The 56181-nt window shown below is 74.4% G+C and carries 53 protein-coding genes and 1 pseudogene (1 of these 54 running past the window's edge); 31 read left to right on the forward strand and 23 right to left on the reverse strand.

Translation table 11 applies throughout. The features are described from left to right. Positions 1–133 precede the first annotated feature (133 nt). Positions 134–799, reverse strand: a complete 666-nt coding sequence (locus AC067U_RS28745) for a phosphatase PAP2 family protein (protein WP_478832698.1) — start codon at positions 797–799, stop codon at positions 134–136. Positions 800–912: 113 nt separating this feature from the next. Between AC067U_RS28745 and AC067U_RS28750 the strand changes: the two genes are divergently transcribed. Beyond that, on the forward strand, positions 913–1779 hold the full coding sequence (locus AC067U_RS28750) for an alpha/beta fold hydrolase (protein WP_478832699.1): 867 nt from the start codon (positions 913–915) through the stop codon (positions 1777–1779). A 15-nt stretch (positions 1780–1794) separates the two neighbouring features. Here the strand turns inward: AC067U_RS28750 and AC067U_RS28755 are convergent, their stop codons facing one another. Beyond that, on the reverse strand, positions 1795–2733 hold the full coding sequence (locus tag AC067U_RS28755) for a M56 family metallopeptidase (RefSeq protein WP_478832700.1): 939 nt from the start codon (positions 2731–2733) through the stop codon (positions 1795–1797). 146 nt (positions 2734–2879) lie between these two features. Next, positions 2880–3401 (reverse strand): DUF5134 domain-containing protein, encoded by a 522-nt coding sequence (locus AC067U_RS28760; protein WP_478832701.1) that lies wholly within the window; start codon positions 3399–3401, stop codon positions 2880–2882. Positions 3402–3512: 111 nt separating this feature from the next. Between AC067U_RS28760 and AC067U_RS28765 the strand changes: the two genes are divergently transcribed. Further along, positions 3513–4046: a GNAT family N-acetyltransferase gene (locus AC067U_RS28765; protein WP_478832702.1), complete on the forward strand. Its 534-nt coding sequence runs from the start codon at positions 3513–3515 to the stop codon at positions 4044–4046. 89 nt (positions 4047–4135) lie between these two features. On the opposite strand, the gene AC067U_RS28770 is transcribed toward AC067U_RS28765, so the two are convergent. Together AC067U_RS28770 and AC067U_RS28775 are read right to left on the reverse strand one after the other, a co-directional pair. Further along, entirely contained in the window at positions 4136–4819 is a 684-nt protein-coding gene (locus AC067U_RS28770; protein ID WP_478832703.1) for a glycerophosphodiester phosphodiesterase, read from the reverse strand. 190 nt (positions 4820–5009) lie between these two features. Continuing rightward, positions 5010–5669 (reverse strand): PadR family transcriptional regulator, encoded by a 660-nt coding sequence (locus tag AC067U_RS28775; RefSeq protein WP_478832704.1) that lies wholly within the window; start codon positions 5667–5669, stop codon positions 5010–5012. A gap of 49 nt (positions 5670–5718) precedes the next feature. Between AC067U_RS28775 and AC067U_RS28780 the strand changes: the two genes are divergently transcribed. The 6 genes from AC067U_RS28780 to AC067U_RS28805 all read left to right on the forward strand — a co-directional run bounded on the left by AC067U_RS28780 (position 5719) and on the right by AC067U_RS28805 (position 11914). Further along, positions 5719–6861, forward strand: coding sequence for an LLM class flavin-dependent oxidoreductase (locus tag AC067U_RS28780; protein ID WP_478832705.1), 1143 nt, complete (start codon positions 5719–5721; stop codon positions 6859–6861). After that, the gene (locus AC067U_RS28785; protein ID WP_478832706.1) at positions 6858–7913 is read left to right on the forward strand and encodes an alpha/beta hydrolase; all 1056 of its coding nucleotides are present in this window, start codon (positions 6858–6860) and stop codon (positions 7911–7913) included. Before AC067U_RS28780 ends, AC067U_RS28785 begins: the two co-directional genes overlap by 4 nt. 81 nt (positions 7914–7994) lie before the next feature. Then, the gene (locus AC067U_RS28790; protein WP_478832707.1) at positions 7995–9407 is read left to right on the forward strand and encodes a DUF6421 family protein; all 1413 of its coding nucleotides are present in this window, start codon (positions 7995–7997) and stop codon (positions 9405–9407) included. A 26-nt stretch (positions 9408–9433) separates the two neighbouring features. Next, positions 9434–10186 carry an SDR family NAD(P)-dependent oxidoreductase gene (locus AC067U_RS28795; protein ID WP_478832708.1) on the forward strand — a complete coding sequence of 251 codons (753 nt, stop codon included), beginning with the start codon at positions 9434–9436 and terminating at the stop codon, positions 10184–10186. Continuing rightward, the gene (locus AC067U_RS28800) at positions 10183–11244 is read left to right on the forward strand and encodes a threonine aldolase family protein (protein ID WP_478832835.1); all 1062 of its coding nucleotides are present in this window, start codon (positions 10183–10185) and stop codon (positions 11242–11244) included. The genes AC067U_RS28795 and AC067U_RS28800 overlap by 4 nt, the downstream gene beginning before the upstream one ends. 70 nt (positions 11245–11314) lie before the next feature. Beyond that, positions 11315–11914, forward strand: coding sequence for a transglutaminase-like domain-containing protein (locus AC067U_RS28805; protein WP_478832709.1), 600 nt, complete (start codon positions 11315–11317; stop codon positions 11912–11914). 5 nt (positions 11915–11919) lie between these two features. Here AC067U_RS28805 and AC067U_RS28810 read toward each other — a convergent pair whose 3' ends face one another. After that, entirely contained in the window at positions 11920–13152 is a 1233-nt protein-coding gene (locus tag AC067U_RS28810; protein ID WP_478832710.1) for an MFS transporter, read from the reverse strand. Positions 13153–13176: 24 nt separating this feature from the next. On the opposite strand from AC067U_RS28810, the gene AC067U_RS28815 reads away from it, so the two are divergent. Next, complete coding sequence (locus tag AC067U_RS28815) at positions 13177–13716, forward strand: CGNR zinc finger domain-containing protein (protein WP_478832711.1); 540 nt, start codon at positions 13177–13179, stop codon at positions 13714–13716. 135 nt (positions 13717–13851) lie between these two features. After that, on the forward strand, positions 13852–14589 hold the full coding sequence (locus AC067U_RS28820; protein WP_478832712.1) for a hypothetical protein: 738 nt from the start codon (positions 13852–13854) through the stop codon (positions 14587–14589). A gap of 70 nt (positions 14590–14659) precedes the next feature. Here the strand turns inward: AC067U_RS28820 and AC067U_RS28825 are convergent, their stop codons facing one another. Beyond that, positions 14660–15382 carry a lysophospholipid acyltransferase family protein gene (locus tag AC067U_RS28825; protein ID WP_478832713.1) on the reverse strand — a complete coding sequence of 241 codons (723 nt, stop codon included), beginning with the start codon at positions 15380–15382 and terminating at the stop codon, positions 14660–14662. 306 nt (positions 15383–15688) lie between these two features. On the opposite strand from AC067U_RS28825, the gene AC067U_RS28830 reads away from it, so the two are divergent. The 5 genes from AC067U_RS28830 to AC067U_RS28850 all read left to right on the forward strand — a co-directional run bounded on the left by AC067U_RS28830 (position 15689) and on the right by AC067U_RS28850 (position 20238). Next, a complete protein-coding gene (locus AC067U_RS28830) occupies positions 15689–16063 on the forward strand; it encodes a TlpA family protein disulfide reductase (RefSeq protein ID WP_478832714.1) in 375 nt (124 codons plus the stop codon). A gap of 151 nt (positions 16064–16214) precedes the next feature. Beyond that, positions 16215–16736: a flavin reductase family protein gene (locus tag AC067U_RS28835; RefSeq protein WP_478832715.1), complete on the forward strand. Its 522-nt coding sequence runs from the start codon at positions 16215–16217 to the stop codon at positions 16734–16736. 190 nt (positions 16737–16926) lie between these two features. Next, positions 16927–17715 (forward strand): electron transfer flavoprotein subunit beta/FixA family protein, encoded by a 789-nt coding sequence (locus AC067U_RS28840; RefSeq protein WP_478832716.1) that lies wholly within the window; start codon positions 16927–16929, stop codon positions 17713–17715. 56 nt (positions 17716–17771) lie between these two features. Next, the gene (locus AC067U_RS28845; protein ID WP_478832717.1) at positions 17772–18734 is read left to right on the forward strand and encodes an electron transfer flavoprotein subunit alpha/FixB family protein; all 963 of its coding nucleotides are present in this window, start codon (positions 17772–17774) and stop codon (positions 18732–18734) included. Positions 18735–18939: 205 nt separating this feature from the next. Beyond that, complete coding sequence (locus tag AC067U_RS28850; RefSeq protein WP_478832718.1) at positions 18940–20238, forward strand: DUF6986 family protein; 1299 nt, start codon at positions 18940–18942, stop codon at positions 20236–20238. A 30-nt stretch (positions 20239–20268) separates the two neighbouring features. On the opposite strand, the gene AC067U_RS28855 is transcribed toward AC067U_RS28850, so the two are convergent. Next, positions 20269–22539 (reverse strand): WD40 repeat domain-containing protein, encoded by a 2271-nt coding sequence (locus tag AC067U_RS28855; protein WP_478832719.1) that lies wholly within the window; start codon positions 22537–22539, stop codon positions 20269–20271. Positions 22540–22696: 157 nt separating this feature from the next. On the opposite strand from AC067U_RS28855, the gene AC067U_RS28860 reads away from it, so the two are divergent. Continuing rightward, positions 22697–22891, forward strand: coding sequence for a hypothetical protein (locus AC067U_RS28860; protein WP_478832720.1), 195 nt, complete (start codon positions 22697–22699; stop codon positions 22889–22891). 3 nt (positions 22892–22894) lie between these two features. Here AC067U_RS28860 and AC067U_RS28865 read toward each other — a convergent pair whose 3' ends face one another. Next, complete coding sequence (locus AC067U_RS28865; protein WP_478832836.1) at positions 22895–23881, reverse strand: LacI family DNA-binding transcriptional regulator; 987 nt, start codon at positions 23879–23881, stop codon at positions 22895–22897. Between the two features lie 273 nt (positions 23882–24154). Here AC067U_RS28865 and AC067U_RS28870 point away from each other — a divergent pair, with 273 nt between their 5' ends. After that, positions 24155–25147 carry an NUDIX domain-containing protein gene (locus AC067U_RS28870; RefSeq protein ID WP_478832721.1) on the forward strand — a complete coding sequence of 331 codons (993 nt, stop codon included), beginning with the start codon at positions 24155–24157 and terminating at the stop codon, positions 25145–25147. Between the two features lie 344 nt (positions 25148–25491). Here AC067U_RS28870 and AC067U_RS28875 read toward each other — a convergent pair whose 3' ends face one another. Continuing rightward, positions 25492–26187, reverse strand: a complete 696-nt coding sequence (locus AC067U_RS28875) for an MBL fold metallo-hydrolase (protein WP_478832722.1) — start codon at positions 26185–26187, stop codon at positions 25492–25494. 116 nt (positions 26188–26303) lie between these two features. Next, positions 26304–27668 (reverse strand): M20/M25/M40 family metallo-hydrolase, encoded by a 1365-nt coding sequence (locus AC067U_RS28880; RefSeq protein ID WP_478832723.1) that lies wholly within the window; start codon positions 27666–27668, stop codon positions 26304–26306. Positions 27669–27976: 308 nt separating this feature from the next. Here AC067U_RS28880 and AC067U_RS28885 point away from each other — a divergent pair, with 308 nt between their 5' ends. Then, positions 27977–29287, forward strand: a complete 1311-nt coding sequence (locus AC067U_RS28885; protein WP_478832837.1) for a geranylgeranyl reductase family protein — start codon at positions 27977–27979, stop codon at positions 29285–29287. Positions 29288–29750: 463 nt separating this feature from the next. On the opposite strand, the gene AC067U_RS28890 is transcribed toward AC067U_RS28885, so the two are convergent. Then, positions 29751–30209 carry a nitroreductase/quinone reductase family protein gene (locus tag AC067U_RS28890; RefSeq protein ID WP_478832724.1) on the reverse strand — a complete coding sequence of 153 codons (459 nt, stop codon included), beginning with the start codon at positions 30207–30209 and terminating at the stop codon, positions 29751–29753. 165 nt (positions 30210–30374) lie between these two features. On the opposite strand from AC067U_RS28890, the gene AC067U_RS28895 reads away from it, so the two are divergent. The 3 genes from AC067U_RS28895 (at position 30375) to AC067U_RS28905 (ending at position 33617) form a co-directional block, all read left to right on the forward strand. After that, positions 30375–31085 carry a TetR/AcrR family transcriptional regulator gene (locus AC067U_RS28895; RefSeq protein ID WP_478832725.1) on the forward strand — a complete coding sequence of 237 codons (711 nt, stop codon included), beginning with the start codon at positions 30375–30377 and terminating at the stop codon, positions 31083–31085. Between the two features lie 250 nt (positions 31086–31335). Next, positions 31336–32898, forward strand: coding sequence for a sensor histidine kinase (locus AC067U_RS28900; protein ID WP_478832726.1), 1563 nt, complete (start codon positions 31336–31338; stop codon positions 32896–32898). Next, complete coding sequence (locus AC067U_RS28905; RefSeq protein ID WP_478832727.1) at positions 32895–33617, forward strand: response regulator; 723 nt, start codon at positions 32895–32897, stop codon at positions 33615–33617. The genes AC067U_RS28900 and AC067U_RS28905 overlap by 4 nt, the downstream gene beginning before the upstream one ends. Positions 33618–33981: 364 nt before the next feature. Here the strand turns inward: AC067U_RS28905 and AC067U_RS28910 are convergent. The 3 genes and pseudogenes from AC067U_RS28910 to AC067U_RS28920 form a co-directional block, all read right to left on the reverse strand. Then, positions 33982–34620 (reverse strand): annotated as a pseudogene (locus AC067U_RS28910) (phosphatase PAP2 family protein); the annotation flags it as partial. 308 nt (positions 34621–34928) lie between these two features. After that, positions 34929–35180: a DUF6332 family protein gene (locus AC067U_RS28915; RefSeq protein WP_478832728.1), complete on the reverse strand. Its 252-nt coding sequence runs from the start codon at positions 35178–35180 to the stop codon at positions 34929–34931. Next, on the reverse strand, positions 35180–35926 hold the full coding sequence (locus AC067U_RS28920; protein ID WP_478832729.1) for a maleylpyruvate isomerase family mycothiol-dependent enzyme: 747 nt from the start codon (positions 35924–35926) through the stop codon (positions 35180–35182). Before AC067U_RS28920 ends, AC067U_RS28915 begins: the two co-directional genes overlap by 1 nt. A gap of 50 nt (positions 35927–35976) precedes the next feature. Here AC067U_RS28920 and AC067U_RS28925 point away from each other — a divergent pair, with 50 nt between their 5' ends. Then, positions 35977–36762: an alpha-ketoglutarate-dependent dioxygenase AlkB family protein gene (locus AC067U_RS28925; RefSeq protein WP_478832730.1), complete on the forward strand. Its 786-nt coding sequence runs from the start codon at positions 35977–35979 to the stop codon at positions 36760–36762. A gap of 31 nt (positions 36763–36793) precedes the next feature. Further along, complete coding sequence (locus tag AC067U_RS28930; RefSeq protein ID WP_478832731.1) at positions 36794–38038, forward strand: ROK family protein; 1245 nt, start codon at positions 36794–36796, stop codon at positions 38036–38038. Between the two features lie 93 nt (positions 38039–38131). Here AC067U_RS28930 and AC067U_RS28935 read toward each other — a convergent pair whose 3' ends face one another. After that, positions 38132–38665 carry an ATP-binding protein gene (locus AC067U_RS28935; protein WP_478832732.1) on the reverse strand — a complete coding sequence of 178 codons (534 nt, stop codon included), beginning with the start codon at positions 38663–38665 and terminating at the stop codon, positions 38132–38134. A 282-nt stretch (positions 38666–38947) separates the two neighbouring features. Here AC067U_RS28935 and AC067U_RS28940 point away from each other — a divergent pair, with 282 nt between their 5' ends. Together AC067U_RS28940 and AC067U_RS28945 are read left to right on the forward strand one after the other, a co-directional pair. Further along, entirely contained in the window at positions 38948–40078 is a 1131-nt protein-coding gene (locus tag AC067U_RS28940) for a PLP-dependent cysteine synthase family protein (RefSeq protein WP_478832733.1), read from the forward strand. A gap of 118 nt (positions 40079–40196) precedes the next feature. Beyond that, positions 40197–40553 (forward strand): hypothetical protein, encoded by a 357-nt coding sequence (locus AC067U_RS28945; protein ID WP_478832734.1) that lies wholly within the window; start codon positions 40197–40199, stop codon positions 40551–40553. Here AC067U_RS28945 and AC067U_RS28950 read toward each other — a convergent pair. Further along, positions 40526–41020 (reverse strand): SRPBCC family protein, encoded by a 495-nt coding sequence (locus tag AC067U_RS28950; protein ID WP_478832735.1) that lies wholly within the window; start codon positions 41018–41020, stop codon positions 40526–40528. The genes AC067U_RS28945 and AC067U_RS28950 overlap by 28 nt on opposite strands. A 163-nt stretch (positions 41021–41183) precedes the next feature. On the opposite strand from AC067U_RS28950, the gene AC067U_RS28955 reads away from it, so the two are divergent. Further along, positions 41184–43847 carry a hypothetical protein gene (locus AC067U_RS28955; protein ID WP_478832736.1) on the forward strand — a complete coding sequence of 888 codons (2664 nt, stop codon included), beginning with the start codon at positions 41184–41186 and terminating at the stop codon, positions 43845–43847. Here the strand turns inward: AC067U_RS28955 and AC067U_RS28960 are convergent. The 5 genes from AC067U_RS28960 to AC067U_RS28980 all read right to left on the reverse strand — a co-directional run bounded on the left by AC067U_RS28960 (position 43741) and on the right by AC067U_RS28980 (position 50428). Then, on the reverse strand, positions 43741–46428 hold the full coding sequence (locus AC067U_RS28960) for a right-handed parallel beta-helix repeat-containing protein (RefSeq protein WP_478832737.1): 2688 nt from the start codon (positions 46426–46428) through the stop codon (positions 43741–43743). The two genes, AC067U_RS28955 and AC067U_RS28960, sit on opposite strands and share 107 nt — an antisense overlap. A gap of 172 nt (positions 46429–46600) precedes the next feature. After that, positions 46601–47272: an Rv1733c family protein gene (locus AC067U_RS28965; RefSeq protein WP_478832838.1), complete on the reverse strand. Its 672-nt coding sequence runs from the start codon at positions 47270–47272 to the stop codon at positions 46601–46603. Between the two features lie 241 nt (positions 47273–47513). Next, positions 47514–48338 (reverse strand): MOSC domain-containing protein, encoded by an 825-nt coding sequence (locus tag AC067U_RS28970; protein ID WP_478832738.1) that lies wholly within the window; start codon positions 48336–48338, stop codon positions 47514–47516. A 94-nt stretch (positions 48339–48432) separates the two neighbouring features. Next, positions 48433–48999 (reverse strand): DUF6643 family protein, encoded by a 567-nt coding sequence (locus tag AC067U_RS28975; protein WP_478832739.1) that lies wholly within the window; start codon positions 48997–48999, stop codon positions 48433–48435. Between the two features lie 250 nt (positions 49000–49249). Next, positions 49250–50428 (reverse strand): glycosyltransferase, encoded by a 1179-nt coding sequence (locus AC067U_RS28980; RefSeq protein ID WP_478832740.1) that lies wholly within the window; start codon positions 50426–50428, stop codon positions 49250–49252. A 101-nt stretch (positions 50429–50529) separates the two neighbouring features. On the opposite strand from AC067U_RS28980, the gene AC067U_RS28985 reads away from it, so the two are divergent. Next, on the forward strand, positions 50530–51327 hold the full coding sequence (locus AC067U_RS28985; protein ID WP_478832741.1) for a glutamate racemase: 798 nt from the start codon (positions 50530–50532) through the stop codon (positions 51325–51327). A gap of 634 nt (positions 51328–51961) precedes the next feature. Here the strand turns inward: AC067U_RS28985 and AC067U_RS28990 are convergent. Further along, positions 51962–52546 carry a TetR/AcrR family transcriptional regulator gene (locus AC067U_RS28990; RefSeq protein ID WP_478832742.1) on the reverse strand — a complete coding sequence of 195 codons (585 nt, stop codon included), beginning with the start codon at positions 52544–52546 and terminating at the stop codon, positions 51962–51964. A 94-nt stretch (positions 52547–52640) separates the two neighbouring features. Between AC067U_RS28990 and AC067U_RS28995 the strand changes: the two genes are divergently transcribed. From AC067U_RS28995 to AC067U_RS29010, 4 genes are all read left to right on the forward strand, one after another. Next, the gene (locus AC067U_RS28995) at positions 52641–53681 is read left to right on the forward strand and encodes an FAD-dependent oxidoreductase (protein ID WP_478832743.1); all 1041 of its coding nucleotides are present in this window, start codon (positions 52641–52643) and stop codon (positions 53679–53681) included. A 167-nt stretch (positions 53682–53848) separates the two neighbouring features. After that, entirely contained in the window at positions 53849–54496 is a 648-nt protein-coding gene (locus tag AC067U_RS29000; protein WP_478832744.1) for an ankyrin repeat domain-containing protein, read from the forward strand. Positions 54497–54573: 77 nt separating this feature from the next. Continuing rightward, a complete protein-coding gene (locus tag AC067U_RS29005) occupies positions 54574–55770 on the forward strand; it encodes a YncE family protein (protein ID WP_478832745.1) in 1197 nt (398 codons plus the stop codon). 150 nt (positions 55771–55920) lie between these two features. Beyond that, positions 55921–56181 carry the 5' portion of a hypothetical protein gene (locus AC067U_RS29010; RefSeq protein ID WP_478832746.1) on the forward strand. It continues 264 nt past the right edge of the window, so the window shows 261 of its 525 coding nt (coding positions 1–261); the start codon lies at positions 55921–55923; the stop codon falls past the right edge of the window.

Genomic DNA, 56181 nt, shown 5'->3' on the forward strand with positions numbered 1-56181 from the left:
AGACACGGAGGCCCCCCCATAGACGGAGAGTTCTTGGGGTCGTGTGGTCGGGCGGTCTGGGGGTCTGGCGGTGTTTGGGGTTCCGCGGACCGGCGCGGCCGGCCGGCACCGGTGCCGGCCGGCCGCGCCGTTGTCAGCCGCTGTCAGGATCCCCGCTGCCGGGCCGCCGGAGAAGAGGGCCCCCCGGAGCGTGGCGCTCCGCCCCGGACAGCGCCGCCAGCGCCAGGGCGGCCCCGATCAGCCAGCCGCCGAGCACGTCGGACGGCCAGTGGACACCGAGGTGGACCCGGGTGAACCCGACCCCGAGCACCGAAACGAGCGCCGCCCCCCACGCCCACCGCGAGCCGGGCACCAGCCACAGCAGCAGACCGCACACCACCGTCGCGGTCAGCGCGTGCCCCGACGGATAGGACGCGTAGTCGGCGCTGTCCAACGGGTCCGGCCACAGCGGCCTTTCACGCCCGACCGCCGCCTTTACCACCTGTTGCACCACCACGGCCGCCACCAGCGTCAGCAGGAAGCGGACGGACAGGGCCCGTTCGCCCCGCCACCACAGCCACCCGCAGACCGCCACCAGCAGGGCGCGCATCGTCCACGGGTCCCACACCCAGTCGCTCAGCACCCGGTTGACGGCGGTGACCGCCGGATGGGCGACGGCATACCCGTGCAGCGCCTCCGCGGTCCACAGGTCGAACCGGACCAGCGGCGGCACCCGCAGGACCACCAGCAGAGTCAGTGCCGCCGCGAGCAGTACGCAGCCGGCGCAGGCCCGTCTCAACCGATCGGTGGTGCTCCGCATAGCTCGGCATCCTCGCACCGGGGCGCCGCCCTGTCCGGGCGCCGCACACCGCCGGCGCACGGCCGTGTCGGATCATGTCGAGGGGGAAGCCGTCGAACCGTGGAGGTGGTGTCATGCCGACGCCGGAGCGGATGCTGCACGTGAACGGAGTGGACCTGGCGGCCCGGACGTTCGGGGACCCGGCCGCGCCGGCCCTCCTGCTGATCTCAGGGGCCGAGGCGACGATGGACTGGTGGGACGAGGAGTTCGTGGCCCGGCTCGCGGACGGCGGCCGGTACGTGGTGCGCTACGACACCCGCGACACCGGACGTTCCACGACCTGGCCGGTCGGGGCCCCCGGGTACGGGCAGGCGGACCTGGTCGCCGACGCGCTCGGCGTCCTGGACGCACTCGGCATCCGTGCGGCGCACCTCGTGGGCATCTCCATGGGCGGCGGCATCGCCCAGCGGCTCGGGATCGAGCACCCCGACCGGGTGGCGACGCTCACCCTCATCGCCACGAGTCCGGGCGGCCCCGGCGGGCCGGAACACCCCGACTTGCCGCCGATGAGCCACGAGCTGGCGAAGGCCCTCGCAGAGCCGGGCGAGGGGCCGGACTGGACCGACCGGGAGTCGGTGGTCGACCACTTCGTGAAGGTCGAGCACGCCTTCGCGGGCACGATCCCGGTCGACGAGGAATCCCTGCGGCGGACCGCCGGGCGGGCCTTCGGCCGCAGCCCCGTGCCGGCCGCCGCCGGCAACCACTGGCTGATCGAGGGCGGCACCCCGGTGCGGGACCGGCTCGGTACGATCGTCGCCCCCACGCTCGTGCTGCACGGCACCGGGGACCCGCTCTTCCCGTACGGCCACGGCGAGGCGCTCGCCCGGGAGATCCCCGGCGCGCGGCTGGTCCCGCTCACCGGCATGGGGCACCAGATGCCGCCGCGCGAGGTCTGGGACACCGTGGTGACCGAGATCCTCGCGCACACCGGTCCGGCCTGATCCGGAAGACGCGGCCTACCGGGTCAGGGCGCTGAGCCCCGGCCCGAAGGCCACCAGCAGGGGCAGCGCCGGCACCAGGGCCGCCGCCGCGGTCAGGCCCAGCCGGCGGCCCGGCGACAGCCGCGGGGTCGCTGCCAGCAGCCGGTTGACCCGCTGCGGGACGTGCGCCTCCGGCGGCGCCCACGGCCCGAACACGCCCCGGTCCTCGTTCAGCCCCACCAGCGCCAGCGCGGTGGTCAGCCGGCCGAACCGGCGCGAGGCCACGTCGTCGGCGGCCAGCTCCACCAGGTGGTGCATCTCCTCGCGGAACGCGGCGAACACCCGCACCTGCGGGAACGCCCCCGACAGCGCGCGCGAGCAGTTCAGCAGCCACTCGTGCCGGGCGACCGCGTGTCCCTGCTCGTGCGCGAGCACGGCGTCCAGCTGACGTCCCTTCAGCCGGTTCAACGCGGCGGTGGTCACCACCAGTTGCGGGGCCGCCCCCGGCACCCACCACGCTCCCGGCCGTTCGCCCTCCAGCAGGACCAGCCGTACCGGACCCGGGTCCTCTCCGGGCAACAGCGGTGCCCGCACCAGCAGTTCGGACCGGCGGGCGCGCCGCCGGGCCCGTGCCCGCAGCACCTCGCGGGTCAGCATCGCCCCGGTCCACACCGCACCGCCGGCCAGCACCACCGCGGTCCCGGCTGCCCACGGGTCGCCGGTGACCGGCCCGTACGCCTCGGCCACCCCGTGCGGGGCCGACGCGAACAGCCGCCCGCGCACCTCCTGCCAGGCCGTGGCCGCGCTCAGCAGCATCGACAGGCCCAGACAGAGCAGCACCCCGGCCACCGCGCACTGCCACGCCCACAACGCCACCACCGGCTCGCGTTCGGGCCATGCCGCGCGGCCCAGCAACCGGGGGGCCACGACGGCCGTCAGCGCGCCGAGCAGCAGCAGAACGGCGGAGACCATCATGTGACCACCCTATGAGCGGGCGACTACCTGCCGGTACGCTCCGGTGGCTTTGGTGACGCACGACACGTTTCGCTGGGCGGGAGCCGGTGCTCGCACCGTGGTGGCGCCGTGTTGCACATCGCGGTCCTACCGCGGTCCTATCGCGGTCACATGGTCAGCAGCATGGCGAACATGCCCATGCCCATGGCGAGTCGGCAGGCCCGGGTCAGTCCGTCGGGCGCACCGGTTCCGGCCGCGACCCCGCCGCCACCCGCAGCCCCCGCCGCGCCGGCCGCGACCACCGCCGGTCCCGACGCCAGCCGGGCACCGGCCAGCAGCACGTATCCCGTGCAGTAGAGGAGCAGCGCCCCGGTCAGCGGCTCCACCCCCGGCGAGAACACCATGTGCACCATCCCCAGCGACCCGACCAGATGGTGCGCGTGATGGCGCCCCCCGGTCCGTAACCGCCACAGCGCGTGCACCGAGGCGACGCAGAACACCGCCCCGAGCGCGAGGTGGAGCCCGCGGGCGCCGGCCGCCTGCGGCACCGCCATCACCGCCATGCCCAGCCCCATCACCCCGTCCGCGCGGTCCGCCGCTCTGCGTCCGCGCAGCAGGCAGTACCCGCCGCTCGTCGCGCACAGCAGCACCAGCAGCCAGGACAGTACGGGCGGTGCGGAATGGTGCACGGCGGAACCTCCCGGTTCGACGGTGACACCGGAAGAGATGCCCGCGCCGCGCCGCCCGCACGCCGGACCGGGTTAGGCTTCGGCGAGCAGAACACATGAACGGAGCCGCCGATGTCCACGCCCGCAGCCCTCAGCTTCCGCAGCGCCACCGCAGCCGACGTCGACTCCCTGGTCGAGCTCGTCGAGTCGGCGTACCGGGGCGAGAAGAGCCGCGGCGGTTGGACCACCGAGGCGGACTACCTGGACGGTCAGCGCACCGACCCCGACGGCGTCCGCGCGATCGTGGAGAGCCCGGACTCGCTGCTGCTGGCGGTGGAGCGCGACGGCGGGCTGGTGGCCTGCTGTCAGCTCGAACACCGCGGTGACCATGCCTACTTCGGCATGTTCGCGGTCCGGCCCGGTCTCCAGGGCGGCGGCCTCGGCAAGGAGATCCTGGCCGAGGCCGAGCGGCACGCCGCGCAGGACTGGGGCGTGAAGGAGATGCGGATGACCGTGATCAACATCCGCGAGGAGCTCATCGCCTACTACGAGCGGCGCGGGTACCGCCGCACCGGCGAGCTGAGCCCCTTCCCGTACGGGGACGAGCGCTTCGGGCGGCCCCGCCGCGACGACCTGGCCTTCGAACTGCTGGTGAAGCCCCTCTAGGCCAACGGCCCGGGCCGGTCCGCCCTGCGGGTCCCGCCCGTCCTGCCCTGTCCGGTCCGAGTCGGGCAGGGCAGGGGACCAGGGGCCGGCTAGGCGGTGAACCTGCCGGTGAGCCGGATCTCGGGGAAGTCGGTGGCCGCGCCGTCCAGTTCGAGGGCGCGCACCAGCCGCAGGTGCTCCATGGTGTTCACGGTCCAGCCGGTGACCCGCAGCCCCGCGGTGTGCGCGGACTCCACGGTCTCCAGCGTCAGCCGCCGGATGTTCAGGGAGACCGTTTCGGCACCGGCGGCCAGGGCCCGGTCCACGATGTCCTCGCCGTACCGGCCGGCCGTCAGCGTGGTCCGCACACCCGGCACCAGCCGGGAGATCTCCGCGAGGGCCGCGTCCTGCACGGAGGCCACCTCCACCCGCGCGGTCAGGTCCAGCCGCAGCAGCACGGCGGCCAGCGCCGCCGCGACCCCGCGGTCCGCGACGCCGACCAGCAGCGGGGTCCTGACCGCGTCGAGCACCTCCTCGAACAGCGGCACCCGCTCGCCCAGTCCGGCGTCGAGCTCGCGCAGCTCGGCCAGGGTGAGGTCGGCGACCGCGCCCGACCCGTCCGTGGTGCGGTCCACATCGGGGTCGTGCAGGACGACGAGTGCGCCGTCCTTGCTGACCTGTACGTCCAGGCCGATGACATCCATGCCGGAGCGTTCCGCGCGGACGAACGACCGGAGGGTGTTCTCCGGTTCGACACCCATGACTCCGCGGTGACCGATGGTGAGGAAAGTCAAGGTTCTCTCGCTTCCGTCGACGGCGGCTCCCGGCGAGGCCCGGTGTCCCGACCGAACCGCGCGGGTGAGGACGCATCGTAGTGCGCCGGAAGCGGGATGTGACCGGTCGTGCAGGGCCCCGGCAGGGCCGTCCGGCCGGTTCCCGCCAGGGCCGGACCGGCCGCCTCCGGGCCCGCGCGGGCCGGTCGCGTCACCCGGGCGTGGGCGCGTCCCCATCGGCTTGACCCGGACCTTCGACCTCAGGTCCAGGGTGAGAGCCGGGGGCCGTTCCCGGCCGCACCTCCAGGGCCGCGAGGTCCGCCAGCAGGGCCTCGGCCAGTTCCAGTTCCGCCAGGTGCTGCCGCTCGCTCCAGCGCAGCGCCAGAGCGGGGAACGCCCACTCCGGCACCTCCGCCGCGTGCGCCATGGCCTCCCGTACGGACGCCAGCTCGGCGCGGGTGCGCTCCTGGTGCTCCGCCACCATCTCCCGCAGCCGCTCCGGCTCGGACAGGTGCCCCAGCCAGACCCGGAGCAGCAGCCCGTGCTTGAGCACCGGCGGCCCGGCCTCGGCCGAGCCGGCCGCCCAGCCGGCCAGCGCCTCCCGCCCGGCGGGGGTGATGGCGTACCGGCGCTTGGTCCGGGTCTCCTCCGGGCCGGAGCGCTCGGAGGCGGCGTAGCCGAGCTGCTCCAGACGGCGCAGCTCGGCGTAGATCTGGCTGATGGCCGGCGACCAGTAGAAGAAGCGGAGGGAGGAGTCGGCCCACTTCTTCAGTTCGTAGCCGGTGCGGGCGCCCGGGAACGAGAGCAGCCCGAGGACCGCCCACGCGGTCGGCGGAAGGTCTTGCTTCTTTGGCTTATGACTACTAGTCATATTCCGAATTGAAGTGTGGCCGGACACGGGACGCAACCCTGGAGGCACCGTGAAATTCTCCGTGATCTTCGAGGCTCAACTGGCAGACCCGACCGTCGAACGGGAACATCAGGTCATCCGCGACTGCGTCGAGCAGGCCGTACTCGCCGAACGCATGGGCTTCGACCGGATCTGGGCCGTCGAACACCACTCGCTGAAGTGGTATGCACACATGAGCGCACCCGAGGTGTTCCTCAGCTTCGTGGCGGCCAGGACGAACACCATACGCATCGGCCACGGGGTCGTGTGCATGCCCTTCAATTTCAACCACCCGGCCCGGGTGGCCGAACGGGCGGCCATGCTCGACCTCCTCTCCGGCGGCCGGCTCGACCTGGGCGCCGGACGCGGCGGCACCGAGCAGGAGACCTCCCTGTGCGGGGTGGACCGGCAGCGCACCGCCCAGGAGGTGGAGGAGGCCCTGCGGATCATCGGCAAGGCCTGGCAGCGCGACGAGCTGGAGTACCACGGCGAGCTCATCGACATCGCCCCGCACCCGATCCTCCCCCGGCCCGCGCAGACCCCGCACCCGCCGCTGTTCCTCGCCTGCAGCCGCGAGGAGACCCTCGTCCAGGCGGCGGAACTGGGCATCGGCGCGCTGGTCATGGGCTTCGCCGGGCCGGAGTCGATCGCCGGGATGCGCGCCGTCTACGACGCGGCCCGCACGCGACGGGACGGCAGCAGGTTCGTCTCCACCGCCGTCAACGACCACTTCTCGGTGCTGTGCCCCACGATCGTGCTCGACGACCCCGAGGAGGCCCGCCGGGTCGGCATCCGCGGCCAGCGCTTCTTCGCCCAGTCCATCGGCCACTGGTACGGGGGAGCGGGCGTGCCCGACGAGGCGGTGGTGGAGGGCACCGACGAGGCGGCCGAGATGCGCCGGGCCGCGGAACAGGTGGCGGCCCGGCTCAACGAGCAGCGGATCCCGGTACGGCCCACCTCCACCGCCACCTTCAACGCCGACCACGCCTACGGCAGCGCCGACGACGCCATCGCCTACGTGGAACGGCTCCGTGACGCCGGGGCCGACGAGATCATGTGCCTGGTCCAGATGGGCACCGTGCCGCAGGAGGCCTGCATGGAGACCCTGCGGCAGTGGGGCGAGAAGGTCATCCCGCACTTCCGCGGGGCCGAGCGGCCGGGAGGCGCCGCATGACCGCCGCCCGCCCCGACCCTGTCGGCCGCCCCGACCCGGCCGCCCCGGCCGACCGCCTCGACCCCGCCGCGCGGCCCTTCGTGGACGCGCTCACCGCCGTCTTCCCCGACGTCGGCGGGGCCGTCACCGATGCCGTCGAGGCCCGGCGGATCCTCGCCGCCGCCCCCCGGACGCCCGGCGAACCGCCTCCGGTGGGGGCGGCGTGGGACCGGACCGTCCCCGGGCCGCCCGGCGCCCCGCCCGTCCCGGTCCGGATCTACCTACCCGACCCCGAGGAGTGGTCAGGCCCCCGCCCCACCGTGGTCTTCAGCCACGGTGGCGGCTTCGTCCTCTGCGACCTCGACACCCACGACGCCACCGCACGCCGGCTCTGCCGGGCGGCCGGTGCCGCCGTGGTCTCGGTGGACTACCGGCGGGCTCCCGAGCATCCCTTCCCGGCCCCGGTCGAGGACGTCCACGCCGTCCTGTGCTGGGCCGGGGAGCAGATCGGCGGACTCGGCGGAGACCCGGACGCCCTGGTGGTGGCCGGGGACAGCGCGGGAGGCACCCTGTCGGCGGCCGCGCTGCTGCTGGCCGCGGAGCGCGGCGGCCCGTCGGTCGCGCTGCAGGTGCTCGCCTACCCGGCGCTCTCGGCCGGCCTGGACTCCGCCTCCTGCCGGCGCAACGGCACCGGCTACTACCTCACCACCGCCCACCTCCGCTGGTTCTGGGCGCAGTACCTGGGGGTCCGCGGCGGCGCCCGCGACCGCCGCAATGCCCTGGCCTCGCCGCTGCACGCGTCCGGCGAGGCCCTCGCGGCGCTGCCGCCCGCGCACGTGGTGGTCGCCGGATGCGATCCGCTGCACGACGACGGGGTGGCCTGGCACCGGGCGCTGCGCGCTCACGGAGTGCCCTCGGCCCTCGACTCCCACCCCGGGATGTTCCACGGCTTCCTCGCCCTGGCGGAGTTCCTGCCCCCGGCACGTACCGCTCTGGAAAGAATCGGCGGAGCCGTCGCCTCCACGGTTGCCCACGGGAAGTCTTCCGGTGAAGTGAGGGGGACGACAGGATAATTTCCGGCTTCCCCTCTTGAGCGGGAGAGCCTCACATGTATACGTTGTCCATACGTGAGGTTCTCCTGTGGAGGAAGTGACATGACGGAAACTCTTGTGCCGGGCGTCGGCGGGGCCGTAATAACCGCCGGGTCGCGGGTGGTGGACCACCCCGCGTGGCCCGCGCTCAAGGCCGCCGTGGAGGAGATCCGCCCCTGGCAGTCCAAGGACGGCTCCATCGACTTCGAGGCCGAGGGCGCCCCCGAGCGCGGTGACGCGGAGGACGCCGTCCGCCGCGTGATCGCCGCCGTCGAGGAGCTCTCCCCGCTGCTCCCGCACGCCACCGCCTACCACCAGGCCCTCGTCACCGACCTGCGCAAGTGGGCCGAGAGCGGGTTCCCGGTGCCGGACTTCCTCGACTCCCTGCTGGCCTTCCAGCCGGCGGCCGAGCGCGTCGAGGGCCGTCAGCACCTGGTCGTGTTCCCGATGTACACGCAGAACGGCAACCCGGACCGCAACTTCGAGGCCGTCGTCCTGAAGATGGTGTGGCCCGAGTGGCTCGCCGAGCTGGAGCGCACCCGGTACGACAACCCGCTGTTCCTCGGCATCACCTTCGAGGACTTCACCGCGGGCTACGACACCAACTCCGCCGTGCTCTTCCCGGAGACCATCGCCGTCCGCGAGGCCCCCGAGCGCTTCACCTGGGGCGGCATCTTCTGCGACCGCGAGGCCGCCCGCTTCCGCAAGGTGACCGAGGCCGCCGTGGAGACCCTGGGCATGGAGCTGCCCGAGGACATCGCAGCGATGATCACCGACCAGGAGCGCTGCGAGAAGGCCTTCGTCCTGTGGGACATGGTCCACGACCGCACCCACAGCCACGGTGACCTGCCGTTCGACCCCTTCATGATCAAGCAGCGCCAGCCGTTCTGGATGTACGGCCTGGAGGAGCTGCGCTGCGACCTCACCGCCTTCAAGGAGGCCGTGCAGCTTGAGGCCGAGGGCAACGTCCACGGCCGCGACGTGCAGTACGCCGTGCTGTTCGACCGGATGTTCCGCTTCCCGCTCACCGGCGACCGCAACCGGAACTACGACGGCCTCGGCGGCCAGCTGCTCTTCGCCTACCTCCACAAGCACGACGTCGTGCGCTGGACGGACAACAAGCTGCGGATCGACTGGGAGCGCGCCCCCCGGATCACCAACCAGCTGTGCGCCGAGATCGAGAAGCTGTACCGCGACGGCATCGACCGCCCCAAGCTCGTCCACTGGTTCAAGGCGTACGAGCTGGTCTCCACCTACCTGGCCCCGCACCCGGGCTCCAAGTGGGCCAAGGGCCCGGACGCGCTGGACCTGACGCAGCCTCCCCGGAAGCTCGTGGACGACGTGCTTCCCGACGAGTTTCCGCTCAGCATGTTCTTTGAGGCGCTCGCCAAGAAGCTCAAGGGAGTGATCGCCTCCACGAAGGGGATCACCGCGCAGAACGCCGACCTCGCTGACGCCGGCGCGACTGCCGCGTGATTCCTCGCCCACAGGAGGCTTACAACATGAACAACGGGAACGGGACGCTCAGCGGAGCCGTGGTCGCGGTGGCCGGAGCCGGCGGCCCGGCCGGCCGCGCCGCGCTGCTCCGCCTCGCCGAGGCCGGCGCCACGGTCGTCGCGTCCGACGCGGACCCGGCCCGCCTGGCCGAGGCCGTGGACGCGGCCCGCTACGCCCACGGCGGGGCCACCGTCACCGGTGACACGGTGGACCTCCTCGACCTGGAGGCCACCAGGGAGTGGGCCGCCCGTACCGAGAAGGAGTTCGGGCGGGTCGACGGCCTGGTCCACCTGGTCGGCGGCTGGCGCGGCAGCAATTCCTTCACCGAGACCGACCTGGGCGACTGGGACTTCCTGGAGAAGCTCCTGATCCGCACCGTCCAGCACACCTCGATGGCCTTCCACGACGGGCTGATGCGCAGCGGCAACGGCCGCTACGTGCTGGTCAGCCAGTCCGGCGCGCACAAGCCGGTGGCGAACAACGCGGCGTACAACGCGGGCAAGGCCGCCGCCGAGGCCTGGACGCTGGCGATGGCGGACTCCTTCCGCAAGGCTGGGGGCGAGGACGGCCCGCGCGCGGCGGCTGCGATCCTGATCATCAAGGCACTGGTGCACGACGCCATGCGCGCCGAGCGTCCCAATGCGAAGTTCGCGGGCTTCACCGACGTCAAGGAGCTGGCCGAGGCCATCGTCGGCGTCTGGGAGCGGCCCGCCCCGGAAGTGAACGGACAGCGTCTGTGGCTCACCCCGCAACCCTGAAGACCGATGCCCGCCGGCACCACGACCCGGCGGTGCGCGGCTTCGCCAGCGACAACTACGCGGGAGCCCACCCGGAGGTCCTCGAGGCCATCGCCCTCGCCAACGGCGGCCACCAGGTCGCCTACGGCGAGGACGAGTACACCGAACACCTGCAGAAGATCATCCGCAGCCACTTCGGACCGTACGCCGAGGCGTTCCCGGTCTTCAACGGCACCGGCGCGAACGTCACCGCCCTCCAGGCGATGACCGACCGCTGGGGCGCGGTCATCTGCGCCAAGAGCGCCCACATCAACGTGGACGAGGGCGGCGCGCCGGAGCGGATGGCCGGCCTCAAGCTGCTCGCCGTCCCCACCCCGGACGGCAAGCTCACCCCCGAGCTGATCGACCAGGAGGCCTGGGGCTTCGAGGACGAGCACCGGGCCATGCCGCAGGTCGTGTCGATCACCCAGAACACCGAGCTGGGCACGGTCTACACCCCGGAGGAGATCCGGGCGATCTGCGAGCACGCGCACGCGCTCGGCATGAAGGTGCACCTCGACGGTGCCCGGATAGCCAACGCCGCGGCCTCGCTCGACGTGCCGATGCGCACCTTCACCAACGCGGTGGGCGTCGACGTGCTGTCCTACGGCGGCACCAAGAACGGCATGCTGTTCGGCGAGGCCGTGGTGGTGCTCAACCCGGACGCGGTCCGGCAGATGAAGCACATCCGCAAGATGTCGATGCAGCTCGCCTCGAAGATGCGCTTCGTGTCGGTGCAGCTGGAGGCCCTGCTGGCCAAGGACCTGTGGCTGCGCAACGCCCGGCACGCCAACGAGATGGCGCAGCGGCTCGCGGCGGGCGTGCGCGAGGTGGACGGGGTGGAGATCCTCTACCCGGTCCAGGCGAACGCGGTGTTCGCGAAGCTTCCGCACGAGGTGTCCCGGCGGCTGCAGCAGCGGTACCGCTTCTACTTCTGGGACGAGGCGGCCGGTCACGTCCGCTGGATGTGCGGGTTCGACACGCAGATCGAGGACGTGGACGGCTTCCTGCAGGCGCTGAAGGGAGAGATGGCCCGCTGACCCCCGTGCCGTCCACGGCCGCGGGTTATCGATAGACATACGAAAATCTGCATAGGTATGCTCCTGGATCATGGAACTGATCCAGGAGCATTCCGACGTGTCCGCGTACCTCGCGGCGGACGAAGTCATCGACCACGACCACCCGTTGGTCCAGGAGACCGCCGACGCCCTCTGGACCGCCACCGGCGACGCGTACGCATACGCCAAGGTCGCCTTCGAGTTCGTCCGCGACACCGTCCCGCACTCCGCCGACTCCGGGGACATGCGGGTCACCTGGCGCGCCTCCGACGTGCTCGCCACCCGCAACGGCATCTGCTACGCCAAGTCCCACGCGCTGGCCGCGCTGCTGCGGGCCCGCGGCATCCCCACCGCCCTGTGCTACCAGCGGCTCACCGAGGACGACGGCGCCGATCCGGTGGTGCACGGCCTGGTCGCCGTCCTGCTGCCCGGTGAGGACGCCTGGGCGCGCCAGGACCCCCGGGGCAACAAGCCCGGCGTGAACGCCCAGTTCTCCCTCGGGCCGGAGCAGCTCGCCTTCCCCGTACGCCCGGAGCTCGGCGAGGCCGACTACCCGGTCCTCCACGCCGCCCCGCACCCGGCCGCGCTCCGGGCGCTCCAGGAGTCCCCGGACCGCCCGGCCCTCTGGCGGAACCTGCCCACGGAGCTGTAGCGGCCCTACCCCGGCTCCGCCGAGCCGGCCTTCCGTGCCGGCTTCCGCGGCTCCCGTACGAGGGCCGGAGCGGCATCCGCGGCCGGAGCGGAGCGCGCGGCGGGGGACCGGCCCCGCACGCCCCGGTGCAGCGCCGCCGCGGCGAGCTGGAGCCCGGCGATGCACAGCAGCAGCCCCCGCGGCGACGCGGAAGCGGCCAGCCCGGCCAGGGCCGCGCCCAGCGCCGCGGCGGTGACCTTCAGCCCGGCCCCCAGCGTGAACACCTGGGTACGGGCCCCCGCCGGCGCGTGCTCCGAGCGCAGCCGCAGGGTGGCCGTCAGCAGCGGCCCGTCGCACACCCCCGCCACGCCGAACAGCACCGCGACCACCGGCAGTGACGGTCCGGCAGCCGCGGCGGCGAGCGCCGCCCCCGTGCCGGCCAGGGCCCAGCGGGCCAGCCGGCCCGGCTCCACGGACGTGAGCCGGCCCAGGGTCAGCGACCCCGTCAGCGCCCCCACCGCGAACGCCGTCAGCAGCACGCCGCCGCCGCGCGGACTCAGCAGGACCGAGGTCGTGCTCAGCGCCCCGACGCCGACGAAGGCCAGCGTGGTCGCCGAGGTGATCGCGCGCAGTTCGCGCACCCGCCACAGCGCGGCCAGCCCCGCCGCCATCCCGGACCCCAGCGAACCGCCGCCTCCCGCCGCCGGGGCGTACGGCAGCGTCGCCGCCAGCACCGCCGCCACGGCCGCCCCCGACGCCAGCAGCAGCACCGCCGGGCCGGCCGACCCCAGCGCCGCGCACGCGCTCACCACGACCGGAGCCGTCACCGAGGCCGCGTTGTAGGTCGCCGCGTCCCAGCCGTAGGCCCGGTCCCGTCCGGGGCCTGGCGGCACCAGCCCCGCGACCAGGCTGGACATCCCGCCCGTCACCATCGGCCCGCAGGAGCCGCCGACCAGGGCCACCGCGAGCACCACCGGCGTCGGCCCCCGGCCGACCAGCAGTGCCAGCGCGGCCATGGCCGTGGCGAAGCCGGCCAGCGCTCCCACCTGGAAGACCCGCGGACGCCGGCTGCGGGCCGCCAGCGCCCCGGCCACCGGCGCGGCCAGGACGTGCGGCGCCAGCCACGCCGTCAGCACGAACGCCCCGTGCGCCGCACTGCCCGTCCGCTCCAGCGCCAGCAGCACCAGCGCGATCCCCATGCCCTCGGAGGCAAGCCGCGCGGCCAGCGCCGCGCCCAGATATCGCCGTAACGCCTTCATGACCCAAGACGTTACACTGCGGGTGTGAACGGTTTCGACCCCGCGCTGCGCCTGCTCGACATCGCCGAAGCGGTCCGCGTCAGCCCCGACCTGCCCCGGCTCGAACTCGCCGCCCTCCTCGCCCAGCACGGGGAAAGCCCGCAGGACCTGGACGAACCCGCCTTCACCGAGGCCGACGCCGCCGAACTGCGCGCGGCCGCCCGCCGGATGGGCGAGGTGCTCGCCGAAACCGACGCCGACCGCGCCGCGCACTCCCTCAACGCGGTCTTCGAGGGCTGCGGGGCCCGCCCGCGGCTGAGCCGCCACGACGGCCACGCCTGGCACCTCCACGTCGACCGGGAGGGCGCGGGGTGGGGCGACTGGTTCCTGGCCTCCGGGGCCCTCGCCCTGGCCGGCCTGCTCACCGGGCACGGCCGCACCGCCTGGGGCGCCTGCCCGGCGGCCGGCTGCGGCCGCTACTTCCTGGGCACGGGCCCCGGCAGCCCCCGCCGCTACTGCTCGGCCTCCTGCTCCGGCCGCGCCCGCGTCGCCGCCCACCGCCGCCGGCAGGCGGCCTCCGGCTGACCACAGGCCACCCGCCCGGCGCAGAGCTCCGTCTCCGGATGGCCGAGGCGTGTACCCCGTGGGGGGGCTGCCGGGAGGCGCTCCCGGCGGACGGCGATGAGGCTGGCTGCGACCCCCTCGTCGAAGGAGACCTGGATGAACCTGCAGTCCGGCGCGGCCCGAAGGCCCTCACACAGGGCCCGGCGCACGCCCGTCCTCGCCAGGAGCGCGGCCGTGGCCGCCCTCGCGCTCACGCTGACCGCCGGCGGGATCGCCGGCACGAGCGCGGCCCCGGCCGGCTCCGCGGGCGGCGGTGAGGACCGGGTGTCCCGCCTGGCCTTCCACGACCAGTCGCGCAAACTCTGGGAGGACCACATCACCTGGACGCGGCTCTCGATCGTGAGTTTCGCCGGGAACCTGCCGGACCTGCAGCCCACCCTCCAGCGGCTGTTCCGCAACCAGGACGACCTCGGCAACTCCTTCAAGCCGTTCTTCGGCGAACAGACCGGCAACGAGCTGAGCGCGCTCCTCCGGGAGCACATCCAGGGCGCGGTCGACATCCTGGTGGCGGCCAGGGCCGGGGACCAGCAGCAGCTGCAGGCGGCCATCGCCGCCTGGTACGCCAACGGGGAGGAGATCGCGGACTTCCTCCACGAGCTGAACCCGAAGTTCTGGCCCCGGGACGAGATCCGCGCCGCGATGCGCGAGCACCTGGACCTGACGCTTGAAGAGGCCACCCACCGCCTGCAGGGCGACTTCGAGGCGGACATCCAGGACTACGACGAGGTGCACGACCACATCCTCGGCTTCGCTGACTTCCTGTCCTGCGGGATCATCAAGAAGTTCCCGGACCAGTTCAAGAAGAAGCCCGGGCAGGACGCCATCTGTCCCTGACGTCCCCCGTGACGCCGTACGGGACCGCCGCCCCCGGTGGGGCGGCGGTCCCGTACGCGGGTCGTGACGGTCAGCCCGCCTCGGCCGCCTGGGCCGCGGTCGGCGCGGTGCCGCCCAGGTGGGCCGGGAGCCACCAGGAGTCCTCGGTGCCCTTCGGGCGCGCCGGATAGGCGCGCTGGGCGGCGTCCAGCAGCTCCTCCACCCGGCCGCGCAGCCGCCGCGTGAGCGCGCCCGCGTACTGGTCCTTCGGCGCCTCCATCGGCTCGCCGACCCGCAGGGTCACCGGGATGTGGCTGCGGCGCAGGTCCTTCGGGCGGCCCTTGGTCCACAGCCGCTGGGTGCCCCACAGCGCCACCGGGATCACCGGGACGCCGGCCTCCTGCGCCATGCGCACCGCGCCCGACTTGAAGCTCTTCAGGGTGAACGACTGGGAGATCGTCGCCTCCGGGAAGACGCCGATGATCTCACCGCCGCGCAGCGCGGTGAGGGCCTGCTGGTAGGCCGCCTCGCCCTGCGCCCGGTCCACCGGGATGTGCTTCATCGCACGCATCAGCGGGCCGGACACCTTGTGCCGGAACACCGACTCCTTCGCCATGAACCGGACGAGCCGCTTGGACGGCCGGGCGGTCAGCCCGGCGAAGATGAAGTCGAGGTACCCGATGTGGTTGGAGACCAGGACCGCACCGCCCTTGCGGGGGATGTTCTCGGTGCCCTTCATGTCGATCCGGACGTCGAGCGCCTTGAAGAGGGTGTGGGCGGCGCCGATGACCGGCGGGTAGACGAGTTCAGCCATGGTGGGGGACATCCCGCTTTCTGCCTGGGGAGGTGGGAGGTGCTCCCGGCTGTAGGTGCTTGAGGGGTGCCGCGTACCCGGGGGGACGTACGCGGTGTGTTTCCGCAGTGCTTCGAGTGCACAAGTTACGCCGACGTAGGTTACGCGCCCCCGTGGATGGTCTCCCAAACGGCCCCCGCAGGCCACCCCGCGGGGCCGTGCCGCGGGAGATTCTCGTCACGCCGTGAAGCGCGCGGGGAATGCGGCGCATCCCCGCGGCGCTCGGACCAGCGTACGAGCACACCGGCGACAGGAACGGGAGGGTACGTGGGCGCGGAGCGGGACGGCCGGCCGGACGAGCGGGCAGACGGGCGGCCGGAGGGGCCGGGGTGCGGGCACCGGCTGGGGGCCGGGGAACTCGGCAGCGAGCCGGGGGAGCGGGCCACCCTGGTGCAGTTCTCCAGCGCCTTCTGCCGCCCCTGCGTGGCCACCCGGCGGATCCTCGCCGAGGTCGCCGCCATGGTCGAGGGCGTGGCGCACATCGAGATCGACGCCGAGGAACGGCTCGACCTGACCCGCCTGCTGGGGGTCGAGCAGACCCCGACGGTGCTGGTGCTGGACGCGTCGGGCCGGATCGTCCGCCGGGCCACGGGGATGCCCCGCAAGGCCGACGTGATCGCCGCGCTCGGCGCCGCCGTGTGACGGCGGGAGCCGCGGCCGCGGGGGTCCACGCCCGGGAGCGCGCGCCGGGGGCCCGTCAGTGACGCGTCTGACATCTGCGGGCCTGCGCTTGACGCCGTACACCGGTGATCGACAGGCTGATCGCACGCGGTACGAACAGAAGGAATTGTCGATGACGGCCCCGCCCGCACCAGCCGAGACCCAGCAGGGCTCACCCGAGCTGCTCCGCTCGGTCTTCCGGCAGCACGCCGCCGGCGTGGCGGTGATCACCGCGGCCCACGAGGGCCGCCCGGCCGGCTTCACCGCGACCTCCCTCAACTCGGTCTCCGCCGAGCCTCCGCTGCTCTCCTTCTCCGTGGGCACCGGCTCCTCCAGCTGGCCGGCGCTGGCCGCCTCGGACCACGTCGGGGTGCACATACTCGGTGAGCACCAGCGGGACCTGGCCGGGCTGTTCGCGCGCAGCGGCGCCGACCGGTTCGGCCCGTCCACCGACTGGCGCTCCGGCCCGCACGGGGTGCCGCTGCTGGACGGGGTGCTGGCATGGCTGGTGTGCCGGGTGGTGGCCCGGGTCCCGGCGGGGGAGCACCGGGTGGTCATCGCGGAAGTGATTGCGGGCGACCCGCTCGGGGAAGGCCGCGGGCAGGGGCGTCCCCTCCTGTACCACGGGGGCCGCTTCAACGCGCTGCGGGACTGAATCGTCCCGATCCGCTCCGTTGGCAAGGTCACAGTCCATCGGCCTTGCAACCTGGCGAAACGCACGCTGTACTGACGAGTAACATTTCGATCGGAGCGCGGGCCGCCCCGACCGGGAGGCGGCCGATTAGGCGCCTATGCTGCCAGCTACAAGGCAGCACCAGAAAAGACGATGCAGTAGGAGAGCCGGCGTGAGCTTGAGGATCGTTGTCTGTGTGAAGTACGTGCCCGACGCCACCGGCGACCGGAAGTTCGCGGACGACCTGACGGTCGACCGGGACGACGTCGACGGCCTGCTGTCGGAGCTCGACGAGTACGCCGTCGAGCAGGCGCTGCAGATCTCCGAGAACTCGGACGACGACGTGGAGATCACCGTCCTGACGATCGGCCCCGAGGACGCCAAGGACGCGCTGCGCAAGGCGCTGTCGATGGGCGCCGACAAGGCCATCCACGTCGAGGACGAGGACCTGCACGGCACCGACGTCATGGGCACCTCGCTGGTGCTGGCCAAGGCCGTGGAGAAGGCCGGGTACGACCTGGTCATCGCCGGTATGGCCTCGACCGACGGCACCATGGGTGTCCTCCCGGCGATCCTGGCCGAGCGCCTGGGCGTCCCGCAGGTCACCCTGCTCTCCGAGGTCAAGGTCGAGGACGGCACCGTCACCGGCCGCCGCGACGGCGACTCCGCCAGCGAGCAGCTCGAGGCCTCCCTCCCGGCGGTCGTCTCCGTGACCGACCAGTCCGGCGAGGCCCGCTACCCGTCCTTCAAGGGCATCATGGCCGCCAAGAAGAAGCCGGTGGAGTCCTGGGACCTCTCCGACCTCGACATCGAGGCCGAGGAGGTCGGCCTGGAGGGTGCCTGGACCGCGGTGGACTCCGCCGCCGAGCGTCCGGCCCGTACCGCCGGCACGATCGTCAAGGACGAGGGCGAGGGCGGCAAGCAGCTGGCCGAGTTCCTGGCCGGCCAGAAGTTCATCTAAGGGCTTCGGTCACCTTCCCGCCCCCTCATACTTCGCAATCGCAGGAGAGCAGTCCCATGGCTGAAGTTCTCGTCTACGTCGACCACGTGGACGGCGCCGTCCGCAAGCCCACCCTCGAGCTCCTGACGCTCGCCCGCCGCATCGGCGAGCCCGTCGCCGTCGCCCTGGGCGCCGGCGCCGAGGCCACCGCCGCGACCCTCGCCGAGCACGGCGCGGTCAAGGTCCTCACGGCCGACGCCCCCGAGTTCGCCGACTACCTCGTGGTCCCGAAGGTGGACGCGCTGCAGGCCGCGTACGACGCGGTGTCCCCGGCGGCGGTGCTGGTCCCGTCCTCCGCGGAAGGCAAGGAGATCGCCGCCCGCCTGGCGGTCCGTATCGGTTCCGGCATCATCACCGACGCCGTCGACCTGGAGGCGGGTGAGCAGGGCCCGGTCGCGACCCAGTCCGCCTTCGCCGCCTCCTTCACCACCAAGTCCCGCGTCTCCAAGGGCACGCCGGTCATCACCGTCAAGCCGAACTCGGCCCCGGTGGAGGCCGCCCCGGCCGCCGGCGCCGTCGAGGCGCTCGCCGTCACCTTCGGCGCCCTGGCCACCGGCACCAAGGTCACCTCGCGCACCCCGCGCGAGTCGACCGGCCGCCCCGAGCTGACCGAGGCCGCGATCGTGGTCTCCGGCGGCCGCGGCGTCAACGGTGCCGAGAACTTCGCGATCATCGAGGCCCTGGCCGACTCGCTCGGCGCTGCCGTCGGCGCCTCCCGCGCCGCCGTGGACGCCGGCTGGTACCCGCACTCCAACCAGGTCGGCCAGACCGGCAAGTCGGTCTCCCCGCAGCTGTACATCGCGTCCGGCATCTCCGGCGCGATCCAGCACCGGGCCGGCATGCAGACCTCGAAGACCATCGTGGCCATCAACAAGGACTCCGAGGCCCCGATCTTCGACCTGGTCGACTACGGCGTGGTCGGCGACCTGTTCCAGGTCGTCCCGCAGCTGACCGACGAGATCAAGGCCCGCAAGGGCTGAGGTCCGGCCGCCGGCCGCAAGAATCGGCGCGTCTGCCGCCGGGTCCATCCTGACCTGCGCAGACATACGGTCCCGGGGCCGCGTGGTGATGCTCGCCACGCGGCCCCGGGCCGTTTGCATGCACCATTGACTGAGCGGAATGACCTGACTAAATTCTGCTATGCGGATCAATGCTTCCGTGAAGCGGAAAATAGGAGTGTGCAGGATGGGTCAGCAGGAGAAGGTGGCGACGAGCCTCGCAGGTGCGGTCAGCGAGGGCATCAGCGCTTCCCTCGCACCGGTGGACGCGGAGCTCGCGCGCCGGTACCCGGGCGACCCCGGCACCCGCCAGCCGATTCACACCGTCTACGTCCCCGGTGACGTCTTCGCCGCGGACACCATCCGCAGCTGGGGCGACCAGGCCCTGGCCGCGCTCGACGAGCACGCCCCGGACGCCGCCACCTTCGGCAAGGTCCTCGGCATCTCCGACGAGCTCGCCGGCACCGTCTACGAGCGCGTCCGCGCCAAGCTCGCCTCCGAGCCGATCGAGGACCTGCGCATCGACTTCGAGGACGGCTTCGGCGTCCGCTCCGACGAGGAGGAGGACCAGGCCGCCGCCCGCGCCGCCCGGCTCGTCTCCGAGGCCTACTCCAACGGCACCAACGCCCCCTACATGGGCATCCGGATGAAGTGCATGGAGTCCAACGTCCGCGACCGGGGCCTGCGCACCACCGACGTCTTCCTGTCCGGCCTGCTCGCCCACGGCGGCCTCCCGGACAACCTGGTCCTCACCCTCCCCAAGGTCACCTACGCCGAGCAGGTCTCCGCCTTCGTCAAGCTGCTGGAGGCCTTCGAGTCCGCCCGCGGTCTGCGCCCCGGCCGCCTCGGCTTCGAGATCCAGATCGAGACCAGCCAGTCCATCCTGGCCTCGGACGGCACCGCGACCGTCGCCCGCATGATCGACGCCGCCAAGGGCCGCGCCACCGGTCTGCACTACGGCACCTTCGACTACAGCGCCTGCGTCGGCGTCTCCGCCGCCTACCAGGCCAGCGACCACCCGGCCGCCGACCACGCCAAGGCGATCATGCAGGTGGCCGCCGCCGGTACCGGCGTCCGCGTATCCGACGGCTCCACCAACGTGCTGCCGATCGGCACCACCGAGAAGGTCCACGAGGCCTGGAAGCTGCACTACGGCCTGACCCGCCGCGCCCTGGCCCGCGCCTACTACCAGGGCTGGGACATGCACCCGGGCCACCTCCCGACCCGCTACGCCGCGGTGTTCACCTTCTACCGCGAGGGCCTGGAGGCCGCCGCCGCCCGCCTGAAGGCGTACGTCGCCAAGATCGAGGGCGATGTGATGGACGAGCCCGCCACCGCCAAGGCCCTGGCCGGCTACCTGGTGCGCGGCCTCGACTGCGGCGCCGTCGGCGCCGACGAGGTCACCGCCCTGACCGGTCTGAGCCGCGCCGAGCTCGACGCGTTCGCGATCCCGCGCCGCTCGGCGACCCTGACGGCCACCGCCTGACCTGAGGGCCACCGCGGCCCGGCTCCGGTTTCACCGGGGCCGGGCCGTCCCCGTGTGCCGACCCGGCAGCAACCAGCGCCTCAGGGTGCCGTCGTCCCCGGCCGTGGCGAGCAGGCTGGCGTCGGGGGAGAAGGCGACGCCCCACACGGCGGAGGTGTGCCCGGTCAACGGCAGGGCGACGGCGGACTCGCCGGTCCGGACGTCCCACAGCTGGGCGGTGCCGTCGGCAGCCGCACTGGCCAGCAGCCCGCCGTCAGGGGAGAAGGCCAGGCCGTACACCTGGCCGGTGTGCCCGGTGAGTCGTCGGCCGACCCTCGGCCGGGCGGTGAGGTCCCACAGCCGTACCTCACCGTCGAGGTCGCCGCCGGCCAGCAGGCCGCCGTCCGGGGAGAAGACGAGCGTGCGTACGTCCGCTTGGTGGCCGTCCAGAACGGACTCCACGGGAACCCGCGGGGACAGGTCCCACAGAACCACGCTCTCGTCCTTGCCGACCGCCAGTCGTCCGTCGGCGGACAGGGCCACGGGGGATGCGCCCCACACCCGGTCGGGCTCGACGGCCGCCAGGGATCCGGCGGCGTCGGTCCGCACGGTCGACCACGCGCCGTCCCGCCCGGCCACGGCGACCACGCCGTCGGCCCCGAACGCCACGTTCCGCAGCAGTGACACGGGATGGGCCAGGACGCCGGGCGGGGCCGATTCCGCGGTCCACAGCCGCGCCGGGCCGCCCGTCGCGGGGAACTCCAGTCCCCACGGGTCGACCGCCGGCACCTCCAGTACCTCCGGCAGCGGCTCGCAGGTCTCCGCGTCCAGGGTCAGTACGGTCCGGTCCGCGGTGTGGACGAGGAGTCGGCCGCCGTCCGGTGAGAAGGCGAGCCGGCGCAGCGGCGCACCACTCCGGCTCGTCACGGCCGGCAGGGGTACGGCGTGCCCCCCGCGCAGGGCCGCCGCGAGGGCTGAAGAGCCCAGCGACCCCGAGAGCTCGGGGACGGGGCCGCGCCGGTGCAGCAGGACGGTCCCGTCATCACCGGCGGTCGCGAGCAGCCGTCCGTCCGGCGAGAAGGCGATGGCGTTGACGGCGAGGGTGTGCCCGGTCAGCGGCGGGCCCACCGGGAGGCCGGTGGCCGTGTCCCACAGCCGTACCGTCCGGTCTCCGCTCCCCGTCGCGAGCAGCGCCGCGTCCGGGGAGAACGCCACCGCGTTCACGGCGTTGTCGTGCCCGGCCAGGGGTGCCCCTACCGGCCGGCCCGTAGCGACGTCCCACAGCCGGGCAGTGGTGTCGTGGCTCCCGGTCGCCAACAGGCGGCCGTCGGGGGAGTACGCGAGGGCCTCGACGTTGTCCGAGTGACCGGCCAGTGATGCGCCGACGGGCTCGGCGGTGGCCGTGTCCCACTGCTGGACGGAGTCGCAGCCCTCGGCGATCACCAGCAGCCGACCGTCCGCCGAGAAGGCGAGGGCGTCGGCCTGCCCGCTGTACCAACCGTGGGCGGGACCCCGCAGCGTGTCGGTGTGGAGGTCCACCAGCTGCCGGCCGGAGAGTTCCACGGCCGTGCCGAGCAGGTGCCCCTCGGCGTCGAAACCCACGCCTCCGGCCACGCTCCGGTGCCACCCGGCAAGCGGGACGGGCGCCAGCGTGCGGGCGTCCCACAGGTGCGCGCTGCCGTTGTCGGAGAGCGCGGCCACTCGGTCCCCGACGGGCGAGAAGGCCACGTGGAGCACGGGCTGGACGTACGGGTCGCCCGTCAGCGCGCCGGTGGCCCGGCCGTCTGCGGTGCTCCACAACCGGACCGTCCCGTCGTTGCCGGCGGAGGCCAGCGTGCGGCCGTCGGGCGAGAACGCGAGCCGCCACACCAGGCGTGTGTGGCCGACGAGCCGGTGGGTGATGGCGAACTCCCCGCCGTCCCCCGCCGCCCCGACCGGTGCCGGAACCGGCGGCGCGGGTGCGGCCGGGGCCGGCGGACCCGCACGCCGGGCCGCGTCGGCCTCGAGGGCGGCCAGCGCGCGCCACCGGCGGCGCCAGGGCTCCAACTCCGCGGAGTTGTGGGGCGGGACGGGACGCTCCTGCCCGAACTCGTCGTAGGAGTACAGGATCCGCACGAGGCCCATGAGCCTGTCCAGTCCGGGCAGCCGTTCCCCGCGAAACGCATCGCTCTGGGTGGACACCGGAAGCCGGATGCCCGTCGAGGACTTGGCCGCGCGCGCGGCCAGATCGCGGTACGACCGATTGCCGCGGTCCAAACGCAGTTTGCGCAAGTCCGCCGCGAACGCCGCGAGTTCTTTGCTGAATGCAGGCACGCTGTTCATCACCGCACAGGTTAGGCGCGGTGACGGCCCGCCGTCGGACGATCCCGAACAGGGCGGAACGGCACCGGTGCCCCGCGGAGTCCGGTGGCGTCCGGCCGTGATCCGGATTCGTTCGGCGGATGCCCCGGACCCACCGGACCGGCGCTGTCATCGGGGCATGACCACACCTTCGGGCGAGGATCCGCCCTTCCTGACCCTGCACACGGCCGTCGTCCTGCTGCTCGCCCTGTTCGCCGGTCTCGTCGTCGGCTGCCTGAGCGGGCTCGGCGGGGTGCGGCCCCCGCTCGCCGTGCTCAGCGGTCTGACCGCCGCCGGCGCGGTCGTGCCCGCGGCGCGCGGACTGATCCGGTGAGTCTCAGAGGAGCGGCGGGAGTTCGCCCGAGCCGCGGGCGATGAGGCGGGTCGGGAGTTCGATGCGCTCGGGCGGCAGGTCCGCGCCCGACAGGCGGGCGAAGAGGCGCTCGGTGGCCACCCGGCCCAGGGCCGCCGCGTCCTGGGCGACCACGGTGACGCCCGGGCGCAGCAGATCGGCCAGTTCGAAGTCGTCGAAGCCGACCAGGGCGACCGGGCGGGGCAGGGCGGCCAGGACCCGGACCAGCGTCACGGTGACCCGGTTGTTGCCCGCGAACAGGGCGGTCACCGGGTCGGGGCCGGCCAGCATCGTGGTGGCCGCCGCCGTCACCCGCTCCGGTGCGGTCGAGCCCAGGGACACCCGGGCCTCGTCCACCGGCAGGCCGGCGTCGGCCATCGCCGCGCGGTAGCCGCGGAGGCGTTCGGTGGCGGTGTGGATCCGCGGGTGGTCGCCGATGAAGCCGATGCGGCGGTGGCCGTGGGCGATCAGGTGGGCGACCCCGTCGCGGGCGCCGCCGAAACTGTCCGAGAGCACCACGTCCGCCTCGATCCGGCCGGCCGGGCGGTCGACGAACACGGTCGCCACGCCGGCCCGTATCTCCGGCTCCAGGTACCGGTGGTCGTCGCCCGCCGGGATCACGATCAGGCCGTCCACGCGGCGGGCGCACAGCGCGAGCGCCAGCTCCCGCTCCCGGTCCGGGTCCTCCGCGCTGGAGCCGTTGACGAGCAGCGCGCCGTGCGCCCGTGCGACCTCCTCCACGGCTCGGTTCAGCGGCCCGTAGAAGGGGTCGGCGAGGTCTTCCAGGACCAGGCCGACGGTGGCCGTGCGCCCCTTGCGGAGGACGCGTGCGCTGTCGTTGCGGCGGAACCCGAGCGCCTCGATGGCCTCCTGGACCCGGCGTTCGGTCTCCGGGGTGACGCCGGGCTCGCCGTTCACCACCCGGGACACGGTCTTCAGGCCCACTCCGGCGCGGGATGCCACGTCCTTCATCGTCGGCCGGTTGCCGTAGCGGGGGTCGGACGGGCGGCGGGACTGGGGCACGGTGGCGGGACCTCCGAGGGGGTGGGCGGGGGGATCGGATACGGAGAGCGGGTGCGGAACGGGTACGGAGCGGAGGGCCCGCTCCGAGGTCGAGCATAAGCAGTCGGGGACGGGCACTCGGCCGACAATCGGGTTTCCCTGCCGGGGTGTTCCGGGCAAGCCCACTGGGGCGTCAGCGTCAGCGTCAGTGTCAGCGTCAGTGTCCGCGGAAGAGGGGTAATCGTGATTGTCTGGATCAACGGCGTCCCTGGCGCCGGAATGACCGGCACGGCCCGCGAGCTGACCGCTCTCGTCCCGGACAGCACCCTGTACGACCCCGAGACGATCGCGGACGCGGTGCGTGCGCTGCTGCCGGGCAAGCGGCTCGTCGAGGGGGCGGACCCTGAGGACCTGGCCGTGTGGCGGCGCCTGGTGGTGGACGGCGCCGCGGCGCTGCTGGCGGAGCTCGGCGGGGTACTGGTGGTTCCGATGGCCCTGCTGCGGCAGGAGCACCGCGACGAGATCTTCGGCGGGCTGGCGGCGCGGCGGATCCCGGTCCGGCATGTGCTGATCGTTTCTGGCGAAACGATCCTGCGGGGGGAGGAGGGGGAGCGGGCGGAGCAGGTGCCGGAGCGGGTGCCGGCGTCGGTGCCGGAGTGGCTCGCGGCGGATGCGTACGTGGTGGACACCGCCGGGCTGTCGCCGCGGGAGGCCGCGGAGCGCATCTCCGAGGCCGTGCGAACGGATGCCGCCGGGGTCTGCGAGATCGTGCAGACGCCGGAACCACGGGCGGAGACGGTGGCGGCCGGGGTGCTGCTGTTCGACGAGCGGGACCGGGTGCTGCTCGTGGACCCGACGTACAAGCCGGGCTGGGAATTCCCGGGGGGCGTCGTCGAACGGGGTGAGGCCCCGGCGCGTGCGGGGGTGCGGGAGGTCGCCGAGGAGCTGGGCGTGGACCTGGGCGGTGTGCCGCGGCTGCTGCTGGTCGACTGGGAGCCGCCTGCGCCGCCGGGGTACGGGGGGCTGCGGTTCCTGTTCGACGGGGGGCGGCTGTCGGCGGAGGCGGTGGCGGGGGTGCGGCTGCCGGGGCCGGAGCTGCGGGAGTGGCGGTTCGTGACGGAGGGCGAGGCGGCGGAACTGCTGCCACGGCTCCGCTTCGACCGGCTCCGCTGGGCGTTGCGGGCGCGTGAGCGCGGCACGGTCCTGAACCTGGAGGCGGGGATCCCGGTCGGCTGACACTGCCGCGGGGCTGGGCCGGGCCGGGCTGGGCGGAGCTGAGCTGGGCTGGGCTGGGCTGTGCCATGGCTTCTCGCCGGGGGTGTTGGCTGCCGGGCCGGGCAGGGGGAGCGGGGCGGCTTCGGGTGCGGGGGCCGTGGGCTCCGGGTGGGGGCGTCCGGGACGGCATGATTTACGGCGCGTTGCGCGGAGTCCGGTTGTTGAGCGGGGGCGCGCCACAAATCACGCTTTAGTGTCCCGGACACCCCCACCCTCCACCCCCGACCCCCTTTCGTAGCGCTCCGGCCTGTCCGCGAGGTGTTGGTCCGGCAGGCGTCCCGCAGGGCGATGGGGGCCTGTTCGAGTCAGGCCGGGGTGGTTGCTGCGGCTGTGCGGAGGGTGGCCGCCGTGTCCTGGGTCAGCGGGTCGCCGTGGCCGAAGCAGGCCACCGAGGGGGCGAGTGCCGCGAGTCGGCCGAAGGAGGCGATCGCCTGGGCGCGGTCCACGTTGAACACACCCAGCATCACCTGCTGGACACCCGCCACGCAGTCGCCCGTGAACAGCACGCCGTGCTCCGGCAGGTGGATGCCGATGCTGCCCGGCGTGTGGCCGGGGGCGTGGACGATGCGGGCGCCGCCGCCGAAGGGGAGCTCGTCCTCGTCTTCCAGTTCTCCGTCCACCCGGGTCGGCGGAGCCTCCGGGACCGTGAGCCCGTGCTCGTACAGCGGGACCTCCCAGTCCAGCAGGACCGGGTCCGGGACCGGGGCCCCGCCCCGGATCGCCGGGGCGTCCAGGCGGTGGGCCAGCACCTGCGCGCCCCAGCGGGCGGCCAGTTCCTCCGCCGCGCCGATGTGGTCGCGGTGGCAGTGGGTCAGGACGATCCGCTCCAGGCGGTCCGGGCCCAGGCCGAGCGAACGTATCGCCCGCTCGATCTCGGCGGCGGATTCCGCGTTGCCCGCGTCGATCAGGGTCAGGGCTCCCTCGTCCTGCCAGAGATAGGCCTGGCCGATCGGGAAGCGCAGCATGTGGAGTCGGCCGGGGAGTACTTCGACAAGATCCATGCCGGCGACCGTATGCCCGTCGTCGGCGGTTCGGGCGGCTTGTACGCCGGGGGCTTAGTTCCTACGCCGAGAGCGCACGGCCCGCGCGACCGGTCGCCGCGCGGGCCGTCGGGGCGTCAGGCGCGCTTGGACTCCGCGTAGTTGAGCAGGAACAGGGCCTCGGCCACCGAGAGCCGCTCCAGTTCCTCGGGGGACACGCTCTCGTTGACCGCGTGGATCTGCGCCTCCGGCTCGCTCAGCCCGATCAGCAGCATCTCCGCCTCCGGGTAGAGCGAGGTCAGCGTGTTGCACAGCGGGATCGAGCCGCCCATACCGCTGATCTGCATCTCCTCTCCGGGGTACGCGGCCTCCAGCGCGGCCCGCATCGACGCGTAGGCCGGGCTGGAGGTGTCCGCCTGGAACGGCTGGCCCTGGCCGACGACCTCGACCTCCAGGCGCGCCTTCCACGGGGTGTGCGCCACCAGGTGCGCCTCCAGCAGCTTGATCGCCTCGCCGGTGTCCACGCCCGGCGGCACCCGCAGGCTGATCAGCGCGGCGGCGCTCGCGTGCACCGACGGGGTGGCGCCGACCACCGGAGGGCAGTCGATGCCGAGGACGGTGACCGCCGGCCGGGCCCACAGCCGGTCCGCGACCGTGCCCTCGCCGATCAGCTCGACCCCGTCCAGCACCCTGGCGTCGGCGCGGAACTCGGGCTCCGGGTACTGCAGACCCTCCCAGACGGCGTCCGAGGCCAGCCCGTCCACGGTGGTCGAACCGTCCGCGGCGCGCAGCGAGTCCAGGACCCGGATCAGGGCGGCGAGGGAGTCCGGCGCGGCGCCGCCGAACATGCCCGAGTGGAGGTTCCCGCCGAGCGTGTCCACCTTCACCTTGAGCAGGCACATGCCGCGCAGGGTGGCGGTGACCGTGGGCAGGCCCAGCCGGAAGTTGCCCGCGTCACCGATGACGATGGTGTCGGCGGACAGCAGTTCCGGGTGCGCCTCGGCGTACTGCTGGAGGCCGCCGGTGCCCTGCTCCTCCGAGCCCTCGACGATCACCTTCACGCCCACCGGAACCCCGCCGTTGGCCTTCAGCGCGCGCAGCGCCAGCAGGTGCATGATGAAACCGCCCTTGCAGTCCGCCGCGCCCCGCCCGTACCAGCGGCCGTCGCGCTCGGTCAGCTCGAAGGGCGGCGAGACCCAGGCGGCCTCGTCGAGCGGCGGCTGGACGTCGTAGTGGGCGTAGAGCAGTACGGTCGGAGCGCCGGCCGGGCCGGGCAGGAAGCCGTACACCGACTGCGTACCGTCGGGGGTGTCGAGCAGGGCGACGTCCGTGAAGCCCTCGGCGCGCAGCGCGTCCGCCACCCAGTTCGCGGCGGCCTCGCTCTCGCTCTTGGGGAACTGGGCCCAGTCCGCGACCGACTGGAAGGCCACCAGCTCGGCCAGCTCCGCGTGGGCGCGGGGCATCAGCGAAGCGACGGTCTCGGCGATCGGGTGGGGCGACATGGGCACGCTCCTGTTGGGTGCGACGTTGTGCAGTGACGTAGGCCGGGTACGGCGACGTGTCACCGATCCTCGCACAGCGGGGCGGGGCGACTGATCGCCGTAGGATTTTCCCGACATCGGAGCAACCGGGTGATGGGGAGCAGCAGCACATCGTGAGCAGCGACGACGTACGCGACGAGGCAGGACGGCAGGCGGCGGACGGGGCGTCCGGCGGGGCGGGGGACGGGCTGCCCGGGCGGGCGGGGGGCCCTGCGCCCGACGGGGCGGCCGACGGGGCGCCCGAAGACGCGGACGCGGTGGCGGACGCGGTGGCGGACGGGGGGAGCGGAGAGGCCGAGGTCTGGGACGTCGTGGTGGTCGGCGCGGGCCCGGCCGGTTCCTCCGCGGCGTACGCGGCGGCGACGGCGGGACGCCGGGTGCTGCTGCTGGAGAAGGCCGAACTTCCCCGCTACAAGACCTGCGGCGGAGGCATCATCGGGCCCTCCCGGGACTCGTTGCCGCCGGGCTTCGTGCTTCCCCTCCAGGACCGGGTGCACGCCGTCACCTTCTCGCTGAACGGCAGGCTGGCCCGGACCCGCCGTTCCAAGCACATGCTGTTCGGGCTGATCAACCGGCCGGAGTTCGACGCCGGGCTGGTGGCCGCGGCCGAGAAGGCCGGAGCCCAGGTGCGTACGGGCACCGCCGTCGCGCGGGTCGAGCAGCACGGCGCGGCGGTCCCCGACCGGCGCACGGTGGCGGTGGTCCTCGCCGACGGGGAGACCGTGCTGGCGCGGGCGGTGGTCGGCGCGGACGGCAGTGCGAGCCGGATCGGCGCGCATGTGGGCGTGGAGATGGAGCAGGTGGATCTCGGGCTGGAGGCGGAGATCCCGGTTCCCGCGACGGTCGCGGAGGACTGGAAGGGGCGGGTGCTCATCGACTGGGGCCCGCTGCCGGGCAGTTACGGCTGGGTCTTCCCCAAGGGCGACACCCTCACCGTGGGTGTCATCTCGGCGCGCGGCGAAGGCGCGGCCACCAAGCGCTACCTGGAGGACTTCATCGCCCGGCTGGGACTGGCCGGCTTCGAACCGGCGGTCTCCTCCGGTCACCTGACCCGCTGCCGGACCCCTGATTCGCCGCTGTCGCGGGGCCGGGTGCTGGTCGCGGGTGACGCGGCCGGACTGCTGGAGCCGTGGACCCGGGAGGGCATCTCGTTCGCGCTGCGCTCGGGGCGGCTGGCGGGCGAGTGGGCGGTGAAGATCGCCGAGGCGCAGGACGCGGTGGACGCGCGCCGTCAGGCACTCAACTACGCCTTCGCGATCAAGGCCGGGCTGGGTGTGGAGATGGCGGTCGGCCGCCGGATGCTGACCGCGTTCGAGGCCCGGCCGGGGCTGCTGCACGCGGTGATCACCGGCCTGCGGCCGGCCTGGCGGTCCTTCGCGCGGATCTGCCGGGGCTCGACCACCCTGGCCGAGCTGGTGCGTACGTACCCGCTGGCGCGGAAGGCCTTGCACCTCCTCGACGGGCGGCAGGCGCGCGCGGCCGAGGCCGCGGCGGCAGCGGCAGCGGCAGAGGCGGCGGCCTCGAGTGAGGGCGAGGGTGCGGGTCGGCCTGCCGGTGCGGAGGCTCCCGAGCGGGGCTGAGCGCCGAGGTGACGGATTCCGGGGTCTGACCTCGGCGGCCGTGGATTCGGGGGCCGAGCCCGGCCGTCGCGGGTTTCGGGGCTGAAGGCCGCCGCGGGGAATCCGGGGCCGAAGCTGCATGGGCTTCCACCTCGGCACTGATCCCGCCTCGGCCCCGGTTCCCGCCTCGGCCCCGGTGCCGGCCTCGGCCCTGGCGGCCCGGGGCGGCCCCTGCCGGTAGCGGCTCCTGTGCGTGCCGCGGCTTTCGGTGGCTGTGACTCCCCGTAGCCGAGATGGTCCGTGGCCGGGCGCCCGTGGTCGTGTGCCCGAAGGCCACCGGCGGCTGTCACCGTGGTGCTGTGCCGTCCCTGTGTGTGACTGAGGTCGTTGGCGGCGGCGACCGCCCGTGGCTGCGAATGTCGGTCGCCGGGCTGACGGTGGCCGGGCTGCTGCCGCCGGGCTGCCCGAAGGCCGCGGCCGGCCGTCACCGGGCCACCGTGATGCGGAAGACGGGGTGGTCGGCGGCGGCCGCGCGCAGTTCGGCGTCCGAGGATGAGGCGGTCACGCCCTGGAAGAACCGGCCGACCTCCCATCCCCACTTCTCCAGGTAGCCGCGGAGTACGGCGGCCTGCTCGGCGGGGTCGGTGATCTCGATCGCGGTGAAAACGCGGACCTTGCGTCCGACGCGGAGCTCGCCGCCCCCGGCCACCCGCATGTTGCGGACCCACTGGGAGTGGCCCCGGGCCGAGACCAGGTACTGGGCGTCGCCGTGGGCGTACGGGTTCACCGGGATGCGCTGCATGGCGCCGGAGGTACGGCCGCGCACCGAGAGCTCGGCGGTCCCGGCCAGGCTGACGCCGAGCCGGGCCAGCCGGCCGATGAAGCGGTTGAAGCGCAGCTCGAAGCCGGCGCCCTGGACGTAGTACGGGCTGTTCGCGGTCATGGGTGCTCCTCGGGGCGGCGTGTTCCGTCAGCTCATTTCGAGAGCGGTGCTCTCTCTTGAGATCAGTGTGCACGGATCGGTGCGCCGAAACAAGAGCAGTGCTCTCTGATTGGTGCGGTGTTCTTGTTCTTGGGCACTGCTCTGACCCGTGGCAGACTGGCGACCATGAGCACCGTGCGAGGAGCCCGGGAACGGGCCCGGATCGAGGTCACCTCGGCCATCAAGGAAGAGGCGCGCCGGCAGCTCGCGGCCGAGGGCGCCGCCAAGCTGTCGCTGCGCGCCGTGGCCCGCGAACTCGGGATGGTCTCCTCCGCGCTGTACCGCTACTTCCCCAGCCGCGACGACCTGCTGACCGCGCTCATCATCGACGCCTACGACAGCGTCGGCGCGGCCGCCGAGGCCGCGCTCGCCGACACCGCGGGTGCCGCTCCGCGCGCCCGCTGGGTGGCCGCGTGCACCGCCGTCCGCGCCTGGGCCCTGGCGCACCCGCACGAGTACGCCCTGATCTACGGTTCCCCCGTGCCCGGCTACAGCGCCCCCGCCGACACGGTCGGACCGGCGTCCCGGGTCGGCAACGTCTTCATCGCCGTCGCCCGCGAGGCCCATGCCGGCCGGGGTCTGGCGCTGCCCCCGCTCCCGGCCGGGCTCCGCGCCGAGGCGGAGCGGATGGCGGAGGACTTCGCCCCCGGGCTGCCGCCCGAGGTCACCGCCGCCCTGGTCGCCGCCTGGGCGCAGCTGGTCGGGCTGATCTCCTTCGAGCTCTTCGGCCAGTTCCGGCGGGTGGTCGAGGAATCCGAGCGGGACCGGTTCTTCGTGCACAACGCGGACCGTCTCGCCCACGAGGTCGGGCTGCTCGGGACCGCGACCGCCGTATGACTTTCGGCAGTGCCGCCGGCCCGCCTCTCTCCGTAGGGTCGCGCGGGTGAGACACATGATCCCTCCCGTTCGCGGGGTCCGTCCGGTCCATCAGGTCCATCAGGTCCGTCCGGTCCGTCGGGCCCTCGTCGTCCGGCTGTTCCGCGTGCTTCGGCTCGCACCCTCACGGTCGGTGGCGTGGTCGGCGTGGTCGGCGGGGTCGGCGCGGCCGGCGGGGGTCCCGGGGCCCGTGTTCGCGGGAGTGTCGGCGGTGGCAGCCGGTCTGAGCGCGGTGAGTCTGTGGTGGGCCCTGCCCGCACTGGCCACGGGCTTCCTCGCCGGAAGCCGGCCGGGGCGCGTGCGGAGCATCGCACTGGCGCTGGCGGGGGTGACCGCGACCGCCGTGGTGGCCACGGCCCTGGTGCCCGCCTGGATGAGCGGCGCGAGCCGCTTCGTGGCGGTGCTGGTGGGGTTCGCGCTGGTGCCCTGGTTCGCGGGAAGGTTCTTCCGGCAGTACCGGGAGCTCGTACGGGCCGGATGGGAACGGGCCGAACGGATGGAACGGGAACAGCAACTGGTCGCCGAACGCGCCCGGTTGCGCGAGCGGGCCCGGATCGCACAGGACATGCACGACGCCCTGGGCCACGAGTTGAGCCTGATCGCCCTGTCGGCCGGTGCGCTCCAGCTCGCCCCCGGACTGCCGGACGCCCTGCGGCCCGCCGCCCGGGACGTCCGGGCGAGGGCCGGTGCAGCGGTGGAGCGCCTCGGCGAAGTGGTCGGCGTACTGCGGCAGGACCCGGCGGACCTGCCGGCCCGTCCCGCCGGGGCGGGCATCGCCGACCTGGTCGCCCAGGCGGCGGCGGCCGGGCTCGCGGTACGGCTGCACACCGAGGGCGAACCGGCGCCGGACACCCCGGCGGTGGCCGAGCAGGCGGCGTACCGGGTGGTGCAGGAGGCGCTGACCAACGTCGTCAAGCACGCGCCCGGCGCGGAGGCGACGGTGGAACTCCGCTACACCGGAGAGCGCACCGAGGTCCGGGTGGTGAACGGGCCGCCCGCGGCAGGCCATCGCTCCGGCCAGGGCCCCAAGGCGTTCGCCGACTCGGGCGGCGACGAACCGCCGTCAGGCCTCGGTCCGGGCTCCGGTTCGGGGCTGATCGGGCTGGACGAGCGGGTCCGGCTGGCCGGAGGACGGTTCGATGCGGGACCTGCGGGACCTGCGGGAGCTGCGGGGTCCGTCGGCCCGGTCGGCCCCGTGGGGGCCGCAGGGGCACGCGGCGGTACCGCGGAAGCCGCACCCGGGGGCCGTGGCGCGGACGGCACCGGTTTCGCCGTGCACGCCGAGCTGCCGCACCGCCCGCCGCCCGCCGGGACGGTGCCGCCCGGACGGCCCCTGCCGCCCGGACCGCCCGTACGGTCCGCGCCGTACCGCACGGCCGGCGCCGCGCTGCCGCCCGAGCACCTGACGGCCAGCCGCCGGCTGCGGCGTACCGCCCTGGCCGCCGTGATGGTGCCGCTGCTGACCACCGCGCTGCTCGTTTCCGGGGTGCGGGTGTGGGACACGGTGACCGCCCGTCAGTCCGTGCTCGATCCAGGGGACTTCGCCGCGCTGCGCATCGGCATGCCCCGGGCCGGCCTGGCGTCCGTACTGCCGGAGCGGCAGACGACTCTCCGCCCCGCCCGGCCCGCCCCCGTGCCGTCCGGTGTGGACTGCGCGTACTACGTGCAGACCGCCGATCCCTTCGACGACCGGTCCGGCGACCTGTACCGGCTGTGCTTCCGGGACGGTCTGCTGCTCTCCGCCGACACCTACTCCGGGAAGGACGTCCGATGACCCCATCCACCCCCGCCCTGCCCACCCCCACGGCCGTGATCCGGATCGTGATCGCGGACGACGAGCCCATGATCCGGGCCGGAGTCAGGGCCGTGCTCGCCGTCGACCCCGGGCTGGAAGTCGTCGCCGAGGCCGCCGACGGCCACCGGGCCGTGGAACTCGTGCTCCGTCACCGCCCCGACGTCGCCGTGCTCGACATCCGCATGCCCGGCCTGGGCGGGATCGAGGCGGCCGCCGAGCTCCGCCGGGCCGCTCCCGCCACGAAGGTGGTCATGCTGACCACCTTCGGCGAGGACGACTACATCCTGCGGGCCCTGAGCGGCGGTGCCGCCGGCTTCCTCATCAAGTCGGGTGGACCCGAGGAGCTCATCGCGGGTATCCGCGCGGTGGCGGACGGCGCGGCCTACCTGTCACCGAAGGTGGCCGCCCGCGTCGTGGCCCATCTCGCGGCGGGCGGCGCCGGGGCCGCGGCCCATCGCCGGGCCGCGGCCCGCGAACGGGTGGAGGCGCTGACCGCCCGGGAACGGGACGTTCTCGCGCACCTCGGCGGCGGGCTGTCGAACGGTCGGATCGCCCGCCGGCTGCGGGTCGCGGAGGGCACCGTGAAGGCCCATGTCAGCTCGATCCTCGCCGGGCTGGGCGTGGAGAACCGCGCCGCCGCGGCCGTCGTGGCGCACGAAGCCGGGATCGTCGTCCCCGAAGCACCGCCAGTGCCCTGAAGGCCGTCCTGGCTGTCCTTCCGTTGTCAGTCGGCCGGAGGCGCCCGCTCCAAGGCCTCCCGAAGCCGCCTCACTCCGTCGACCAGCCGCGGTAAGTCCTGGCGTGCGCGCCAGGATCCTCCTCCGCATCAGCGCGGAGCCGGACGGAACCACCGCTCTCGGCGTCGGCCGTGTTCTGGTTCCGGCCCGCGCCAGGGTGTCGGCCCGGCTCCGATGTCGGCCTGCGGCCCGGTGTCGGGCCCTGCCAGCGTCGGCCGTTGCCGTTGCCGTTGCCGTTGCCGTTGCCGTTGCCGTTGCCGTTGCCGGGGGCGTGGAGCGTGGCGCGGGTGTCGGCGTCGCCCTCGCGTCCGGGCTCGTACGGATGCCCGGAGCGGGCGCGCGGCAGCCGGGTGAGGACGGCTGCGGACAGCGCCGTCGCGGTGGCCCGCCCCAGGAGCGTCAGGACGCCGGCCGCAGTGGCCCCGAGCACCGCCCCGGCCAGCACGTCGTGCGGATAGTGCGCCCCCACCGCGACCCGGGACAGGGCCCCCGCCGCCGCGAGCGGCAGGACCGCGGCGGCGAGCCGCGGCCGCGCGAACGCCAGGCCCACGGCCAGCGCCGCCGCCAGGGTGGCGTGGTTGCTCGGGAAGGACCAGTCACCGGGCTCCGGGCAGTCCACCACCGCCCGCGCGGCGCCGGGCACCGCACGGCACGGCCGTTCCTCGTCCACCACCAGCTTCAGGGCCTCGCTCAGCGCGTACGCGAGCACCGTGCCGGCGGACGCGGTCAGCGCGCCCCCCAGCCCCACCGGGTCGCGGCGCCGCCGGGCGGTCCACGCCACCAGGAGCAGCAGCCCGCCCAGGGCCAACAGGATCCCTTCGGTGGCCAGTTCCATGGCGCCGCCCACCCAGCCGGGCGCCTCCGCGACCCGTCCGGTCAGTGCGCGGTAGCCGGCGGCCGACGGTCCGTCCGCCACCCGCACCGGTTGGGCACGCCCGAAGCCACCCGGAGCCAGCCACAGCACCGCTCCCGCGCCGACCGCCGCCCAGCAGCCCGCGACCGCCGTGCGCGCACCCGCACCCGGCCCCGCACCCGCACCCGGCCCCGGCCCCGCACCCGGCCCCGTACCCGGACCGGGGCCCGCATCCGGCCCCGGACCCGATCCCGCGCCCACCCCCGCCGCCGAGCCCGTTCCCGCACCATCGTTCCTGCTCGTGTGCCTGTTCATGCCGCGACGGTAGGAACGGCCGGGGCGGGGCCGCCCCTGCCGAACCGCCACGACCCGCCCCGACCATCGTCGGGGTTGACATCCGCCGGGAGGCGGGTGCCGGGTCACCTGCCGTCGTTCTCCGGGCGTCGCGCGAAACGCCGGAGCAGGTGCACCGCCCGCAGCACGAACACCGCGGCGGCCGCCAGCCCACCCGCCGCCGGCAAGCCCCGTTCCAGTACTTCCGGCAGGTCGAAGAGCAGGGCCGGACCCGCCACCGCGCCGAACACCAGCGCCGCCGCGAAGGCCCCGCTGAACACGGCGTACCCGATCTCGACCGTGATGGCGTCCCGGTCCGCCTGGCTGCGCCGGCCCATCAGACGCGCGAGGTCTCGTTCCAGAGCCGGGCCAGCTCCAGGTCACCGGTGACGGCGGGCCCCTCCAGCGGGATCCGGTTCCACAGCGCCGCGTACAGCCAGGCCGCCTCGGCGGTCACCTCGCAGTCCGCCGGGCCCAGGTCACCGACGACCGTGCGCGGCGGTTCGTGCGACAGGTGGACGGACCACACCGCGGCGGTGTCCGCCGCCCGGATCCGCAGCAACTTGGGCTCCTCCGTACGGACCCGGCTGCGGCCCCGGGCGTGGAAGCCGGTCAGCAGCTCGTCCACACCGTCCTCCGCGAACCCCGGTTCCACCGGCCCGAACTCGTGGAGTTGGAAACCGCGCGCCGACTCGGCGTCCAGCCGGTGCACCGTCGTCTCGTGGGCCTGCCGGCGCGCCCAGAAGCCCAACGGCGTGGGCGCGGTGGGCAGGAAGGTCCAGCACTGTACGTCCGCCGGGGCCTCGGACAGCACCCGGACCAGGTCGGCGTGCCCCTCCCGGTACCAGGCCACCAGTTCCGCACCGGTCAACTCCGGACCGTCGCCGGGAGGCACCGGGTCCAGGCGCCGCTCCGACACGAACCCGGCCGCCCACCGGTGCACCGCCCCGGTGTGCCGCAGCAGGTCGGTCACGCGCCACCCCGGACACGTGGTCACCAGGGCATCCGTGCCCACCTGCTCGGCCGTGTCCGCCAGCAGTCCGCCCTCGCGCTCCAGGGTCTTCACGTACTCGGTGATCTCCATGCCGGGCAGTCTGGCACGCGCCTCGCGCACCATGGGGGTGTGATGGCGAAGTGAACGGAGAACCCTTCGAGCTGTTCCCGCGCGAGCGCACCGAGATCGCGCCGGGGGCCGTGCACGTACCCGGCTGGCTGGACGAGGACCGGCAACGGCGGCTGGTCGAGGCCTGCCGGGAGTGGGCGCGCGCCCCGGCCGGGCTGCGCACCGTACGAACCCCCGGGGGCGGGACGATGAGCGCCCGGCAGGTCTGCCTCGGGCTGCACTGGTACCCGTACGCCTACGCCACCACGGCCGTGGACGGTGACGGGGCACCGGTGAAGCCGATGCCGGGATGGCTGTCGGAGCTGGGCCGGGAGGCCGTCCGCACCGCGTACGGTACGGATCCGGTCGGCGCCCCGGGCCGCTGGCCGGAATACCCCGGCGCCGGTGACGCCTACGACATCGCACTGGTCAACTTCTACGACGCGGACGCACGGATGGGCATGCACCGGGACGCCGAGGAGCGGTCCGGCGCCCCGGTCGTCTCGCTCAGCCTGGGCGACAGCTGCGTCTTCCGGTTCGGCAACACCGCCACGCGCGGACGTCCGTACCGGGACGTGGAGCTGCGCAGCGGGGACCTGTTCGTGTTCGGCGGGCCCGCCCGGCTCGCCTACCACGGGGTGCCGAAGGTGTATCCGGGCACCGCCCCGCCCGGCCTGGGGCTCACCGGCCGGCTCAACATCACCCTGCGCGTCGGCGGACTCGGACCCACCGGCCCCGCAGGACCCGCCGGCCCCGCGGGATCCGGCGGATCCGCCGGATCCGCGCCCCCCGGCGCCCCCGGCGGACTCGACGCATGAGCGGTGCGCCGATCATGCGAGGATCGCCTCTATGAACGGCAGTGGCAACGGCAACGGAAGCACCGGCTCCTCGCGCACCAAGCTCGAACGGGGCAGGGGCGCCCTCGGTCCCGCGCTGGAGCTCGTGCACACCGGCCGCGCCCCGACCCGGGCCGTGCTCACCGCCGAGCTCGGCGTCACCCGGGCCACCGCCGGGGCCGTGGCCGCGGAGCTGGAGGCCCTCGGCCTGATCCGGGTCGACTCCCGGCCCGGCGCCACGACCGGCGGCGGCACCCAGGGCCGCCCCTCGCACCGGCTGTCCGTGGACGAGAACGGGCCCGTCGCCCTGGCCGCGCAGATCCACCCGGACGGCTTCCGCGCCGCGCTCGTCGGGCTCGGCGGCCGCATCGTCGCCACCGCGCCCGGCCGGACCGTGTCCGCCGACCCGGCCACCGTGCTGCGGGAGGTCGTCGAGACCGGGGCCGCGCTGCTCCACCGGAGCGGGCGGCGCTGCGTGGGGGCCGGGCTGGCAGTGCCCTCCGCGGTGGCCGAGCCCGAGGGAACGGCCCTCAACCCGCTGCACCTGACCTGGCCCCCCGGGGCTCCGGTACGGGCGATCTTCGCCGAGTGCGTGAAGGCGGCCGGGATCGACGGGCCGGCGCTCACCGGCAACGACGTCAACCTGGCGGCCCTCGCCGAGCACCGGCACGGGGCCGGGCGCAGTGCCCAGCACCTGTTGTGCGTGGCCACCGGCCACCGCGGGGTGGGCGGCGCGCTCGTGCTGGACGGCCGCCTGCACAGCGGCAGTTCCGGCCTCGCCCTGGAGGTGGGGCACCTCACGGTGAACCCGGAGGGCCGCCCCTGCCACTGCGGCAGCCGGGGCTGCCTGGACGTGGAGGCGGATCCCCTGGCCTTCCTCACCGCGGCCGGCCGCACCCCCGGACCGGAGGTGTCGCTGCTCGCCCAGGCCCGGGACCTGCTGCGGGCCGAGTACGGCGACCCGGCGGTCCGCGCGGCCGCGGAGGAGATCGTCGACCGGCTCGGGCTCGGCCTGGCCGGGCTGGTGAACATCCTCAACCCGGACCGGATCATCCTGGGCGGCCTGCACCGGGAGCTGCTGCACGCCGACCCCGAGCGGCTGCGCGCGGTCGTGGCGGACCGCAGCCTGTGGGGGCGCAGCGGGGGAGTGCCGATCCTGCCGTGCACCCTGGACCACAACAGCCTGGTGGGCGCCGCCGAGCTGGCCTGGCAGCCGGTCCTGGACGACCCGCTGGGTGCCCTGGGGCCGGTCGGCTGACCCGGGCCGGGCCGCGGCGTGGCCTGGCACGGCTTGCCCGTCCGGGACCTTGCCCGTCCGGGACCTTGCCCGTCCGGGCCCGTGCCGCTCCGTTCAGCCCGGTGTGGTCGGCGCCGTCGCCTGGGCGCCGATCCCGAGCGCGAAGGTCCGTACCGGATCGGCGATCACGACCGGTTCGGGAGTCGGCACCGCGAGGATCCGTACCGGATGCGGCGGAGGGGCGGGCGGATCCGCGGCGTGCAGGGAGAACCAGACCACCTTCCCGGCGACGCCGGCCAGGTGCTGGGCGCCCCAGTTCTCACTGACCGCCTCGATGAGCGCGAGGCCGCGCCCGCAGGTGCCCAGCGGATCGGCCGCCGTCAGCACCGGCAGCCGCGGGTCGTTGTCGTGCACCGAGACGGTCAGTCGGCCGAGCCGCAGTTCCATCTCGACGGTGCACGCCTTGTCGGGCTGCGCGTGCCGGTGGACGTTGCTCAGGAGCTCCGTGACACCGAGGACGGCCCTGTCTATGAGCGGGTCTAGCTGCCAGTAGCGCAGTTGCGCGGAGACGATCCTGCGGACCTGGCCGATGCGCGGGGGCAGGGCCTGCAGCTCGACGGTGCAGTGCCTGCGGGAAGGACTGATCACGGCTGCGACTCCCCGACATGAGTGTTACGGGTGGTGCACCCTCTGTGATGCCACACCAGGGTCACCCAGGGACCCTCCCGTCGCAACCCGTCGTGGGTGACGGGATTCCGGTGCCGTCACCGACCGGATTCCCGCACAGTCACCGACCGGGTCCGGGCGCCCCGGCGGACAGGGGTCAGGCGCGGGTCCAAGAGATCCCTATGCAAACCCAAAGTGACTGTTTGCGCAGGTGGGAGAGGTACATTGCGAAGACGGGGCGGGCTGACGACAGAGGAGCAGGACATGAGCGCGACAGGCATCACCGAGGGCATCACGGAGGACGTGGACCGCAGCGACCCGGACTACCGGGCCTGGCTGAAGGAGGCCGTCCGCAAGGTCCAGGCGGACGCCAACCGCTCCGCCGACACCCACCTGCTGCGCTTCCCGCTGCCCGAGGCGTGGGGCATCGACCTGTACCTCAAGGACGAGTCCACGCACCCCACCGGCTCCCTCAAGCACCGGCTGGCGCGCTCGCTGTTCCTGTACGCGCTGTGCAACGGCTGGATCCGGCCGGGCAGACCGGTGGTGGAGGCGTCCTCCGGTTCCACGGCCGTCTCCGAGGCGTATTTCGCCAAGCTGATCGGGGTGCCCTTCGTGGCGGTGGTGCCGCGGACCACCAGCCCCGAGAAGTGCCGGCTGATCGAATTCCACGGCGGTGCCTGCCACTTCGTGGACGACCCGATGAAGGTCTACGAGGAGTCGGCCGCGCTCGCGCAGCGCACCGGCGGCCACTACATGGACCAGTTCACCTACGCCGAGCGGGCCACCGACTGGCGCGGCAACAACAACATCGCCGAGTCGATCTACCAGCAGCTCCGGCTGGAGCGGTACCCGGAACCGGCCTGGATCGTCGCCACGGCCGGCACCGGCGGTACCTCCGCGACCATCGCGCGGTACGTCCACTACATGCAGCTCGACACCCGGGTCTGCGTCCCGGACCCGGAGAACTCCGTGTTCTTCGAGGGCTGGACGACGCACGACCCGGACGTCACCGGCGACTGCGGCTCCCGCATCGAGGGCATCGGCCGGCCCCGGATGGAGCCGAGCTTCGTGCCCGGCGCCATCGACCGGATGATGAAGGTCCCGGACGCCGCGAGCGTGGCCGCCTGCCACGCACTGGAGGCGGCCATCGGCCGCAAGGCCGGCGGCTCGACCGGCACCGGCCTGTGGAGCGCCCTGAAGATCGTCTCCGAGATGGTCGCGGACGGCCGCACCGGCAGCGTGGTCACCCTGCTCTGCGACCCCGGCGAGCGGTACCTGGACAAGTACTACTCGGACGACTGGCTCGCGGCCCAGAACCTGGACATCGCCCCTTACGCCAAGACGATCGAGACCCTCCTGTCGACGGGCGTCTGGCGCGAACCGGGCGCCTGACGCCGTCCAGCCCCGCCCCGCACGAACCACCCCGCCCCGTCCCGGGAATTCGCTCGCCGGGGGCGGGGCGCGCGGGTAGCGTGTGCGCGTTCGTGCAGGCCGGCCAGGTGGGGGCGAGATGGCGCGGGACCGGGACGCCGGGCTGGTCGTACGGGAACTGCGGTACGGCGCACGGGAGATGCGCGAGGCGGCGCGGGCCGGGCGGCGGCCCCGGCCGCAGCGGGTCCGCGTGGTCCGGCAGCCGGCGGAGTCGGCCGACGCGGCGATGGACTGCTACGAGATCACGCTGGAGCGCGCGGCCCGGCAGCGGCTGCGGCTGAGTGCCGGGCAGCTGCGCCGGCTGGTCAACACCCCGTGGGGGCCGCTCCGGATGGCCGGGGCCGATGCCGTGGACGTGCTGCCGGTACGCCATCGCCACGCCGCCGACGACGACCGCACGCCGCTGTCCTACTGGCGGCCCCGCCGCGACTCCTGACCCGCCAGCAGGCCGTCCAGGGTGCGGACCGCCTGCCGGAAGGAGAGGCCCAGACCCGGCTGGGCCGCGGTCAGGGCCAGCCGGAACGGGGCGTTCCCGTCGGCCGCGAAGGTCCAGCGGACCCGGGTGCCGGAGCCGGCCGGTTCCAGTCGCCAGTCCTCCAGCAGGGCCCGTACCCCGGGGGCGTTCGTCTCGTCCACCCGGTAGGCGTACCGCCGCTCCGGATCGGCGGCCATGATCGTCTCCTGGAAGCGGACTCCGCCCCGCAGTCCGATCTCCCGGCCGGAGCCGTCGTGCGTGGGCCGGGCCAGGGCCACCGCGCGGAACCACCGCGGCCAGCCGGCCACGTCCTCCGCCAGCGCCCGGTAGACGTTCCCCGGGGCGGCGCGCGCCGTGGTGGTGAAGGCCATCCTGATCGGGGCGGAGTCGGCGAAGTCGAGCCCGACGGGGCGGAGTGCGCGCGCCATGGGATGCTGCCTCTCGGTCGTCCGGGGGTTCGGGGGGTCCGGAGTGTCGCCGCCGCATCATAGTTGACGTGGTGTCAGATATCTGCGGTGGGAAGGCGGATCGTCCGGAGCGGAGAACGGGCATATCACTGACGTTCCGTCCCGTGAGGAGGGAGCCCCCGACGTGACCGAACCCGCTCCCGGCCCACCCCTTCCCGCCGCCACGTCCCCCGGCACGTCCCCCGGCACCTCCACCCCCACGGCCGCCGCCGCACGTCCGCTCGCCCTCGAACTCCACGTCCACGGCGTCGCCGGCGCCTCCCCGGAGGAACTCCTCGGCGACCCGCACACCGTCCGTGTCACCGGCGACGACACCGCAGCCGTCTTCCGCCGCGCCGAGGACGCCGACGCCGAATCCCACCCCGAGCGGTACGAGGGCCACCCCGTCCCCGAGGCGTACTGCTGGTCCCGGCTCACCTCCGGCAACGGCGCCCGCGCCCTGTGGCTGCTGCTCCTGCCGTTCATGGTGGCCAACCTCGCCCACTGGGCCCGCCCCGCCGGGCCCGCGGACGGCAGGGCCCCGCGCGCGTACGGCGTACTCGTCCGGCTCATCGCCCTCAGCCTGACCGTGCTGCTCGTCGCCGCCGCCTGCGAGGTCGCCCTGGACCTGGCCGCCTGGCAGTGCGCAGGCTCCGCCCACTGCACCGCCGCCCGCTCCCGGCTCGGCCCCCTCTCCGGCCTCCAGCCGGGCCGCCGGCTCGCGCTCGCGGCGCTGGCCCCGGCGTCGCTCACCGGCCTGCTCTGGTTCCTGTCCAACCGCACGTGGAGCGCGTACGAATCCCAGGCCCCGCCCCGGACGGACCCCGGCCACCCCCACCCGGCCCCCGGTGACGGCGCCCCGGTCCTGGGCCGGCCCGGCTTCTGGTACGGCCGCCGGCTCGTGGCCCGGCTCCGCGCCGCGCACACCGCCGCCGGACTGCTCACCGTCGCCGCCGGGGTCACCGTCCCCGCCGCCGGGTACGACCGGCGGACGGCCGACGGCCCACCGGACCTCCTCGGCTGGTGCGCCCAGGCGGCCGTCGCGGCCGGCGCCGCCGTGGTGCTGTGGGTGGTGTGCCGGCGCGGCCGCGCCGAGACCCGGCTCGACCACCGGATCGACCGGGCCGTGGTCACCCTGCTGCCCGGCGGCGCGCTCGCCCTGCTGGCCCTCTGCACCGGCTACGCCTGCTGGTCCCGCCCCGGCTGGACCGCGACCGGACGGCTCCCCAGCGACGCCGCCTTCGGCCTGATCATGCTCGGCCAGGGCTGCTGCGCACTGGCCCTGGTGGCGGTCACCGTGTCCCTGCGCCGCCGGGCGGGGCCGCCGGCCGACCCCCACGCCGTCGACACCCGCACGGCCGCCGTCCGCACGCCCGCCGTCCGCACCGCCGACGCCGTAGCCCCCGGCACGCCGGCGCTCGGGGGACTGGGCGGGCCGGCCGTCGCCCTGCTCGCGTGCGCCCTCGGCGGGGTGATGACCGGCGGGGTCGCCCAGCGCGTCGCCGACTGGCTCGACGGCGGCGCCACCCCGGGCATGGCCGGGGCCCCGCTACCCGGGCCGCCCGTGCTGCTGTCCTGGCAGGCCGCCGTACTGCCGCCGCTCCTGCTCGTCCTCCTCCTGCTCGCCGGATGCTTCGGGGTGCGCGGGGCCCGGCTGCGGCGCCGGATCGCGGCCGGCGTGGCGTCCGAGTACCCCGGCCAGCCCTACGACCGGGACCGCAGCCGCCGTATCGCCGCGGCCCGCGCCACCGCCGGACTCACCGACTCCGCGCCCTGGTTCGTGGCCGCCGTCTCCGGGCTGACCCTGGTCCTGGGAGCCGGCGCGCTGGCCGGCGCCTGGCTCACCGGCAAGGTGCCGGGGGAGGCCGCGCGCGGTACGCACCCGCTGCTGGAGGCCGCCGCGGGCGCAGCCCAGGACGCCGGATCGTGGCTCATCGGCTTCGGCTTCCTGCTCTTCGTCGCCTGGGGCCGGCGCGCCTACCGGGACAGCTCCGCCCGCCGCACCGTCGGCATCCTGTGGGACGTCGGCACCTTCTGGCCGCGTGCCGCCCACCCCTTCGCCCCGCCCTGTTACGCCGAACGGGCCGTCCCCGACCTGACCTGGCGGATCACCGGCTGGACCGCCCGCACCGGCGGCCACCTCGTGCTCTCCGGGCACTCCCAGGGCAGCGTGCTGGCGGCGGCGGCCGTCTGGCAGCTGCCGCCGGACGTCCGCCGCCGCGTCGCGCTGCTCACCCACGGCTCCCCGCTGGCCCGCCTCTACGGGCGCTGGTTCCCGGCGTACTTCGGCCCCGCCGACCTCGCCGCCCTGCACCGGGAGGTGGACTGCTGGCGCAACCTGTGGCGGGCCACCGACCCGATCGGCGGCCCGGTCCTGTCCGGCACCGGGAACCGGGAGCACGGCGAGGGCGAGGGGGAGGGCGAGGGGGACGGGGAGCCGGGCGTCGATCGCGGCCCGCTCGCCGACCCGCTCGCGTACGGGCGTACGGAGCTGCACCCGCTGCCCGCTCCGCTCCTCGGGCACTCCGACTACCCGGCGGACCCCGTCTTCGCCGCCGAACGCGCGGCCCTGCTGAGCCGGCTCGCCGCACGGGAGGCGACGGCGGCGACCACGGCCGCGGGCACGATCGCAGGGCACGGAGCCGGGCACGGTGCGGGGCCCGGAAGGGAGCACGGGGCGGGCGCCCTGCCCGGCCCGCGCCTCAGCGGGAAGCGGGCAGCCCCGGCACCTCGGGCAGTGCCACCACGGCCGCCCGGAGCCCCGGAAGGGCCGGCAGCTCCGGAAGGTCCTCCGGGAACAGCAGGGTGAGCTCCTCCGTGCTCGGCTCACGGTCCACGGACAGCTGTGCGACCCGTCCGGCGTGCCGCTCGACCATCGACTCGAAGGTCTGCCGGGCGGTCCGGCCGTTGCCGAAGGCCGGCCCCTTGGGGAGTTCGGTGAAGTACGCCAGCAGGGCCTCGCCCGTGTCCGCGCCCAGCCGGTACTCGTGTTCCTCGGCCTGCTGCTCGACGATCCGGAGCAGCTCCCCGGGCCCGTAGTCCCCGAAGGTGATCGTCCGGGAGAACCGGGACGCCACCCCGGGGTTGACGGTCAGGAAGCGTTCCATCTCGGCGGTGTACCCGGCGACGATGACGACGACCGCGTCACGGTGGTCCTCCATCAGCTTCACCAGGGTGTCGATGGCCTCCCGGCCGAAGTCCCGGCCCGAGTCCTCGGGGGCGAGCGCGTAGGCCTCGTCGATGAACAGCACGCCGCCGCGGGCCCGTTCGAAGGCCTCCTGGGTGCGGATCGCCGTCGATCCGATGTGCTCTCCGACCAGGTCCACCCGGGACACCTCGACGAGGTGGCCGCGTTCGAGCACCCCTAGGGAGGCGAGGATCTCCCCGTACAGCCGGGCCACGGTGGTCTTGCCGGTGCCGGGGGAGCCGGTGAAGACCAGATGGCGGCGGACCGACGCGGCCTTCAGGCCGGCCTGCTGCCGGCGGCGGCCCACCTCGATCATGTCGGTCAGCGCCCGCACCTCGCGCTTGACGCTGTCCAGGCCCACCAGGGCGTCCAGTTGACCGAGGACCTCGGTGGAGCGGCGAAGGCCGGCGCTCCGGCCGGACGGCTCCTGCCCGCCCGCCGAACCGCCCGCCGCGAGGCCGGCGGGATGGCCGATGCCCTGCCCGATGCCCTGCCCGGTGTGCCGTTCCACGGGCTCTCCCGCGTGCGCCCCGGGCAGGACCGGCACCGCAGCCGTCCGTACATCGGCGGCCGACGGGAACCCCGCAGCCGGTGCCGCGGCCGGTGCCGGATCCGCGACCGGGTCCCGCGGGGAGGGGCGGAGACCGCCCGGCGCGGGCGCGGCGGCGGAGAGCACCGCGGCCCCGGCAGCGGTGGCGCCCGCTCCGGAGAAGCCCAGGACGCCCGCGCGCTGCGGCGGTTCGTCGCTGGTGCAGTCCCGGGCGACCGGCCCGTCCTCCGCGAACTCGTACCCGCCGCGCGCACAACGCTCGGTGTGGCAGCGGGCCAGTTCCGTGCGGCAGCCGTCGATCACGTGGAACCCGAAGCCGCTGCTGCCGGTGACCCGGCAGTCGGTGAAACTCCCCTGGCCGCCGGCCGACACGTAGAACCCGGCCTCCACCGCGGAGCCGACCGTGCAGTGCTCCAGCACCGGGTCCGCGCCCTTGGTGACGATCACGCCGGTCTGCACGGTGTCGACGGTGCAGCCCGACAGGGTCCCGCCGCTGCCGTGGTCGCGGAACCACGCACCGGTCGCCGCCTCCCGGATCCGGCAGTCGTCCAGCCGCGCGGCGGCCCCGTCGCTCACCGAGACGGCGGTCCTCGCGACCCGCTCCAGGTCGCTGTCCACCACGTCGACCCGCGAGCCCCGGTCCAGTACGAACAGCGCGTCCGGCACGTCCCGGACCCGGCAGGAGGCGAGCGAGGCCGTCGCGCCGTCGCTGACCCACACCGCCGGGTAGTCGCCCGTACTGTCGTGGATCTCGCAGGAGTCGGCGTCCACCCGAGTCCCCGGGTCCCACACCGACAGGCCGTTGCGGCCGAACCGGCGCACGCTGGTGCGGCTCAGTGTGAGGACCGAACGGGACCGCAGGTCCACCGCGTTCTCGGGGACGTCGTGGATGTCGCAGCCGGTCAGTACCAGCACCGCGTCGGTGTCCAGGGTGACCCCGTCCGCGGTGGTGCGGTGCACCGTGCAGTCGGTGAGCCGGGCCGCGGCCCGGGCCGCGATCTGCACGCCCGTGCCCCGGATCTCGTACACCTCGCAGTCCAGCGCCTCCAGCGCGGACCCCTCGCCGGTGACGCCGAGGCCGGCGCCGGTGCCGTGGTGGATCCGGCACCGCTCCAGGCGCGGATGCCCGCCGCCCCGGACCAGGACCCCGGTCTGTCCGGAGGCGGCCACCTCGCAGTCCTCGAAGACCCCGCCGCCGCCGTCGAGGACGGCGATACCGGACCCGGCGGGATTCTCCACCGTGCACCGGCGCACCACCGGCCGGGCGCCGCCGCGGACTTCGATGCCGGCCGAGGAGCGGGCGCTCACCCGCAGGTCGCTGATCTCGGGAGCGCCGTCCTCCACGAGCAGCGCGGGCGCCGTCCGGTCCTGGCCCTCCAGGTGCAGGTCCTGGATGACGGCGGAGGCGGCCACGGTGAGCGCCACCCCGTCCGGCGGGGCGATCCGTACGGCACCGGCCGGCGATCCCTCCGGCCCGCGGAGCGTGACGGCATGACGCAGCACCAGGTTCTCCCGGTAGGTGCCGGGAGCGATGGAGAGGACGTCGCCGTCCCCCGCGGCGGCCAGGGCGGCGGCCAGCGTCGGATATTCCCCGGAGCGGCGCCGCCACCGCGAGGACCCGCCGTGCGTCACCTGGACCGTGCCCTGAGCCATGGTGCTGTCGTGCCCCCGCCTTCGTCGCCGTCGACGTCGTGTGTCTTCCGGTGCGTCGGTCCACCGTAGCGCGCGCGGGGCCGGTGGGTTGCCAGGTCCGCCGGGAGGCCCCCGGCCGTGGGTGCGCGGCCGCCGGGCGCGGGAGGACCGGCCGGGGGTCGACCGTCGGCGGTCAACTGCCCGCGCCGGTGCGGCCCCAGTCCGGTCCGACGAGGGCCCAGGCGCGGTCCAGGCGCTGGTACCGGCGGTGCACCAGCCGGCGGAGGACCATCCGCCGGACCGTTTCCACCAGCGCGGCGACGGCGAGCGCGGCCGCGAGTCCGACCAGCCCGGCGTGCAGGGCGGCCGTCGACGGCTCCAGCGGCCGGGCGACCGGCGTGCCCCCGTCGTCGGTCCACATCCGGAACCGGTCGCCGGGGTGCGGCGGTTCCTCGGCGGCCGGTACGGCTCCCTGGTGGGTGCTGCCGTCGGGAGCGGTCCAGGCCGCGAGGATCCTGGTCCGCTGCGGCCCCTGGTGCGGCGACCGCTGATCCCGCACTTGTTGCTCCTGCTCCTGCCGGCCGGGACGGTCGGCGGTCTGCGGCCGGAGCGCCTGGTCCGCCTCCGGTCCGGCCGGCGGTGCGGCCACCGCGCGGACCACCACCGCCGGCACCAGGTGTCGTTCCCGCCGCTGTTCGCGCGCGGCGCGCTGCAGGGTCTCGTCCACGCATCGACCGGAGATCCAGCCGACCGCCGGAGCCAGGGCGAGCAGGCACACCAATGCCGTCAACGCCACCCAGGCCTCGATCAGGTCGGTCCGCCGGCGCAGCGGATTCCTCCGCCACCGCCACACCCCTGTTGCCATCCACACGGTCCGGCACCCCCTCCGCCTCCCTCGGCCCGCGCGCCCGGTCACGGCGGGCAGGCCATCGGCCCAGCCTCCCCCACACGCGGCGAGTGCGCATTCCGGGAGGCGGGAGACGTGCGTCACCCGCACGTCCCGCACGGATCAACGCGGCCCTTGGGCACGGTGGTTCCACAGAGACGGAAGAACAGCCCGAAGGTGGTGTTCCGGTGGCCGGCGGGCGGACCGTTCAGGGCGTCCGTCAGGCGGAGACGCGGACCTCGTCGCCCACCCGGATCGTGCCCGTCCGTACCGGCACCAGCAGCCGGCCGAAGGCCAGGGACCTGCCGATCCGGCGGTGCCGTGCCAGCGTCCGCAGGGGCTCCTTGCCGCGCCGTGCGGTCTGCTGGTCGGTGGTGGTGACGATGCACCGCCCGCACTCCCGGGCCCCGCGGAAGACGGCTTCGCCGATCTCGACCCGCTGCCAGCCGTCCTCGGCCCAGGCGGTCGCCCCGGCCACGACCACGTTGGGGCGGAACCGGTCCATGGGCAGCGGCCCCTCCTCGGCACGGCCGCCCTGCGCGATGAGCTCGTTCAGGGCGTCCAGCGAGGCGAGGGTGGTGAGGAGCAACGGATAGCCGTCGGCCAGGCTGACGGTCTCGCCGGGCAGCGCGTACTCCGGGTCCACCGGACGTCGCACGGCCGGATCGTCCATGTGCACCAGACGGGCGGGCTCGCCGAGCCAAGAGGTGAACCAGGCGTGAGCGGCCTCGTCGGCGAGGACCGTGTCCACCTTCTGACCGAAGAGCGCGACCGGTTCGAGTATGTCCGGTTCGGGTACCTCGACCCTGATGTCGGGCATGCCCGGTGCGGACAGCGAGATCCCGCCGCCCCCCAGCGGACGGGCTCCCGCCAATGCCAGCCTCGGCTGCTGGCGTTGGGTGATGACATGACCCTCGGCGTCGACGACGGCCCACCGTCGGTCCCCGGCGGGCCCCCAGGGCTCCACAGCCACCTCGTCGGGAGCTGTCCCCGCTACCGACTTGACGGGGTGGACATGGAGGGCCTGGACGTACATCTGCGACATGGGTGCATCCTGCCAGCCGCACAGCCGGCGCCCCACCCGGTTCCCCGGGCCCTTGGGCCCGGAGCGGAAGGGGGATGCCGCGCCGGTGCGGTCGTCAGTACCCGCGACCGCCCTGGTACTGGCGGCCGCCGTACGGGTCCTCGAAGGACGGGACCGGCACCTGGATCTGCACCGGAGCCTGCACCGGCCGAGGCGAGGCCGGACGCATCGCCTCGTAACCGCCCGCCCCGACCGGCCGCATGGGCTGCGGCTGGGGCTGGGGCTGCGGATGCGCCTGCGGGTGATGGGTGTAGCCGCGGGCCGGGGCCTGCTGCTGCGGGATGAACGGGGCCGGCGCCTGTTGGAGCGCCATCGGCTGCGGGGCCTGCTGGTACGGGTACCCGTACCCGCCGGTGCCGTGCTGCGCGGGCACCGGCGCCGCCGGCAGGGCGGGCAGCGCGGCCGGCAGCGCGGGCAGGGACGAGGCCAGCGCGGGCAGGTGACTACTCGGCCCGCCGCTCTGATAACCGCTGCTCGGGGCGGGGTCGTAGGCGGCGGGCACGCGGATCGGAGCGATCTGCGGGGTACCCCGTTCAGCTACGAGCGAGTCGTAGATGGGGGTGTCCGGGAAGGAGGGCGCGGAGTAGTAACCGCCGCCATACGTGGAGCGGGGGGAGGTCATGGTGCATAAGTTAAGCCCACGGGTTCACGGGGTCCAGAGCAAGAGCTCCCGAACCCTGCTCTGACCTGCATATTCGCAGGTCAGCGCCACACCATTCACTGGACGTTCACGTGCACGTTTCGTCACTTCCACCCCTGATTGCCACCTCTGGTCCCCATACACGCCCGTGCCCCGGCTTCCGGTTTGACGGTGCGCCAGGTCGGCATGATGCCTGCTCAGAGGTCGGTTGCGGCTCCGGTGCGGACCACGGTCAGGCATCGCTCGGGCGGGCGTAGGTGCGCCCCTTCCACGCCGCCCCGCGGCCCCGGTAGTGCCGCCCCGCCGAGTCCACCGTCATCAGCAGATAGAGGAAGGCGGTGAGGGGGAGCAGCGGAGCCATGACGACGCCGAGCCGGTAGTAGCGGAGCATCGGGACGTACGTCGCGGACATCACCAGCCAGGCGAGCCCGCCGGCCACTGCCGTGACCGGAGAGCCCGCGCCCAGTCCGGCGACGAGGGCGGCGGGCGGGACCAGGTAGACGAGAACGAGTCCGGCCACCGTGCCGATCAGCAGCGTCGGCCGGTGGCGGAGTTGGGCGTAGGCGCTCCGGGACACCATCCGCCAGAGGTCGGCCAGCCGCGGGTAGGGGCGGACGCTCTCCACCCGCTCGGCGAGCCCCAGCCAGATCCGCCCGCCGGACCGCTGCACGGCACGGGCCAGCGACACATCGTCGATGACCGCCTGCCGGACCGACGCCGGCACGCCCGCCCGCACGGCGGCCCCGGTCCGCAGGAGGACGCACCCGCCGGCCGCGGCTGCGGTACGGGCGCCCGACCGGTTCACCCTGCGGAAGGGATAGAGCTGGGCGAAGAAGTAGACGAAGGCGGGTACGACCAGCCGCTCCCAGAACGTGGCGACGCGCAGCCGGGCCATCTGGGAGACCAGGTCCAGACCGTGCGACTGCGCGGCGGCCACCAGGACGCGGAGGCTGTCCGGCTCGTGTGCGATGTCGGCGTCGGTGAGCAGGAGGTACTCGGGCCCGGTCCGCCGCGCGAGCGCGATGCCGTGCTCCAGGGCCCACAGCTTCCCGGTCCAGCCGGCCGGGGGGTCCCCGGGGGAGCTCACCGTGAGCGGCAGGCCGCCGGCGACCCCGTCGGCCAGGCTCCGGGCGACGGCGGCGGTGCCGTCGGTGCTCCCGTCATCGACGAGGAAGACCTCGGCCGCCCCCGGATAGTCCTGACCGAGCAGCGAGGGAAGGCTACGGGGCAGCACCTCGGCCTCGTCCCGGGCGGGAACGACGACGGCAACGGAAGGCCAGGACGAACCGACGGGGCGGGCGTGCGGGGTGGCGGGCAGCCGGACGTCGGTGCGCCAGAACATCCCGTTGCACAACAGAAGCCAGAGCCAGGCGGCGAGCGAGACCAGGGACGCGGCAGTGAGGAGGCCCATCCGGGCAGTTTGCCCGAGGCGCACCCCGGCCCGGGCGCGGACGCGCGGCGGACGGCCGGGGGAGCCGTCCCGAACGGCGGGGCGTCGATTAAAGTGACCGGGTGAAGATCGCGCTCATGGACTCCGGAATCGGCCTTCTGGCGGCGGCGGCCGAGACACGCCGACTGCGCCCCGACGCCGATCTCGTGCTGGCCTCCGACCCCGACGGGATGCCCTGGGGACCGCGCACGCCCGAGGACCTGACCGGGCGCGCCCTACAGGTCGCCCGCGCCGCCGCGGCCCTGGCGCCGGACGCGCTGATCGTCGCCTGCAACACCGCCTCAGTCCACGCGCTCGCCACGCTGCGCGCGGAACTCGAACCGCACATCCCCGTGATCGGGACCGTGCCCGCCATCAAGCCCGCCGCGGCGAGCGGCGCCCGCGTCGCGATCTGGGCCACGCCCGCCACCACGGGCAGCCCCTACCAGACGGGCCTGATCCGCGAATTCGCCGCCGGCGTCCAGGTCACCGAGGTCCCCTGCCCGGGCCTGGCGGACGCCGTGCAGTGGGCGGACGAGGAAGCCATCGCCCGCACGGTCGCCGCCGCCGCCGACCTCACGCCGCCCGACGTCACCGACGTGGTGCTCGGATGCACCCACTACGAGCTGGTCGAGGACGCCGTCCGGGCAGCCCTCGAGGAGCGCACCGGCGGGGCGGAGATCACGTTCCACGGCTCGGCCCGGGCCGTGGCGGTACAGGCACTGCGCCGGGTCGGCGCCGAGCCCGCGGAGAACCTGCCGGCCACCGGACGGCTGACGGTCCTGCTCAGCGGCCGCGAGTCCCAGCTCCCCTCCGAGGCCCTGGCCTACGCGGAAGGCCGCCTGCTGGCGGCCGCGGAGAGCGCCCCGGTCGCCGGCTGAGCCGACCCGGCGGAGCGTCACGGGCGACCGGTGCCCCTGGCGGCCCGCACCCGCCACCGAACCGGAGCGCGTAGCGATCGTGGGCGCTTCTCCCCGGCCCCCGGCGGCCCGCACCCGCCGTCGGGCAGGAGCGCGTAGCGATTTGGTGCGCCCGGACCGGCCCAAATTACGTAGAACTGATCCACTTCACCACTGCCCCCGCCCGGAGGGCGGCTGGCCGAGCGGAGCCACTGCCCGTGCCCGCCAACGCCAGACCACCAGGATCCGAAGACTCCTCCCATGCCATCCCCGGGGGCGGCCCGACAGTCCTTGTCGTTGCGTGACGGTCGTCGGTGTCAAGGGTGGCCCGAAGGGCCATCGGCTTGCCGACGCGACCAACGGGAGCGCCCTTGACGCCGGCGACCGTCACGTAATGACACTGGGACTGACGGGCAGCCCCCGGGCACCCGCTCGCCCCCGCCCAGCCGAACCCGGCTCCGTACACGCCGCCGGGGCCCCTGCGGGGCGATTCCCCCACCCCGCCCCTTCCCGGCAGCACCGATATGCGGCTCCGCCGCAGGGGGGCTCCGCCCCAGCCCAATCCCGGGGCTCCGCTACCCCTACGAGCCACGAGCCCCGAGCCCCGAGCCCCGACCTACGAGCCGTCCGGCGGGAAGATCGCGTCCAGCAGGTCACGAGCAAAGGCGTCCAGGTCGTTCAGACCCGCCGCCGCCAGGGTTTCGGGCGTGCCTGCCAGGAGGTGTGGCAGCACGCCGTGCAGGGCGAGGGTGAGGGTGCGTGTCCGGGCCGGGTCGGACGGCAGGCCCGCCGAGGCCAGCAGGGCCGCGTGCGCGGCGAAGTCGCCCGCGCCGATGACGTCGAGGAGTTGCGCCAGCCAGGGGCGGCGGGTGGCCTCCGTCTGCAGCTCCAGGTAGGCCAGGACGCGAGCCCGGCCCGGGCCGGCCACGTCCCGCAGCAGCCCGGCCAGCAGGGCGGCGAGCCCGGCCCGGTCCGCCGGGCCGGGGCCGGCCATGGCGGAGGCCAGCTCCCGGTACTGCTCCAGGCAGCGCCCGGCGACCGCGCGCAGCAGCGCGTCGCGGGTCGGGAAGTAGTTCTTGGCGGTGCCCGGCGGCACTCCGGCCGCCGCGTCGACCGCGCGATGGGTCAGGCCGCGGCTGCCCGCCTCCGCAAGCACCTCGATGGCCGCGTCCCGCAGGCTGTCTCTCCGCTCAGGATTCACACCGGCAAGTCAATCACACGATTCACCACATCAGTGGTACCCCACCTGTGGTACCACTGATGTGGTGGTCATCGGCCTTTCGGGAGGGAACTCCATGGAACAGGGAAACGCGCTCGTCGTCGGGGCCGGGGTCGGCGGCCTCGCCACCGCCATCGGCCTGCGCCGGGCCGGGTGGGCGGTCCGCGTGCTGGAGCGGCGTACGGAGCCCGAGCAGTACGGCACCGCCTTCGGACTCCACCCCACCGCACAGACCGCCCTCGACCGGCTCGGTCTGGGGGCGGCCGTCACCGCCGGAGCGGTGCCGTACCGAAACGCCCGCATCCGACGCCCCGACGGCACGGTCCTCGCCGCACTCCCGTTGGAGCGCATCGAACGCCGGGCGGGCCGGCCGGAGATCCTCGTGTCCCGCCCCCGGCTGATGGACGTTCTGCTCGACGGGCTGGACGCGTTCGGCGTTTCCGTCGAGTACGGGATGCAGTTCGGCGGGGCGGGTGTGGAGCCCGGCGCAGACCTCGTCGTCGGCGCGGACGGCATCAACAGCGTCGTCCGCGCGGACTCCTTCGGCGGGCGCAGCGCCCCGCGCGAGATCGGTACGGTCGCCTGGATCGGCATCGCCGGCTTCGAAACCGGCGTCTACGGCGAGACCTGGGGCCGCGGCAGGTTCTTCGGCATGACACCGGTCGAGTCGGGACGCACCAACTGGTACGCCACCGTCCCCGAGGCCACCGACGCAGAGGAGCTCCGGGACCACTTCGCCGACTGGCACGACCCGATCCCCAGGATCCTCGCCGAGACCGACCCGTCGACCTGGATCAGGTACCGGATGCGCCACCTGTACCCGGCACTGCCCGCCTTCGTCCACGGCGACCGCACCGCTCTGGTCGGTGACGCCGCGCACGCCATGACCCCGAACCTGGGCCAGGGAGCCTGCACCGCCCTGCTCGATGCCGAGGCGCTGACCCGGGCCGTGGCCGCGCACGGCCGCACCGCCCTGCCCGCCGCACTCGCCGCGTACGACGCCGAACGCCGCCGCAGCGCCCAGCGCGTCGCCTTCGGCTCCCGCACCCTGCACCGCTTCATGACGGCCCGCCGTCCCGCCGTGCGCGACGCGCTGCTCCGCCTGCTCCCGGCGTAACCGCGTCCGCCGACCCGCCACCCAGCGGTTGCCGGCCGGGGCGGATCGGCCGATCGGATGACGGGCGGATCGGCCGATCAGCTGATGGGCGGGTCGGCCGGGCGGGTGGGGAGGGAGGGACGGCGGGGGGACCGGCCGTCGCTCCCGGCCGGGCCACGATGGAGGGCATGAACCCGCACGACCGACTGCTGCTCGACGCCGCCAAGGCCGGGGACACGGCGGCGGTGCGCGCCGCGCTCGTGGCCGGCGCCGCTCCCGATACCCGCGACGAGGACCGCCGTACGCCGCTGCTGCTCGCGGTGCTCGGCGACCACGTGTCCGTGGCCGAGGCCCTGGTCGCCGCCGGCGCCGACCCGAACGCCCCCGACGCCCGCGAGGACAGCCCCTGGCTGGTCACCGGCGTCACCGGCAGCGTGCGCATGATGCGGGTCCTGCTCACGGCAGGGCCCGATCTGACGCAGCGCAACCGGTTCGGCGGGATCTCCCTCATCCCGGCCGCCGAACGCGGACACGTCGGTTACGTGCGGGCCGTGCTGGCGGAGACCGACATCGACGTCGACCACGTCAACCGGCTCGGCTGGACCGCACTGCTGGAGGCGGTCATCCTCGGCGACGGCGACTTCCGCCACGAGGAGGTCGTCCGGCTGCTGCTCGCTGCCGGAGCGGACCCGTGGCTCGCCGACTCCAAGGGCGTGACGGCGCACGAGCACGCGGTGCGGCGCGGTTTCGACGGCCTGGCCCGGCTCCTGCGCGCCGCGCAGCAGGAGTCCGGCGGGTCCGGCGGGTCCGGTCACACCCGTGGGGGCGCGCGGTGACCCGCCGGCCCCACCGGCCCCGCCGGCCCCACCGGACCCGCCGGGCTTCGGTCGGGGCACGCGGGCGGTCGCGCGCGGTGCTCGTCGTCGTTCCCGTCGTCGCCGCACTGCTGGGTGGCTGCAGCCCGGCCCGCACCGGCACCGGTAACGGCACCGGCACCGAGGGCGGTGGCACGCGTGCCACGGCCTCGCCCGCCCCCGCCTCGCCCGCCCCCGCATCGCCCACCCCCGTATCGCCCACCCCCGCCGGAACCCCGTTGTCCGTCGGCCGCCCCACGCCGGAAGGGACCCTCCTGGTCGCCGACTTCGGCGCCGACACCGTCACCTTCGTCGATCCACGGCGCGGCCCGGCCGGCTCCGTCCCCGTCGGCACCGCGCCCTACGGACTGGCCGTCGGCCCGGACGGCCTGGCCTGGGTGGCCACCGCCGAGGGCGTCGCGGTGGTCGACACCCGCACCCGCACCCGGGTGACCCGGATCCCGTACACCACCGGCACCGGCACCGGCACCGGCACCGGCACCGACACCGGCCCGGCCGACACCGGCGAGTACCGGGGCGGCGGCATGGGCATCGCGCTCTCGCCCGACGGCTCGCGCGCGTACGTGGGCGTCAACGTCCCCGGGCGCCGGGGCGTCCTCGAGGTGATCGACACCACCACCCGCAAGGTGACCGCCACCGTGCCCGTGGGTCGGCGCCCCTTCGACGTGGACGTCGCCGTCGACGGCGGTGAGGTGTACGTGACCGGCCACGACTCCTTCGACGTCACGGTGGTCGACGCGGACACCCTCGCGCCGCGCAGCATCGAGGTCGCCCCGTACGGCACCGAGGGCGGACTCGCCTCCTGGCTCAAACCGCACTACGCGGTCGTGCGCCCCCGCGACGGCCGACTGCTGCTGCCGTTCGAAGGGGAGCGGCTCGCCGTGGTGGATCCCCGGAGCGGCAGGATCGACGTGCAGCCGATGACGGCCGACACCCACCAGCACGGCACCGCCCTGACCGCCGACGGCCGTCTGCTGGTCGTCGGCACCGGCGCCGTGGAGGAGGGCAAAGGCCCCTCGCTGACCGTCAGGTCACCCGACGGCACCGAGCGGGTCCACCCGCTGGACGGCCCGCACGAGGACGTGGCCGTGTCCCGCGACGGCCGGACGGCGTACGTCACGGGCGGCTACACCCGCGAGGGCTACTGGAACGGGCTGACCGTCGTCGACCTCGTCGACGGCGGCGGCCGCCGCCTGCCGGCCGGCACCCGCCCGCTGGGCATCGCCGTGCTCTAGTTGCGGTACCAGGGCCTTTCCGGCGGCTCAGGGCCGGGTCCGGCCCCGAGTTTGGCCGGGGTGCATCCGGGCAGACGGCGGTTGTCGGCCCCTGCACCAAGTGGCCGAGAGGCGGTGGCGTGCGTGCGGAAGCTGAGTACGCTGCGAATCATGACGGGTCACCCTGGTCACCCCCCGGGCCCGCTGTGGACCGGCCGTGCGCAGAACCGCGGGCAATGGCTGCTCGCCGGAGTCGGCGTCGCCTGCATCGTCCTCGGCGTGGCACTCGCCGTCGGCTCCTCCTGGGCCACCGGCACCGTGGCCATGGTCATGGCCGTCGTCGGCTGTCTGGCGGTCGGCCTGCTGATCCTCTACGGCACCCTCGCCTTCGTCCACGTCCACGTCACCGTCGACTCCGAAGCGGTGGAGGTG

The sequence above is a fragment of the Streptomyces sp. NPDC043853 genome (assembly GCF_056436025.1).

What these genes read in the sequence shown, in the direction of transcription:
- AC067U_RS28775 (WP_478832704.1), bottom strand. Translation starts at nt 5,669, where the DNA reads ATGACTAGTAGTCATAAGCCAAAGAAGCAAGACCTTCCGCCGACCGCG.
- AC067U_RS28855 (WP_478832719.1), bottom strand. Translation starts at nt 22,539, where the DNA reads ATGAACAGCGTGCCTGCATTCAGCAAAGAACTCGCGGCGTTCGCGGCG.
- AC067U_RS28940 (WP_478832733.1), top strand. Translation starts at nt 38,948, where the DNA reads ATGAGCGCGACAGGCATCACCGAGGGCATCACGGAGGACGTGGACCGC.
- AC067U_RS28825 (WP_478832713.1), bottom strand. Translation starts at nt 15,382, where the DNA reads ATGGCTGAACTCGTCTACCCGCCGGTCATCGGCGCCGCCCACACCCTC.
- AC067U_RS28820 (WP_478832712.1), top strand. Translation starts at nt 13,852, where the DNA reads ATGAACCTGCAGTCCGGCGCGGCCCGAAGGCCCTCACACAGGGCCCGG.
- AC067U_RS28950 (WP_478832735.1), bottom strand. Translation starts at nt 41,020, where the DNA reads ATGGCGCGCGCACTCCGCCCCGTCGGGCTCGACTTCGCCGACTCCGCC.
- AC067U_RS28790 (WP_478832707.1), top strand. Translation starts at nt 7,995, where the DNA reads ATGACGGAAACTCTTGTGCCGGGCGTCGGCGGGGCCGTAATAACCGCC.
- AC067U_RS28755 (WP_478832700.1), bottom strand. Translation starts at nt 2,733, where the DNA reads ATGATGGTCTCCGCCGTTCTGCTGCTGCTCGGCGCGCTGACGGCCGTC.
- AC067U_RS28930 (WP_478832731.1), top strand. Translation starts at nt 36,794, where the DNA reads ATGAACGGCAGTGGCAACGGCAACGGAAGCACCGGCTCCTCGCGCACC.
- AC067U_RS28895 (WP_478832725.1), top strand. Translation starts at nt 30,375, where the DNA reads ATGAGCACCGTGCGAGGAGCCCGGGAACGGGCCCGGATCGAGGTCACC.
- AC067U_RS28915 (WP_478832728.1), bottom strand. Translation starts at nt 35,180, where the DNA reads ATGGGCCGGCGCAGCCAGGCGGACCGGGACGCCATCACGGTCGAGATC.
- AC067U_RS28785 (WP_478832706.1), top strand. Translation starts at nt 6,858, where the DNA reads ATGACCGCCGCCCGCCCCGACCCTGTCGGCCGCCCCGACCCGGCCGCC.
- AC067U_RS28750 (WP_478832699.1), top strand. Translation starts at nt 913, where the DNA reads ATGCCGACGCCGGAGCGGATGCTGCACGTGAACGGAGTGGACCTGGCG.
- AC067U_RS28865 (WP_478832836.1), bottom strand. Translation starts at nt 23,881, where the DNA reads ATGAAGGACGTGGCATCCCGCGCCGGAGTGGGCCTGAAGACCGTGTCC.
- AC067U_RS28960 (WP_478832737.1), bottom strand. Translation starts at nt 46,428, where the DNA reads ATGGCTCAGGGCACGGTCCAGGTGACGCACGGCGGGTCCTCGCGGTGG.
- AC067U_RS28920 (WP_478832729.1), bottom strand. Translation starts at nt 35,926, where the DNA reads ATGGAGATCACCGAGTACGTGAAGACCCTGGAGCGCGAGGGCGGACTG.
- AC067U_RS28965 (WP_478832838.1), bottom strand. Translation starts at nt 47,272, where the DNA reads ATGGCAACAGGGGTGTGGCGGTGGCGGAGGAATCCGCTGCGCCGGCGG.
- AC067U_RS28805 (WP_478832709.1), top strand. Translation starts at nt 11,315, where the DNA reads ATGGAACTGATCCAGGAGCATTCCGACGTGTCCGCGTACCTCGCGGCG.
- AC067U_RS28745 (WP_478832698.1), bottom strand. Translation starts at nt 799, where the DNA reads ATGCGGAGCACCACCGATCGGTTGAGACGGGCCTGCGCCGGCTGCGTA.
- AC067U_RS28975 (WP_478832739.1), bottom strand. Translation starts at nt 48,999, where the DNA reads ATGACCTCCCCCCGCTCCACGTATGGCGGCGGTTACTACTCCGCGCCC.
- AC067U_RS28875 (WP_478832722.1), bottom strand. Translation starts at nt 26,187, where the DNA reads ATGGATCTTGTCGAAGTACTCCCCGGCCGACTCCACATGCTGCGCTTC.
- AC067U_RS28795 (WP_478832708.1), top strand. Translation starts at nt 9,434, where the DNA reads ATGAACAACGGGAACGGGACGCTCAGCGGAGCCGTGGTCGCGGTGGCC.
- AC067U_RS28945 (WP_478832734.1), top strand. Translation starts at nt 40,197, where the DNA reads ATGGCGCGGGACCGGGACGCCGGGCTGGTCGTACGGGAACTGCGGTAC.
- AC067U_RS28860 (WP_478832720.1), top strand. Translation starts at nt 22,697, where the DNA reads ATGACCACACCTTCGGGCGAGGATCCGCCCTTCCTGACCCTGCACACG.
- AC067U_RS28850 (WP_478832718.1), top strand. Translation starts at nt 18,940, where the DNA reads ATGGGTCAGCAGGAGAAGGTGGCGACGAGCCTCGCAGGTGCGGTCAGC.
- AC067U_RS28835 (WP_478832715.1), top strand. Translation starts at nt 16,215, where the DNA reads ATGACGGCCCCGCCCGCACCAGCCGAGACCCAGCAGGGCTCACCCGAG.
- AC067U_RS28905 (WP_478832727.1), top strand. Translation starts at nt 32,895, where the DNA reads ATGACCCCATCCACCCCCGCCCTGCCCACCCCCACGGCCGTGATCCGG.
- AC067U_RS28995 (WP_478832743.1), top strand. Translation starts at nt 52,641, where the DNA reads ATGGAACAGGGAAACGCGCTCGTCGTCGGGGCCGGGGTCGGCGGCCTC.
- AC067U_RS28890 (WP_478832724.1), bottom strand. Translation starts at nt 30,209, where the DNA reads ATGACCGCGAACAGCCCGTACTACGTCCAGGGCGCCGGCTTCGAGCTG.
- AC067U_RS28845 (WP_478832717.1), top strand. Translation starts at nt 17,772, where the DNA reads ATGGCTGAAGTTCTCGTCTACGTCGACCACGTGGACGGCGCCGTCCGC.
- AC067U_RS28810 (WP_478832710.1), bottom strand. Translation starts at nt 13,152, where the DNA reads ATGAAGGCGTTACGGCGATATCTGGGCGCGGCGCTGGCCGCGCGGCTT.
- AC067U_RS28970 (WP_478832738.1), bottom strand. Translation starts at nt 48,338, where the DNA reads ATGTCGCAGATGTACGTCCAGGCCCTCCATGTCCACCCCGTCAAGTCG.
- AC067U_RS28980 (WP_478832740.1), bottom strand. Translation starts at nt 50,428, where the DNA reads ATGGGCCTCCTCACTGCCGCGTCCCTGGTCTCGCTCGCCGCCTGGCTC.
- AC067U_RS28765 (WP_478832702.1), top strand. Translation starts at nt 3,513, where the DNA reads ATGTCCACGCCCGCAGCCCTCAGCTTCCGCAGCGCCACCGCAGCCGAC.
- AC067U_RS28880 (WP_478832723.1), bottom strand. Translation starts at nt 27,668, where the DNA reads ATGTCGCCCCACCCGATCGCCGAGACCGTCGCTTCGCTGATGCCCCGC.
- AC067U_RS29000 (WP_478832744.1), top strand. Translation starts at nt 53,849, where the DNA reads ATGAACCCGCACGACCGACTGCTGCTCGACGCCGCCAAGGCCGGGGAC.